This is a genomic window from Flavobacterium sp. HJSW_4 (assembly GCF_042436695.1).
GTDB lineage: Bacteria > Bacteroidota > Bacteroidia > Flavobacteriales > Flavobacteriaceae > Flavobacterium.
Window position 1 is genome coordinate 288,358 of the sequence record NZ_JBHNPP010000001.1, and the last position, 56,858, is coordinate 345,215.

Here is a 56,858-nt window from a genome sequence, read left to right on the forward strand (position 1 = left end):
ATTTAAATTTAATAACGTAAAACATCCTGAAAGTAATGGGCTATTATAGATTACATCTTTCGATATTTTTCGTAATTCATATTTGTTAATGAATTTTTCATACTGTTTATTAGGTCTCTTTATTTTACGCCACAAAATGCTTAGAGGATTAGGTAACAATTTTGGCAAATTTTGAATAGTTCCGTCGTTATTCAAAATCTGTGGCATTAGCATTCCTGTAGTAGGATCATTTCTCATAAAATCCACCATTGGTGTTATTATGTCTCCCTCAAAATATATATCTGGATTTACAATAAAATGATATTCTGAACCAAAAAGCAAAGCTTCACAAATTGCTACATTATGCGAAGATCCAAAACCAGGATTTGCAGGGTTATGAATATATTTAATCCTGATATTCACTACTAAACTTTGTAATTCTGTAGTTGGTGAGTTATCAACTATAAAAATTTTATCAATTTTATTGCTATTCAATAAAGATTGAATAGCATTTTTTAACGTTATGACATCATTTTTGTATAATACGATGGAGCAAGTTGTTTTTATATTCACTCTTTTTTATATATTAAGCACTTAAACACTTTTTTTATTAAATATTTATATAGAAACTAATTACTTTCTAAAATTATTTTTCTGTATAAATTTAAGTAATTATCGCCCATATTTTTCAAACTATATTTTTGAACAACTTTTTCATAGAGATTATTAGAAAACTCTTTTTTACTTTTTTCAAGCATTAGAATTGATTCTTTTAAAGAATTAGTATTGTCTAATTCGAAATATGATACTTCTTTTTCATTAAACAACTCTCTAAAAACAGGTAAATCTGAACAAAAAACAGGTATGTTATTTTGAGCTGCTTCCAACAAACCTAAAGGAAATCCTTCTGAATAAGATGTCATTGCATAAAAATCAAAAAAAGTTAAATATCGATAACCATCAATTCTATATCCTAAAAAAAGACATCGATCTAAAACATTAAGTTTTGTTGCTAATTCTATTAAATTGTCTTTTTCATCACCATCTCCAATTAATACCAATGCATATTCTTCCAAATATGGCAAAACTTCAATTACTTGAGAAAAACCTTTTATTTTTTTTAAACGAGCGGAAGCACCTATGATTTTATATTTTAATTTTATTAAATTGATTTTTTCTAAATCAACCTGATCAATTTCAATTCTGTTTATTTTACAAAGATCTCGGCCATTAGAGATGACTGACATATTAGCTTTTTTGATAGATTTTGAATATTGAAACTTCATATTTTCTGACAAAACAACAACTGAATCAAATGAATTTAAAGACTTAATCCATATTTTTTCAACAATATAGGCTAAAAACCGGTTATGTGAATCTTTTAAAACTTTAAAAATATCATTATGCAATGTAGAAATACATCTTGCAGTTTTGACTTTTCGTCTATTAAACCAAACAAATAAATCTGGTCTGAGCATATGTGAATGTACGATATCATACTTATCAAAGTCAATTTTATCAAAAAAAGAGATTTTATAGCTATTGCATGCAAATTCAACTTCTTTTATATCGTCAAAATAATAAACATCAATTAAAGTAACTTCCTCATTTATCTGATTAATTAAATCTTTTACAACTATAACAGGCGCTTCATTCACTAGTTTGGGTAAGATAAACGCAATTTTCATTTTCTATTTTTTTTAATCCTTTAAAATCAATACATCAAATCTGGCAATAATATTTTGTTTAAAGTTCATTAAACTTTTTTTCTAAAAAAACATAATACATAACCTAAAATCGATTTTATTTTAATTTTTATCGATTGATGATGAAGAGAGATTAAATATTCTTGCCTCGCTTCTTTAAAATTTCCTAATTGATGATATATACGAGCTTTTCTTAAGGATAAAACTTTTAATGCTTGCTTTTGCTCTTCTGAATTTAGCAACTCTTTATGTTCGTTTAAAAGACAAATTTCTCTATCAATTTGTTTTACTGAAATTGACATATTCTCACCTACCCAATAAGATCCAAGACTTAAATCAATGAATTTAAAACGATCAGTAATTTTAGCGATCCTCATCCAATAATCCGAATCTTCAATTGCAACAAATCTTTTATCCTCATTAATTTTCCCAATTGCATCCACAATTTTTTTACTAACAACAACACTCGAATTAGGAATACAAAACCCATTGGTTAACAAATCCTTGCCAATATTCTTTTTTAAATATCTTCCTTTTATTCTACCATTCACGGTATCTACTGAGAATCGCTTATCCAAGTTATGATAAATAAGATCATAATCTTCTAAATATTTAATAGATTCTTCCAATTTATTTGGATACCACCAATCGTCAGAGTCTAAAAAACATATCCATTTACCATTTGCTTCCACAATTCCTTTGTTTCTAGAAACCGCAATAATACCGCCATTTGCATTATTAATTAATCGAATGCGAGGGTCACTATATTCTTCAATAATTTGTATCGTATTGTCTTCTGAAAAATTATTCACAATTATTGCTTCCCAATTCTGATAAGTTTGATTGATCAAACTATCCAAACAACGCTTCATAAAATGGGCATGGTTGTATGTAGGTATGACTACTGAAAAAAAAGGAGTTTTATTATCCATTATTGTTGTTCTAAATAATCAAAAAGATCATTAATTCCATCATTCAAAGACCATTGAGTCTCGAACCCTATGCTACGAATTAAACTATTATCTAGTTGATAGATTATTTGTTTTGAGCTATTTTTTTTCTCTGCCGTTATCAATTCTAAATCCACTCCATATCTCTGTGCAAAAACTTCTTTTATTTTTTTTGCAATTTCTAATATCGAAATTGTAATTCCAGATGACAAATTATAAACAGTATGTTTTTTATCTGTTTCAATAATAGATTTGACACCTGCACATACATCCCAACCATGTATGAAATCTCGTAAAGGAGACCCGTCAGACTGCAAAACAATTTGTTTTTCATAATATGCCATTCGACACAAATCATTAACTACTAACCACCAACAATTATTTTCTTCAAATATTGGTGCTCCATAACTATTGGATAATCTCACAACATGACAGTTAACACTTGAAGTGTTATTATAATATTGACAAATTAATTCCCCTATCTGATGAGTTAATCCGTAAGGATTTTGACTTGAAAGCGATCTACTCTCTGTTATTACTTCTTCTTTTAAGATCCCGTATACTTGTGCAGTTGAAAAATAGATAAACTTTTTCAACCCTTTTTTTGAAAAAATATCCAATAGTGACCATACTGGAGTAATATTAATTGAGCTTACATGTGCTGGATTTCCATTTGATTGATGATGATCTAAAGAAACTAAGTGGATCAAACAATCATACTCATAATTTGCTACCTCTTGTAAAAAATTCTCATCTCTCAGATCACCAATTAAAACCTTATCCATCTTTTCGTTCCAATTTTTATCTGAAGGAATTTTAGAATGGCAAAGAGCAGTTACTGCATAACCCGCTTCAGCTAAATACAAAGAAAGTCGCGCTCCAATATAACCGACACCTCCTGTAACTAGGACTTTTTGTTTTACCATGAATATTTAATTTCAGATAAATCGTCTTTTCTTTCTATTTCATTAGAGTCATGTTCAATATTCGCTAAGTTTAAAAGCAAATTATAATTTTTACCTACACCACAAAATGCAACCCAAACACCTGGTGGTATTGTGATTCGTTGATAATTGCTTTCTCCCAAAGTCACATCAAAAAAAGCACCTTTTGTTTTGCTGTTTTCTCTATCATCATAAATAACGAAACGGATATCACCCAAAGGAATAACAAAATTTAGTGTCATCTCGAAATGTTTCTTCCATGGTTTAATATCTTCAAAGTGAATTGTTGAAAAATAGGCCTCTCCAAAGCCTGCATAACCTAAATCAGATTTTTTCATTCCATGAAAAACATCTCCTTTTGGATTATGTATTCTTTTTAAAGGCGTTAATAAAACATCTTGAACTGTTATCTTGTCCATGCTATATTTCCAAGTTTTGCTAAATCCTCATATCCCTCTATTTGCGATTGAGTATAAATATACATATCCCCTTTATTTTTATAAAACTCATAATACCAATCACTAGTATATTCAATTAAAGTAGTATAATCTAATGTTGGTTTCCACTGAAAGTGAAATAAAGCTTTATCACAATTTAATTTTAATAGACCAGCTTCATAAAATTTAATATCTCCTGTTACCTGATAAGCATCTTTAGAATTCTCAAAATGCCAACGCACACTCATGTCTTCTAAAATTTCTTGAACAGTGTGATTGTATTCTGGTTTTGGTCCAAAATTGAAACTTTCACCATTCAAAGAATGATTATTATATAAGCGTTCACCTAATTGTAAATAACCGCTAAGAGGCTCGAGAACATGCTGCCAAGGACGAGTTGCTTTTGGACTTCTAATCTCTACAACTTTACCTAAACTCCAAGAACGCATACAATCAGGAATTATTCGGTCTAAAGCCCAATCTCCTCCACCTATTACATTTCCGGCACGAGCAGAAGCAATCTTAACAACGCCTTCATCTTTTTTAAAGAAAGAATGATAATAAGATTTGAAAATCAATTCAGCGGCACCTTTACTCCCACTATAAATATCCTTACCTCCAACAGCATCGGTTTCCTTGTAACCATATATCCATTCTACATTATCATAACATTTATCACTAGTAATAATAATAGCTGTACAAGGTTTTTTGTAACTTCTTAATACTTCAAGCACATTTGCTGTACCCATTACATTTGTAGAAATCGTATCAATTGGCTCGCTGTATGACAATGAAACTATTGGCTGTGCTGCTAAATGAAAAACAAACTCCGGTTCAACATCATTAATTATTTTTTCAATAGCGTTTAAATCACGAATATCAGCAAAAAAATGTTTCATTTTATTTTCCAGCCCAAGCTCTACAAACATTGATGGAGAGGTAGGAATTTCATTTGATATTCCATATACATCAGCTCCCAATGAAAGCAACCAAGTACACAACCATGATCCCTTAAATCCTGTATTCCCAGTTACTAAAACTTTCTTTCCACGATATACATTTCCAAATACTACTTTTTCTCCCATTTTACCCAAGGTGCTTGATTATTATTATAAAGTTCATTCAATAAAGAATACTCTCTTGAAGTATCCATTGGCTGCCAAAAACCATCATGTTCGAAAACTTTCAATTCTCCCAATTCAACAAGTTTTTTCATTGGCTCTTGTTCTAAAACCAAATCATCGTCATCGCTTAAGATATCGAAGAATTCTCTATTACACACAAAATATCCGCCATTTATTCTTCCACCACTTGCCTGCGGTTTTTCATTAAAACCAGTAATAGTTGATCCGTCTTCAGCAATTCCTAATTCTCCAAAACGTCCAGGGGGTCTCACTCCTGTTAAAGTAACCATTTTTCCATGAGATTTATGGAAAGCTACTAAAGCATCTATATCAATATCTCCAACTCCATCCCCATATGTAAGCATAAACATAGGATCATCTCCAATATATTTTTTAATCTTTTTAACTCGAGCCCCTGTCATTGATTTAATTCCAGTTTCTGCGAGAGTTATTTCCCAACCATCTTCATCATGGCTAGTTTCTGATATTATTTGCTCAGCTTTTTCGCCTAGTTTTATTTTAATATCAGCACTTCTTAGTTCGTAATTAACGAAAAAGTCTTTAATCACTTCACTTTTATATCCCATACACAATACAAAATCTTGATACCCAAAAGACGCGTAGGTTTTCATAATATGCCATATAATAGGTCTTCCTCCAATCGGAATCATAGGCTTTGGTATGTCATCTGCCACATCACGAATTCTAGTTCCATACCCCCCACATAATATTACTGCTTTCATATTTTATAGATTTATTTTTTTATTTATTTTATAACTTTTCTAAATTTATTATTACTTTTTTATAATTATTATTCTCTTTCGGATAACCATCTACAAACCAAAACATTAAAAATAAGCAAAGGGGTAAACAATACCACTACACTATTGAGCCATAACAAATTAGCTATCATGTAATATTTTGATTTATAAGTGCAATAGATTACAAATATTAAAATAAAAATGGTTACAATTAATCCATTTTCAACTAAAGATTTTACTATTGGGTTTGATTCGCCACGATCACTATTTTTACCAATAAAACCAGGTCCTCTTCCTAACACTAGTTGTGTTGGTGAAGCTGTTAACAAAAAAAGTGATGAAGTATCTAATCTATTTGTCCTATCTTCAGAAGAAGATGGACCTAATGCTTCGAGCAACTTATCCTGATTTACGAATGTGAATGTGATACCTATTACACCCACTAACATTAAACTATAAAGGATATTCGCTGTTTTTTTCCTTAATCCTAAAATTGCCATCAATTTAAATCCGAACATTGAAGCAAATACGATTATAAAAACAACCCAATTCATTGTTGAAAAAGAACTTATTGCTCCCAATAAAACGATTATTTGACTTAATATCAAATATCCCCTGTTCTTAATCCATTTTGGCAACAGAAAAAAGTTTGTTGATAAAAACCATCCTTGATAACTTGGCTCAAACAAAAAACCACATACCCTACCAATAACTCCCGATTCAAATAGCTTTGGATTTATATAGCCTAAGAAATAATTATGAAAATAATTATACACATCATCTCCTTCTCCAACAGGTTTTAAAGTATAAGGGACTAAATCTAAATTGAATGAGACAAATGAGACGAATGATAATATCGAAAGAATTAAAACAAGCCCTAAATAAAAATTAATTAACAAATCTTTAAGGCTTTTGTTTCTTTTGACACTTACCAAAAATACAATCGCTAAAAGAGCATACAAAAAAGTGTAGATAACTTCTGAAATAATTGCCCCTACAGCAATCCAATATAAAGATGAAACAACAAAAAATGCAATTATAGGCAAATAAGTATTGATAAAATATTTTTTCAATGCCACAGTAAAAAGAGAGAAGAAAACGATAGAAATAAACAAAAATCCCCTGATATACATAGGTACATAAATCGAAAGAACGAATGGAGGATGCGTTAATATAAATAAACTTATTAGTAAAATTAATATTAAAGCTATTTTATTATATTTTACTTCTTCCATTAAATTGATTTATTCGGATGAGATTTTTTATTTAAGCCCAACTGTTTTTTTTCGAACAAAATAGTTTGTCGAATCGCTTCTTCAAATTTTGTGAATTTAAAATCTCCTAACGATTGCATTAATGAAATATCCAGACAAAAATCCTTAACATCTGTTTTTATTGCGTCTACATACTTTACCTCTAAGCTAGGCAAATGATTCCTAATTATATCTAAAATTCCGTTTAGTTCATAAATCTCTCCTGAACCTACATTAATCGTTTTGTTGGTAATTCCTTTTTTAATTAGTTGGAAAATAATGTCTACTAGATCATCCGCAAATATATAATCCTTAGACTGCATTCCATCTCCCCAAACTTCAACAGTTTGACCTCTAAGAGCCCTTCTAACTGCTATATTGATTATTCCTTGATTTTCTGATGCATGAAATTTCCCAAATGGGTTCGAAACTCTTAAAATCAAATAATTGATGCCAAATTGTTTCTTATAAAGTCTAATGTAATTTTCAATAGTTAGTTTTACAACTCCATACGAACTTACCGGATAGCAGATTTCATCCTCAGAAATTTTTCCTGTCTTTTTTTCACCATAAACTGCACCTCCTGACGATAAATATATTATTGAATAGCAACCAAAATCTTTCATTACATCTAATAGTCCAATTGTTGCGATTAAATTGCCATTTATGTCACGTATAATATTATTATTCGATGATAATGGTGTTGTTGATGTAGCACAATGAAAAACCTTTGTAAAATTCCATTTAGAGAACAATGATATCAATACATTTTTATCTCCATAATCGCCAATAACATAATCAAATTTTTCATTAGTATTTATAACATTAGAACGTGATAAAACAACAAATTTATAGTTAGAAAACTCATCACTTTTAGCAATAAAATTTATTATATTACTTCCTATGAATCCATTTCCTCCTAGTAATAAAATTGTTTCTTTAAATTGCATAAATCTGTTCATAAATCTGTTTTAATTTTTGACCGTAACTTTCAGGATTGTAATTTATGAAGCTTTTTTTCGCATTCTTACCCAATAACGATCTAAAGTTCACATCATTTGACAAGCGCAAAATCTCAGATGCCAAACTTTCAGTAAATGTGTCTAAATGGTTTTCTATTAAAATACCATTTACATTAGATTCTATCACTTGGGCGATTCCTGCAAAATTGGTTGAAATTATTGGTTTTCCATATCCTAATGCAGATAATATAACTAACGGCATATCCTCATCTCGTATAGAAGGTAATATAAATAAATCGGATGCAGAAATAAAATCTTCACTATTATTACGATACCCCAAAAAGAAAATATTAGAATTTAAATTTAGTTTATTGCAATAATCTTTTAAAAAAACTTCATCTTCACCATTCCCGATAAAAGCACAATACACGTTTTCTTTTAAAAGTGTATTGTTGTCAAAAATTTTTGACAAAGCATCCATCAAATACTTTTGCCCTTTTCTTTCAGAAAGAAAAGCAACTTCAACAATTAGAAAACTTTCTTTTGAAATATTTAATTCTGCAAATATTTGATCTCTATTTAATTTTATTTTTGGCAAAGAGACACAATTATTTACAACAGTTATTTTATTTGAATCAAAATTTCTTTTCTCTATTAATTGTTGTTTTGCTTTATTTGAAGCATTTATAAAAAGATTTACATTTTTGTGAACAAACTTATCATAAATCCTCTCCAAACTGCTTTTACATTCACGTGCTTGGTTATTTACTTGATAGATAACTTTCTTTCTTATTGTTAAAAAATTAGCAATAACTAGTATGTTACAACTTTTTGCGGCTGGATATCCTCCATTGTTAATATGAATTAAATCAGGTCTTGTTTTTAACAGTAAATAAATCAGGACTAGTAAATTCCACAAAAAATAAATTTGACATTTTTGTAAAATAAAAAACGGTAATTTTAGAATATTTTTAAATAATGAATAAAATGATAATAGATTAATTTGATGAAATAATGTTTCATTTGACAATAGTATTAAAGGATGATTTCCTTTTCTATTTAATAAATTTTCATTTTTTAGTCCCTCTTCATATCCTTTGTGTTTTCTATAACTATATAAAAGATCAAAATTTTGATTTAAAATTTCATTTTTTAATAAGAAAGCCATAAGTTTTTCACTCCCTCCATATATATAACAATCACTAAAGATTAATATTTTTAGTTTACTCATTTTAAATTGCTCATGAAATATTCTATTCCTTATTTCTAAGGATTGAAAAAGTTTTTCCTATTTGTGTACGCCAATTTTCTGAAACAAAATATTGTATTACAAAAGAACACAACACTATAATTCCAGTTATAAATGCTATTGTTAAAAACCCAATCTTAGATTTTTCATGGGGTAAAAATTTTAAAATAGAGAATGTAGTTCCAATCAAAAATATTAAAGGAAAAAACATTGGAAAAAAAATTCTTTTTAAAACTTCAAATACCGACAAGCCTAAGTAGTTAATCATTAATTTAGATAGCACAATTCCAGAAATTAGAAAAGCAATAAATTTAAACAAGGCAAAAGATTTTATCCCAAGAAAATTTATAGTAGCTAAAATTCCTACCCAAAAGATAAATGGAAGTAACGTATTTACAAAATATAATGTTTTTTGACGTTCTTGTGCTACTAAAATAGAGTTTGTAGGATAGGTTATGAAAGCTAAAATGTTACAAGAAACCAAAAATTGAATTATAAAGATAGAAGAAGAATATTTCATACCAACCCAAGTCAAAACAATAGGCTGTGCCAACATTGCAATGGCTATAATAGGAAAAACAACAATTGGAGCTAGTATTGTAACAACTTGTAAGTAGAAAGATTTTAAGGTTACTTCGTCACCACTTCCAATAAAATGGTTAAAACGAACATTAAAAGGAGAGAATAGAATTCCTAAAATACTTCTAAAAAAAGCAAGAACTGTCAATCCTAATGCATAGAACGCCACCTGATTAGCTCCTAATAACTTACCAATAGCAACTGAATCTAATTCATAATATAATATCCAAGAAATTGTCATAAATAAACTTGCAAGTGCCAAGCTTTTAGTTTTGTCAAATATATCTTTATTAAAGTAAATTGAACGGAATAACAATTTAAAATTATAATTATATCTACGTCTCGCAATAAATAAGGTTATTAAAGCAATTATAAAATTTACAATTTGTGTAAATAAAAAATAGCCCACAATATCATACTTTCCTGATCTAAAAAACCATAAAACAGATAAAATTTTAATTATACTTCCAACAATATTACTACGTTGAATAATAAAATCCTCCATCCTTAAACTAAATATCATTTGTAATAATCTTTGTAGTAAAGTAGTGGGAGTAAATACAGCTAAAACAAGAAACAAAGAAGAAGCTATTCTTTTGTTTTCTAAAGTATCAACCCCCTTAACTAATAATTGAGGTTCTTGGCTTAATAAAAAAAAGAACACCGAAAATAATATTAAAAAAACAAATAAAATAAAATTAGTAAAACCTATTATTTTAATTTCTTCCGATTTTTCTCCTTTTGCAAAACATTCAGCAGCGTATTTTTGTCCTGCCCCCATAAATCCCAAATCAGCATATGCTAAGAATATAGAAAATGAAATGCAAACAGAATAGATTCCATAAGTAGCTGGTTCAGATGTCAAATAAGGAATTACAACAAACATTGACAAGAAATTCAAAATCATAGAAACTCCTTGCCAGAAATAAATTTTTAAATAATTTTTTGTATAGGATTTTTGCATTTTTTAGACTTAATTTTATTACTAAAAACAATAATATATTATTTGTTCTTATTCATGATGCCCAAAAATTTTTCCTCATCATTAGAATCAATACTTAAAAAATTATTCAGTTCATGATAACTTATGTTATCATTAGGATTATTTATATTGTATTTCATTTCTTCTAAGCTGTTAGACAACTTAATAAACGATTCTCCTGTAAATGGAGAAACTAAAGGCATACCCTCTAATGTTAAACCATTAAAAACAGGGTCAAACAATATATAATTCTTACCCATTTTTATGGCGTCTAAAACCATTGTTGATGTAGGGCCAATAACAAGTGAACATTGATTTAGAGCATCATCTTTTGAAGATCTGTCTATAGTAAAAAAGTCGTCTGGTAAATTTTTCAAATAGAAATCTTCGTTCTCAGACGGATGCAATCTTAAAGTTGCTTTATTTACACCTAATTTTTTTAAATTTTCTTTAACTAGTTCAGTATAATGCAAGGTAGTAGATCTATCTGTCAGAATAAGTTGAGATGATTCACAAGGTATGCCACATGTAGCCCTAGAAAGAACAAGTACATTTGAAAGATTTGATTGTAGCTCCAAAGCCGAAAAAGATGAATATACCGGGTGCTTAAAGGTTAATATCTTATCTTCTTTAACACCTGCATCAATATACAATTCCTTTATTCCTTTACCCCAAACAATTAGATAATCTGCTCTGTTATCATCTATATCATTATATCTCGCAGGTAAACCATGCAAACACACAAAACTTGGTATGTCTTTTTTCTTTGCGACTCTTAAAGCTAGTTTTTCAAAAAAAGCCATATCATTTGGAACCACCACTGCCGACAACTTAAATTTCACAAATAAATTACCTAATTCAAGCTCAAATTTATCTACTAAAAATTTAAAATTTTCTGATAACAGAAGCTTAATACTTCTTTCTTTCAGAATAAATTTAAGCTGATTTATTATAAGGATTATTTTCCAATTAGCAAATGATTTTTTTTTTGGAGAAAAAATCCATGGAGGTAAAAGAGTAACCGAATTAGGAACATTTAGAGGAATGTAAGCATTGCTTAAAATAATCATTTCTCCTGTATATCTCTTTTTAAGCTTATTCAATAAATAAAAACCAACAAATAATCTATTAATCAAAAATTGTTTAAATTTCGATTTTAAAGGTAATTTATTAGACTTATGATGATCACTATAATCGAATAAGGCCGCATTAACATCTGTCAATAATAAATCATAGATTTCTCCATCAAGATCTTCAGAGATAATATTATAATAATTATTACCTAACTGCTTTTTCATTTTATCATATTTAAATCAAATCTCTCACCTTTTTCCAGTTTTCGAGTAACTTTCTTGTTTAAAATTTCGTTGAAATACTTAGGATGCAAGCCAAAACCTGGCCTAATAGAACGCACATTTTTCTCTGTTATGACATCTCCCTCCTGCATATCTTCAACAACATATAGTGATCTTGAAAAATCTTTCCCTTTTGCTTGTTTTTCTGTTAAAGAGTAATCTACCAAACCTATAGCGCTTTCAGCTTCACGAACTGATTTTACCATTGCTGTAAATTCTTCTTCATTCATAGAAAATGATGCATCTGGACCACCAATAGCTCTATCAAGGATAAAATGTTTTTCAATTATTTTTGCCCCAAAACAAGTTGCCACAATCGGAACAGTAGCTCCCATCGTGTGATCAGACAATCCACTGATGACTCCATATCTTTCTGACAAGTCTTTTACCATGCACATATTTGCTTCCTCGATTGGAGCTGGATAGCTTGATGTACATTTCAATAATGCTATATCATTATTTCCCATTCTTCGACATGCATCTAAAGCCAATTCGATATCTTCTTGCTCTGCAATCCCTGTTGAAATAATAATAGGTTTTCCTTTTGAAGCTACATATTCAATAAGTGGTATGTCTGTAATCTCAAATGAAGCAATCTTGTAAGCAGGCACATTCAATTCTTCCAAAAAATCGACTGCACTTTTATCAAAAGGTGAAGAAAAACAAACTAGACCTTCTTCTTCAGCTACTTTAAACAATTCCTTGTGCCATTCCCATGGAGTATATGCTTCTTGATATAAATTATAAAGATTTTTACCTTCCCAAATAGTGCCTTTAATCAAAAAGTCCTCCTTTTTTGAATCAATAGTTATAGTATCTGCCGTATAAGTTTGAAATTTTATACAATCAGCACCTGCTCTTTTAGCTGCTCTAATAGTTTCAATTGCTGTTTCGATGCTACCATTGTGATTAGCAGAGAGCTCAGCAATAATAAAAACTTTACTTTGTTTGTCGATATTAAATTTATCTATTTTCATTTTTTTTTTATATAGTGAAAACTATTAAAATTCTCATATTCTAGCATTTTTTGAAATATGAAACCTGCTTTTTCAAAAGCATATTTTGAATTTAAATTTTTCTCTTTGATAAATGCATTTATAATAAAATCTGGATTAGTATTAAAAAACCAATCCGTGGCAATTTCTAACATTTCTTTTGCATAACCTTTACCTCTATGTTTCGCATCAATAGAAATGCCAATTACAGCTTGTTGATCACTTTCTTTTTGAATCCTAATTTGCCCTACCTTTAAATTATTGTCATTTTCAAAAACAAAAATTAAACACGATTCGTCATTTAATTTTGCTTGAAACCACTTCACATGATCTTTATATTCAATAATCTTTGAACTATAAGAATTATCTCGTACAAATGAATCATTTGCCCACTCAAAAAAAAGTTCAAGATCTTCTAAAATTGCTTGTCTAAAATTTAGCATATACTACTGATTTTAGAATGTATTACGACATCAATAAATTTATTCTCAAAAAAACAATGTTGATTAAGTCGTGCATCTTCAACAAAACCAACTTCATGTAATGCAGTATATAATTTGGGCCTTAGATCAAATGCATATGTATAAATTTTATGCAATTTCAATTCTTCAAAAGCTAATTGTTCAATAAGGCCTAAATATATTTTCCAGTATGACTCAAAATAATTAGTCTCTAAAATGGTATTCATAATGAATGATATTTCAGCATTTTTATCAATCCAGTTGATATGAACTAAACCTCCATATCCGACACAAATTTCATTTTCTAAAAAAGAGAATAATATTTGGCTTGGCTTTTCTTGGCTAAAAAGAACTTTCACTACATTATTAAAATAATAATCTTGATTTGCAACAGTAAGAGGTTTATCTTGTCTCAAATGATAAATTTGTTCATTCCTCCATTTCATTATATCAAGTCTATCTTCATATCGAATGGGAACAATTTTAAAAATACCCATTTCGAAAGATTGCCTTTTTAAACAACTATAAATTGCCATATTAAATTAGTTTAATCTTTTAAACCCTCCATGACATATAGGTCCTTTCAATAAATTTTCTACTTTTAAATCACCGCTTTCACATTTTGCAATCAAAGAATACACTTCTTCCAAAGCGTTAAAATAAGACTCTAAATCGGCATCAGTATGCGTTGTTGCTGCATAAAAATTTGTACTCGCTAAAAAACCTTTATTTAACATTTCCTGAGCAATAAATGTTTTGTAAGAAAGAGCATCAGGACTATTAAAACTGTAAGTACTCAAAGCAGAAATTCCAGAAATCGAAATATTTAACTTGTGTGAATCGGCTAATTTCTGCCAACCATTACGCATTTTATTTCCAGTCGCTGTAATGATTTCCCAAGATTTTACTTCTTCCATCACTTTTAGGGTAGCTAAAGCTGCTGTTGGTCCAATTCTTTCGGTCCAAAATGTACTGCTGATAAAAGTATTTTGTGCCGCTTCCATGACTTCTCTTCTTCCTACAACTGCAGTTAGTGCATAACCGTTTCCAATTGTTTTCCCGTACATTGCGATGTCAGGTTCAACTCCAAATTTTTGATAAATTCCACCAAAAGTTTCTCTAAACCCAGATGTACACTCATCAAAAATTAAAACAATATTTCTTTCTGTAGCGAGATTTCTAACCTTCTGCAAAAAATTATCTTCTGGTCCAAAATTCCTAAGTACTTCCATTTTAATTACACCTATATCATTGTTATTAACTATTGAAAGCAATTCTTCAAAATTGTTATAATTAAATGGGTAAACTGTATCCTTTAAATTTTTTGGAACTCCTTTAGGGCTTAATCCCGCAAGTAAGTGACCGGATAAATCGTCCCCTCCATCATTATGATTCGCTGACAAATACCAATCATGCCAACCATGATATCCGCAAATAGCAACTTTATCCCTACCTGAAGCTGCACGAGCTATACGAATTGCAATCGAATTTGCTTCACCGCCACTTCTTGCAAAACGTACCATATCTGCCCATGGATTTAATTCAACTAATTTTTCAGCTAAATAAACTTCTTCAGGACAATTTAGAGTGGTCATATTTCCTTTCTTTACCGTTTCCAAAACAGCATTATCAACTTCTTCATTACCGTACCCAAGTGTATTAGTTCCAATTCCCATGATAGACATATCTAAGAGCTCTTTTCCATCTAAATCCCATATTTTACAGCCCTTTGATTTTGAAAAATAAGATGGCCATAAATCAGGCAAAAACATTTCTGGTCTTTTAGATAGCAACATAGTACCACCTGGTATTAATATTTTAGCTTTTTTATATAGTTCTTGTCCTGTTCCCATTATATATCTTCTTTTAATGATTTTAATAATCCTTCGTTTCTAATAATTTGATCATTTACTTTGATTAAATCATTTTCAATAATATAATTTACATACTCAATCCAGGATTTATCTGTTCCCAATGAGTTTATAAGCATTTCAATTAAATCAAAATCCCTTTTTTCATCAACAGTCATTCTAATATTAGAAAAAACTGAATCACATGCATAATTAATAGCCGAAAACAAATGCCCTCCATTAAAATCTGAATTATTCCTCATATACAATGTAACATGTTCTCGTTCTGAAAGCAATTTTGATTCTTTCCAAGATTTCTCCAGTGCTGAAAATTTAAATACCTCAATATCTTGTCCATCAGGAAAATTTTCAATTAAGACATTTGAGCCATAATCTTTATCATTTTTTTGTACAAATGATACCACTTCGTCAACTAAACCTGGATCAATAAGAGGGCAGTCAGCAGTTACACGCACAATCCAATCTGGTTTTTCATTTTTAACCGATTGATAAAATCTGTCTAGTACATCCGATTCCGATCCTCTAAACGAATCATAGCCCCATTGCTTAACTTTATTATAAATCAAATCATCAGCTTCAACAGTTGTAGTAGCAACAATTATTTTAGAAATTGCAGAGCATTTTTTTAATCTTTTTAAGTGAATTTCAAGTAAAGATTCCCCCTTTATTTCCTTTAATACTTTTCCAGGCAGTCTAGTACTCCCTAATCTAGCCTGAGAAATTAGAATTGTTTTTATTTCCATAAGGATGGATTTAGCAAATCTAGGTTTGTAACCTTTATAGCATTAATTTTGTCTATAAGTCCTTGATCTAGATTATAATTTAGTGCATTTAAATTATCTATTAGTTGTTCTGGAGAATCAACTCCTATTAAAACTTCATCAATTAATTCATTATTTAAGCAATAACTTAACGCTAAATTAGAAAGATTGGTATTTTCAAACTCTGCATAGTTTTTAATAGCAGTTAACTCTGAAGACAATTTTTGGGAAACTTCATTATCGAAATTTTCTTTAAAAAATAATCCTTGCAAAAAAGCAGATCTAGTATGAATTATTTTTCCTTTTTTCTTAAGAGCTTTCATCACACTACCCCGTAATGAATTGTTATCCAGCAAATTAAAAGGCATCTGAACAACTGTTATATTATCATCTAACAGCAATTTTTCAATTTGCTCATTAGTATATACAGAAACACCAATATGATTAATAATTCCCACTTCTTTTAATTCTTTTAGAACTAAATTACATTCTTCTTTATTGTTCAAATATGATTCAAAAGAATGGAACATTAAAACATCTAAATACTTAACCTGAAGATCCTCTAAATAAATATTTACCTTCGATTGAATATCTTTAATATCCCCATGCGGAATCTTAGTAATAATATTAAATACAATATTAGGATTTAATTTGTGAAAATCTCCTATTACATTATGAGCGTTACCATAAGCCTCCGCAGTATCTAAAGTTCTAATACCCATTTCAAAAGCTTTACTCAAAATTTGACAACTAGTTTCAAAGCTTAATTTTCCGTTGGTATTATTGATACCATAATTTAAACCCATTTGAACCGTTCCCAGTACTAATTTATTATTCAATTTATTAAATTTTAAAATCTGCTTTAAACCTTACTTATAACTGGCGTTTATATCTTTTTTTAGCAAAGAGATACTATATTTATCAAAATAATTATCTGTTGCATCTAGAATTTTATTTGAATGATTCCAAGTAGACTTATCTAAAAGATAATATAATTTAGAAGACGTAAAAATTTCATCATAATTTTGTTTAAATGAAAATGCAGCAAAATCATTAATGTGTTCGTAAACATTTCGTAAAGATCTTTCCGAGAAAAAATCAACAATAATTAGTATGCCTCCGTTTTTTAAAATTCGGTCTATTTCAGAAATAACTTTAAATAAAATATCTCTGTCAATAACATAAAAAACAAAACCAACAATAACTATATCAACAGATTGATTTTGAAAATCATCTAACTTATCTGCAGTACCATGTATAAAATTAACATCAGAAAAATGTTTTTTGCCATATTCTATAGCATCAACTGAAGGATCAATCCCAAACACCTCACAGTCATTATATATATTCTTTAAGGCATTAATTCTATATCCCGCTGAAGACCCTATTTCGAGAATTTTCGTTGGCTTAAGATTGTATTCTTTAATCAAAGTAATAACTCGATCACGATTAGCATCATATTTTTTAATGACACTTAGATTTCTCTCAAACCAAGCATTTGCCTCATAAGCAAGAAACGATTCTTTCTGATTATTGTTTTTCATAATAAGAGTTTATGCTCTCTATTACAAATTCCTGTTCTTCCTTTGTTAGTGTTGGATACATCGGCAAACTGATACAATTTTTATAGTATTGTTCAGCAACTGGCATATCACCTTCTTTCCATCCAAATTGCTTATAATAAGGCATAAGATGACAAGGAATGTAATGAATCTGCGCAAAGATGTTATTTTTTCTAAGATAGTTATAAAGTCCCAATCTGTCTTCAACTTCAATTATATACAAATGATATGCATGACCTTCGACTACACCAGATTGTCCTTTAATAAAATTTTTATTAGTGAAAGCTCTATTATAATTGAAGGCAATTTCTCGCCTCTTAACAATTCCTTCGTCAGCTCTTTGTAATTGACTTAATCCTAAAGCTGCCTGAAAATCAGTTAATCGGTAATTAAATCCTAATGTTTGCATTTCCATATACCAAGATGGGTAAACATTTTCTTCTGTTTCGCATCCATTAGCAAAATCAGCCGAATTGACATATTCTGAATTATTTTTAGTAATTCCATGTGTACGTAAAGCCAAAAGCTTTTTATAAAGCGTCTCATCATTCGTTGTAATCATACCACCTTCCCCACACGCAATATGTTTTACGGGATGAAAAGAGAATATAGCTAAGTCAGCAAAATTGCCATTCCCGCAATTTTCCAGTGTGTTTTTAGGATTTAAAAATCCTCCACCTGGTGCGTGGCAAGCATCTTCAATAATCCACAAACTAAATTCGTTAGCCAGTTTTTTAAAAGCCTCCAGATCTACAGCTCTTCCGGCAAAATCAACAGGAATAATTCCTTTAAATGTTCCTTTTGGAGAAGATTCTAGTAATGACCTAACTTTATTAATATCTAAAAGATACGTTTTTGGGTCAATATCGGAAAATATAACTTCTCCTCCACAATAGCGAACACAATTTGCAGATGCTGCAAAAGTAATTGGTGTAGTAATTACTTTATCACCTTCTTTAACATCTAAGGCCAATGTACATAAATGTAAAGCTGCTGTACCATTCGAAACAGCAACAGCAAATTTACTTCCTGCATAATCTGCAAATGCTTTTTCAAACTCAGCTATTTTTGGTCCTTGTGTTAAATAATCAGATTTTAATGCTTCGATAACAACATCAATATCTTGTTGAGTTATATTTTGACGACCATATGGTATTATATTGTGTCCCATTATATTTCAAAAGTTGGATCTAAATGTTCTTTTATTAAGGCTCTTAAAGTATCTACTGTTTCCCATTCAGTATTTGTCCCTGAATTATAATTAAATCCTGGTTCAACTAATTTAGCATTAAATTTATCTATGAAATCATCGACTTTAAAATTAGGAACTGTTGGTAAGATTGTATAATACTTCCCTAAATCATATGTGTAGAAGGCATCAGATGATGTAATCATTTCTTCATGAATTTTTTCACCTGGTCTAATCCCAACAATATCTAAAGAGCATTCAGGAGCTACAGCCTTAGCCACATCAATAATATTATAAGACGGAATTTTTGGTATAAAAATTTCCCCACCCCATGCATACTCTATAGCGTGCATAACCATATCGACTCCTCCTTGAAGAGAAATATTAAATCTCGTCATTGTAGTCTCAGTAATTGGTAATTTCCCTTCAGACTTCTTTTTCATAAAGAATGGAATAACTGACCCATTAGATCCCATTACATTTCCATAACGCACGACTGAAAATTTAATTGGATTTTCTCCTTTTATATTATTTGCAGCAACAAACAATTTATCAGATGTTAATTTCGTAGCACCATACAAATTAATTGGCGCACATGCTTTATCTGTTGATAAAGCAACTACATTCTTAACATTTGTCTGTAAGGCTGCATAAATTACATTTTGAGCTCCTCCAATATTAGTTTTAATACATTCATCAGGATTATATTCTGCCAAATGCACATGCTTCATTGCTGCAGCATGAATGACAATATCGACACCTTGAAAAGCTCTAACTAATCTCTCCTGATCTCTAACATCTCCAAGAAAAAAACGTATTTGAGGATATTCTTTCTCTGGATATTCTTGAGCCATCTGAAATTGCTTTTGTTCGTCTCTAGAAAGAATTATAAGCTTTTTTATATTAGGATGATTTTTAAAAATATGAGCAGTCAGTGCTTTTCCTAAAGAACCTGTACCTCCTGTTATTAGAATTGTTTTATTTAAAAGATTCATATTGTACTATTTTCTAAATAATTATTATTTGTTAATCTTAAATTTATGAGCTATTTTCTACCTATAAGGCGTTTTATGAACCTTTTAGCAAACGTTTCACAATCAACCAAAAGACAATCAGAAATCCCCCCAAAAATCCACCTAAAATGATTCCTTTGAGTTTTCCAAATTTTTCCTTCTTTAAAGGCAATATTGGCCTGTCTATTACTTGAATTAATGGTGTCTCTTTACGTAAAGTTACTTTAGATAATTCACTCTGTTTTACTAACTCTGTTAATATCGCTGTATTTGCTTGAACATCTACTTGTCTTCTAGCTGAAGGAGCCCGTCGAACATTTAAAGCAGGATTAAGATTGAATGTATTATCATTAGCGACTGCTACTCCCGTAATAGCACCATTTAATTCAGAACGTACCGAATCAACCTGATGTTCTAAAATAGCCATATTAGTTCGGGCTTTTTTACTCTTTGTTTCGATATAAAATTTACCAACTTGTCTTGCTAAAGTCTCACAAAAAGATTTTGAGAATAATTCATTTGTAGATGAAACGTCTATACTTATAATTGCAACTTTTTTATCCTTTTGGCCAACCGTAAATCCTGCTCGAGACAAATTCTCATACATAATTCCTATAATACTATCTTGAGTCCGAGTAAAATTTTTCTTATCAGGATTCGGCGTAAATTGTATATTTTTTATCTTGGGATCATCTTTCCAATTCTCTCTCCAATTATTGTTTTCAATATACATTTCTGCTAATGAAATAACTTTACCATTAACATTAACTGGAGATAATAATGTTTTCTCAACCATATTGCGAGATTTGAACAGCTCAGTTAAATTAGATCCGGTAAATATACCGCCTCCGCCTCCGCCTAAATCTAATCCCAAAGTACCTGCCAGTCCTAGTGCGCTACTAAGCCCTCCTCCTGAACTACCACTATCCTCAAGTGCAAAAGACAAAGTCGCGACATAAATAGGTTTTTTATTTAATGAATAGAATACTCCTAAAATTGCACCTAAAATTGCAATTATTACAATAACTTTCCAATTCTTTAATAAATAAACACACCACTTTCGAGCATCCTGTATTAAATCCTTTAACGATATTTCATCATTAATCTCAATTTTTTTTTCCATTAAAATTTATTTAAACGCAGTAACAATTAACAGTGCCAAACTAGCAAATGCAGTTCCAATTCCAGCCCACTCTCCAGCACTCATCTTTTTCTTTTCAGGCTTTTCAGGCACAACAATTTGTGAATCCGGTTCTACTCTAGGATATGATCTAAAAAACAAAAAAGAACCAGTCACCGCTGCTTTCCCATTTGGATAAATAATATAAGCTTTTTTCTTCCATCCCTTACTATCTACACCTCCTACTGAATTTATATAATATTTAAATCCTTTCCCACTTCTATAAGGAATTTCAGACGTCAATAATACATTCCCAGTTACCTTTACTCCTTCATTATAAATAGCAACTTCTATTTCATCACCTGGAAATAAGGTAACATTCGAATAATGGTTTTTATCTTTAACAATTTTTTCCCAATTAACAGGAATAGTTGTGTATTTCAACTCATCTCTTAATTTTTTTGATAACTTAGATTTGAGTGTATCTTTAGTTTTAATATTTGATTCTTCTTCTATTCCCTCTTTTACTTCTTTTTTCTCCAAATTAAGATTTACAGTTTCTAATTGTTCTAATTGTTCTTCTTTGATCGGTCTTTTTATTTTCATACCATCCAAATTTGCAATAGATGTTAATCCGCCTGCTCTCATAACTACATTATAGACCCTTTCTTTTTTATTGGCTAATACGTATTTTCCTGGATAAGTAACAGCACCACTTACTTTAACCATTTCTGGTTTCTCATAAACTGCCATTCGACGAATATTAATAACATCGAAGGGTTTTAAAACAAAATTCTTAATTTGTTCATTATTATCTGCTGTTATTTCCAACTCAACTAATTCTATACGCTTAGGATCAGCGTCATCAATAGCATCAGATTTAATCATCCTAGCAATTTCAACTCTTTTTGAAGCAGAACCTGTTAATCCTCCTACCTGAACCACTAGGTCATTTAACGTTAGATTCTCAAAATATTCATATTCACCAGGATTTTTTACTTCACCATCTATAGTAACTTTATACTCTTCTCTAAAGTCCAAAACAGAATAGACAGTAACTATATCTTCCCTCTTTAGCTCAATATCTGCACTTAAATCACCTGATAAAGCGGCTCCTAAATCTACATTAACAATTTCTGTTGTTAAATCTGTTTTTAGACGTATAATTCTTGCTCGTTTACTATACGCATCTTCTTTTAATCCTTCTGCTCTCGTAACAAGATCTGAAATTCTCATTCCCTCTGTAAAAGAATAATAATCTGGTCTAAAAACAGCTCCTTCAATTTTAATACGATTTTCAAATCGATTCAAAATTTTTGTAACCTTAAAAACATCTCCAGACTGAGGCTCATAAGAATTGTATTCGCTTTCGTTCACATCATGAACTTTAAATTCTTTCCCTGTTTTTTGTAAAACATTTACAGAAGCAGTATAAGCAAATTCATTAAATCCAGATGCAAAATTCAACAAATCAGAAAATTTTTCTCCTTTTCTCATTTCAAAAATACCTGGACGTTTTACTTCTCCTTCTACTACTACTCTTTGAGTATAAGCAGGAATTCTGATGACATCATTATCTCTTAAGTTTACATTATCGGATTGATCCCCTTTTACTAAAAATTTATAGATATCAATATTTTTATAAATCTTATTATTTCTAATTAATTCTATATTTCTGTAACTACCATTTTTTCCAGGACCACCTGCTAAATGCAATGCATTGTAAACAGATGCTAAAGATGATATTGAATAATTTCCTGGTTGTTTACCTCCAACAATTGTTACTTTAATAGTTCTTATATCACTTAAGCTAACACTGACCTGAGATTGCCCAGATCTAACAGTACTATATACTCTGGCAATTGCTGCCCTGATTTTTTGCGTAGCTGCTTCAATAGACATTCCTGCCACAGAAATTTGTCCAACATTAGTTATCGAAATTTTACCTTCAAAATTTACAGGAGCTGTATCTTCAAATTGCTGAATACCATATATACTAACTTCTAATTTATCTCCTGGCCCTAAAACGTAATTTATTGGAGTAGCCATTTTTAAATCTGGTTCAAAATTTAATGTAGGTTTATCAAATAACTCGGAACCAAAAATCAATGCATTTAAAGAGTCTTTAATTTTCTCATTCTTTATTTTTTCTTGCTTTCTTCCAAACTCTGAGTCCTTATCAGTTTTTTTTAGTTTGTCTTCATCCTTTTTATTTTTGTCTTTATCTTTATCCTTATCAGAAGTATTCTTTTTTTCGTATTCTGTAATACGAGTTTTTAATTTATCAAATTCGCTCTGACTCATTCCTTTTGACAAAGCCATAGATTCAACATCATTAATACTTGCATTATTACTTTTTAATTGAGCAATAATTTTTGCAATTTCATCATCTGACAAATAATCTACTTTTACAGTACTAAGGTCTTTAGATTTTACAATATCTTGGGCACTAGCATTAAAGGACATTAAAAACGTAAAAAATAGGGCAAGAACGTATATTATTTTTTTCATGTTTATGATAAAATTATTTAAAAGAAATTTATTGTTTAAGTATCTCTTTTACGAGTATTGTTTTTGATAATAATCTTTGTAAGCCCCAGAAGTAACATTTTGAAGCCATTCTTGGTTATTTAAGTACCAATTTATAGTCTTTTCTAATCCCTCTTCAAAAGTAACTGAAGGTTTCCAACCTAATTCTTTATTGATTTTTGAAGCATCAATAGCATAACGCAAATCATGACCTGGCCTATCTTTTACGTATGTAATTAATTCTTCAGAAGTACCTTCTACTCGTCCTAATTTCCCATCCATTATTTTACATAGCAACTTAACAAGATCAATATTTTTCCATTCGTTAAACCCACCAATATTATAAGTTTCATGATTTTTACCTTCATGAAAAACTAGATCTATTGCAATTGCATGGTCTTCAACAAAAAGCCAATCACGTGTGTAATTTCCATCGCCATAAACAGGCAATGATTTATTATTTATGATATTATTAATAAAAAGGGGGATAAGTTTTTCCGGAAAGTGATATGATCCGTAATTATTTGAACAATTAGTTAAAACATATGGTAGACCATAAGTTTCTCCATAAGCTCTAACAAAATGATCAGAACTAGCTTTTGAAGCTGAATATGGTGAATTTGGATCATAAGGAGTCTCTTCGGTAAACAATCCTGTTGTGCCTAATGAACCATAGACTTCATCTGTACTTATATGATAAAATCTTTTACCCTCAAAATTGTCTTTCCATTGATTCTTAGCAGCATTTAATAAATTCATTGTTCCAATAACATTGGTTTTTACAAATGCTAATGGTTCTTCAATTGAACGATCTACATGAGATTCTGCAGCTAAATGTAAAACTCCATCAAATTTGTGAAGATCGAAAAGTTCATTTATGAAACTTTCGTCAACAATATCACCTTTTACAAAAGTGTAATTTGGCTTGTTTTCAATATCTTTTATATTCTCTAAATTTCCTGCATATGTTAAAGCGTCTAAATTGAAAATTTGGTATTGCGGATATCTATTTACAAAACGTCTTACTACATGAGAACCAATAAAACCAGCTCCACCAGTTATTAGAATTTTTTTCATTTTTAAATGCTTCTTATTAATTTAATAAATCTGAATTTTGTTTTTCCAATTCGTTATATATATCTTTTACATCTTGCGAATTTTCTTTTTGCAAAATCAAATTAGCAGTATCAGTATGTACAAAAATAGTATTTTTTAAACCTAAAAAAGTTGTATGACTATCACAACCTATCACCATATTACCATTAGAATCTACAGGATGCCCTTTTGAAACTAAGTATTCGTATACTGATTCAAAAGAACCTAAATCAGACCAAGAAAAAGATGCGGGAACAACTTTAATTTTTTTACTCCTTTCCATCACAGCATAATCAATACTTATTGATGGAATTTGCATTGATAATTCTAAATCTAAAAAGCCTTGTTTGGAAGCTTCCCAAACTGCTTTAGATTTTTCATAAATATCTGGTTGAAATTGTTTTAATTCATCCAATAAAACACCCGCTTTAAAACAGAACATACCACTATTCCATAAAAAATTTCCTCTAGAAATAAACTCTTTAGCTGTTGTTTCATTAGGTTTTTCTCGAAATGATAAAACTTTATCTCCTTTAGATTCAATATAGCCGTAACCTGTTTCTGGTTTGGTTGGAATAATTCCAAAAGTAATTATAAAGCCATCTTTAGCTTTAGAAATTGCCTCTTGGATCGCATTATTGTAATCGTTTATTTTATCAATTATATGATCAGAAGGAGTAACAATCAATATATCTTCTGGATTTGAAGCAAAAGCTGCAAAGGCAATGGCCGCTGCTGTATTTCTAGGAGTTGCTTCTACGATATTTACATAGGCAGTATTAGTTTTATCCATAACTACTCCACTCAAATGATGATTATCAACATTTCCTACTACCATCACTCTATCCGCTAAATGACTATTGCGTTCTACCGTCATTTCGAATAATGATTTTCCTTCAAATATCTCTAAATATTGTTTTGGTCTACTTTTACGCGAAAGAGGCCATAATCTACTGCCTACTCCGCCAGTTAAAACTACATGTATTATTGAATTTTTTGTTTCCATTTTCTCTAAAAATAAAAAAAGACTTCTAGTTCTATAACCTATTATCAGCTATAGCACCTAAAACCCCTTTTACATCATATAATAAACTATTTGATTTTTGCAATTTAGCAAAATCCAGCTCTAAAAATTCAGCATGTGAAACTCCTAGAACTATTGCATCAAATTTATTGTTTGGAATAGAGTCTAATGTTACTAAATTATATTCTTTTTTTACATCTTCAGCATTTGCAAGCGGATCAAATATGGTTACTAAAATTCCATATTCTTTTAAAGCCTTAACAACATCTACAATTTTAGTATTTCTTACGTCTGGACAATTCTCTTTGAAAGTAATTCCAAGCATTAGTAACTCAGCACCATTAACTGAAATACCTTTTTTAATCATTAACTTCACTATTTGTGAAGCTACATATTCTCCCATACTATCATTTAAACGTCTTCCAGCCAAAATTATTTCTGGGTGGTAGCCGAACTCTTGCGCTCTTTGTGCCAAATAATAGGGATCTACACCAATACAGTGCCCTCCAACAAGGCCCGGTTTAAAAGGTAAAAAATTCCATTTTGTCGAGGCCGCTGTTAATACTTCTTGGGTATCAATATTCATTAAATTGAAAATCTTAGCTAACTCATTAACAAAAGCAATATTAATATCTCGCTGTGAATTCTCAATAACTTTTGCTGCTTCAGCAACTTTTATTGTTGGTGCTAAATGTGTTCCAGCTGTAATTACAGATTTATATAAAGCATCTACTTTTAAACCTATTTCTGGTGTTGAACCTGATGTTACTTTTAAAATTTTTTCGACTGTATGCTCTTTATCACCTGGATTTATTCTCTCTGGCGAATATCCTGCAAAAAAGTCTTCATTAAATTTTAATTCAGAAACTCGTTCTAAAACAGGCACACATTGCTCTTCCGTTACTCCGGGATAAACAGTTGACTCATAAATAACAATATCTCCTTTTTTTAAAACTTTACCAACGGTTTCGCTAGATTTGTATAGAGGTGTTAAATCTGGTCTATTGTTTTTATCAACTGGAGTAGGAACAGTAACAATGTAGTAATTACATTCAGCTATATCATTTAAAGAAGTAGTACAGTACAATCCTGTTGTTTCACTTGGTTTATCTACTAAAACCTGTTGTAAAACTTCATCTTCTACTTCTAAAGTTGTATCGGTTCCTGATTTTAAAGAACTAACTCTCGATTCATTTATATCAAAACCAATTACTGGATATTTTGTAGCAAATAATCGCGCTAAAGGTAATCCTACATAGCCTAAACCTATAACCGCAATTTTCACATTATTTTCCAATTTCATATTTTTTAATTTAATCTGGTCACTAAAACTCACGGCTTCGCCGTTCTCAGTCACACAACTTTGACTCAGATACCTAAATTAATGATTTTCGCGCAAATATAGTACAATAACTCTAGTTATTCAATACGGTTTGCCGTATTACTCGAAAAACCAGCCATTATATAAAAACTAACATTTACAATGACTTATTAATCAGACTGTAAATAAATACCTTATAAAAAAAACAGAAGAAAAAATTTCTTAAAAAGACTTTTTCTCCTGTTATTACTGCTTAAAATCTATAAACTATTTATATTTTATTTTCAAAACGCACCCCAAAGCTTCCAATACTAACACATAATAATTGTTAGAAACTTCTTGTACGATTGCATTTTGATTGCTAAATACTCCTGATTCTAATTTTATTTTATCTCCAACCTGAATACTCGAAACTGAAACGTCACTTAGATTGGGGGCTTTTAAACTTTTTTTAATAATTTCAATCTCTTCGTCCTTTACAATTGCTGGTTTTCCTAACCAAAACAAATACCTAACGATTCCTTGTGCTTGAAAAACTAAATTACGATCTGAATCGGGCAACTGAACAAAAACATAGGAATTAAAAAGAGGAGTTTCAACTTTTTTTTTGCGATCTGACCATTGCTTTACCTCAGTAATCAGCGGACAATAGCATTCTATTCCCAGTTGATTAAGTTTATCCGCAACTTTCTTTTCCCATTTCGGTTTTGTATAAACTACGTACCAATTCATTTCTTTTTAATTATGAAGAAGCAAATATCATTCCTTCTTCTCTTTATACACACCAAACCTTTTATGATCCAATACCATTATAAACGAATCCTATCGCTTCTAATTGTTTAGCATTCAAAATATTTCTTCCGTCAAAAATAAAAGCTGGCTTATGCATAGAATCGTAAATCTTTTTCCAGTCATAAGTTGTGAATTCATCCCATTCTGTTAAAACTGCAATTGCATGCGCATCTTTGCATGCTTCATATGCATTATTAAATACATTTACTGCTTTTGCATTTTCTTCCGTTGATCTTGTTTCTAGATAATCAAGATCACTCAACATTTTGCCTCTTGAAACTTTCGGATCAAAAATTGATATTTTTGCTTGCTCATTTATTAAATCATCAGCAACATAAATTGCAGCTGATTCTCTCGTATCGTTTGTGTCTTTTTTGAAAGCCCAACCTAAAAAAGTAATTTTCTTATCCGCTACAGTATTATATAATGTCTGAACAATTTTATTAGAAAATCTTCTTTTTTGATGATCGTTCATAATAATAACTTGTTCCCAGTAGTCAGCTACTTCGTTCAATCCGTATGACTTTGCTATATATACTAAATTCAGAATGTCTTTTTGGAAACAAGAACCACCGAATCCTACAGAAGCTTTTAAAAACTTAGGACCAATTCTGCTATCCATACCAATTGCTTTCGCAACTTCATTCACATCTGCACCAGTCTTCTCACACAATTCCGACATTGCGTTAATTGAAGAGATTCGTTGAGCTAAAAATGCATTTGCAGTAAGTTTTGATAATTCTGATGACCAAACATTTGTTGTCAGAATTTGATCTTTATTTACCCAATTTGAATAAACTTCTACAAGTGAATTAATAGCTTCCTGCCCTTCCTGAGTTGTATCGCCACCAATTAAAATTCGGTCAGGATTCAACAAATCCGTAACTGCAGTTCCTTCTGCTAGAAATTCTGGATTAGATAAAATTTGAAATTGAACTCCATTTCCAGTATTATCTAATATACTTTTAATTGCTTCAGCAGTTCTAACCGGCAAAGTCGACTTTTCAACTACAATTTTATTTTGTTTTGCTACTCTTGCAATTTGTCTTGCGCATAACTCAATATATTTTAAATCTGCCGCCATTCCTTTTCCTTTTCCATAAGTTTTGGTTGGCGTATTTACAGAAATAAATATCATTTGGGCTTCGTCTATTGCTTTATCTACATCGGTCGAAAAAAACAAATTTCTTCCTCTTGCTTCTGCTACAATTTCAGAAAGTCCTGGTTCATATATTGGAATATTTTCAGGATTTGGATCATTCCAATCTGCTATTCTTTGTTCATTTAAATCAACAACTGTAACTTGAATGTGCGGGCATTTTTGAGCAATGACTGCCATTGTAGGTCCACCAACATATCCTGCACCAATGCAGCAAATTTTTGTAATTTCCATTTGATCTATATTATCTTGATCTTAAATTTATTTTAAATTATTCCAATACCATTCAACAGCTTCTTTTAATCCGTCTTGCAAAGAATACTTTGGATTGTAACCTAGATTTTTTTTTGCTTTTTCTATACTTGCCAACGAATGCGGAATATCTCCCGCTCTATTCTCTCCATAAATAACTGGCACATCTTTTATTTTTGGATCAAAATCTGCTAAGAATTCTTTTAAATATTTTACTAAGTCATTTAATGTATTCCTGTCTCCAAATGCCGTATTATAAACAGAATTAATAGCTTCTGAATTTTGACAAGTCATTGCTAATTCATTCATTTGAATAACATTGTCGATATATGTAAAATCACGAGAATAATTTCCGTCTCCGTTAATTATTGGACTTTCATGATTCATAAATTGCTTCACAAACTTCGGAATTACCGCTGCATAAGCCCCATTTGGATCTTGTTTTCTTCCAAAAACATTAAAATAACGAAGTCCAATCGTCTCTAATCCGTAGGTCTTGCTGAAGATTTCAGCGTACAATTCATTTACATATTTAGTAATTGCATAAGGCGACAAAGGTTTTCCAATAACATCTTCAACTTTTGGCAATCCTTGCGAGTCTCCATAAGTTGAAGAACTTGCTGCATATATAAATCGTTTTACTTTAGCGTCTCGAGCTGCTGTCAACATATTTAAAAAACCAGAGACATTTACTTCATTTGTTGTAATCGGATCTTTAATCGACCGAGGAACAGAACCTAAAGCTGCTTGATGCAAAACATAATCTACTCCTTCAGTTGCCAAATTACAGTCAGCAAAATTTCGAATATCTCCTTCAATTAATTTAAAATCTGGATTATCTAAAAAGTCTTTTAAATTATGGCGATGACCCGTCGAAAAATTATCAAGACAAATTACCTTATAATTTAAGCCTAAAAAATACTCAGTCAAATTAGAGCCTATAAATCCAGCTCCTCCTGTAATTAAAATTGTATTTTTTGTTTTACCTTCCATCTGTAAAAGTTTAGCTTTTTCTTATTCGATTCAAAAATGTCTTCCAGTATCCATCTTTAACTTCCTCTTCATGATAACCATTTGAATAAGCTCCGTAACCGTAGCCATATCCATAACCGCTGCCATACTTAGCTTTGTTTTCATAGCCATTCAATACAATACTTACGTTTGTTAACTCTCCACGTTTAAGTCTAGTATTTAACAACGTTATCATATCTTTCTTAGTATAATTCTGTCTCACAATGTACAATATTACATCTGCAAACTGAACCAATTCTATCGAATCTGCTACTAATCCAACTGGAGGAGTATCTAAGACTATATAATCATATTTTTGCTTGAGCTCATCAATCAATTCTTTCATTCCATCGCTTAAAATTAGCTCTGAAGGATTTGGTGGAATTGGTCCAGAAAGTATTACATCTAAATTTGGAATTGGCGTCGGATTAATAATTTCTTCTAAATTATTTTGTTTTATTAAATAATTAACGACTCCTAAAGATGATTTTAATTTAAATTCATCTGCCAATCTTGGCTTTCTTAAATCCAGACCAACAATTACTGTTTTCTTTTCGCTTAAGGCAAAGACAGTTGCAATATTTATAGAGCAAAATGTTTTTCCTTCACCACTAATTGAGGAAGTTATCATTAATGTTTTAGATCCACTAACCTGTTGTTTTTTATATAAAAACTGAAGCGAAGAACGTATCCCTCTAAATGATTCTGAAAGAGCTGATTTTGGTTTTTCAAAAACGGCCATACTCCCTGAATCCTTGTTTAAACCAACTACACCAATCAATGGAATTTGAGTCAGTTTATTAATATCTTCACTATTCTGAATTGAATTATTAATAAAGAAAATTACTAAAACAAACAATAGTGGAATCAAAATCCCTAAAAACAAAGCCGTTACATAATTCACAGAGGTTTTGGGACCAATTAAACCTCCACCTATATCTTTTGCAGGATCAATAAAGTGAATATCTGACAGATTAGAAGCTCTTACGATTTCTGCTTCATTTCTCTTTTGAAGAAATGCTGTATAAATATTATCATTTAAATCATATTTTCGCTTGATTTTTAATAGCTCTTGCTGTTCAGCAGGGAGTTTTTTAACAGTACTTTCGGCCTGTCCGATTTTAGCATTTATCAAAGACAAATCATATCCTAAAGAAGCTTTTGCTGTAATAATATTCTCTTGAAGAACATTTTTCACTGCAACCATTTGATTGTCAAAATCTTTAAATATTTTTTCACTTTTTACCGCATACGCCATTTCTGATCTTTGAGTAGAAAGAGCTATAAGTTTCGAAACATTGGCCATAATATTTGGATCCTCAATTCCAGCAACAGAAGGGGCAGGCAATCTAGAATAATCGACACTATTATTTAAATAGGTTTTCAACGAATTATAATAGGCTATTTTTCTTGTAATCTGATCTTTTTCGACATCAAAATTCATTATTTTATCCGAAACCTTAGCACCGCCATCTTCGATTTCGTAAATATTTTTATCCTTTTGAAAAGACTTTAGTTCATTACCAGTTTCTTTAAGCTGAGATTCCATTGCTATAAGCGTACTATCTATAAACCTAATTGTATTTGTTGCAAATTGATTCTTCCCATCCAATTGCATTTTCATAAGCATTTTTACAGTAGAATTCAAATAATCAACCATTCTAGCTTTATTGGTGCCTTGCATTGACAAAGTTAATAATGAACCGCCAGTTTTACCAGCATCAACATTTATCCCTTTATATCGAGATACAGTTCCATCAAAATCATTGAATCGAACAAAATATTCTTTTCCCTTATAAAAACCTGGATTATCTACTATTTGAAGTTTCCAATTCAAAAATGGAAGATTCACACTTTCTCCTGTCTTATACTTTTTATTAAAAGTTACAGGTTCAACTGATGTATTACTATAAGAGTTGTCATTATAGGTAATCAGGGAAACTGAATTATTTTCAAATGGAATTTGAATTTGATATTCGTTTTCACTTAGAAACTTTACACTAATTAATGAGCCTACAAGCTGTCCCTTTGTTTTGTCAATATCGATATAAAATGGTACTGCTCCGTAAGAATCTACCAAATTATACTTTCCTTGTTCTAAATAATCAATATAAAATTTGAGCTTATCTACTACCTTTTCATTATGGGATCTTGATTGCAAAATTGTAGAAATTCCATTTACCTGATCTGAAGTTCCTCCCCAATTAAAAACCAAACTTGTATTTGATGTAAAAAATGGATTACTTTCTTCTTTTATAGAAACCATAGTCTGCATTCCGTAAATTTTTTCTTTACGAATATTCACCTGATAAGCAATTGTAAACGTAATGATCAAACTTACAAGAAACCATTTCCAGTAACTCGCTATTTTCAACAGAAACCCTTTAAAATCAAAATGAGAATGATTTTCGAAAATGGCAAAATCTTTAATGTCTAACATTCTAAAAAATCTATTTTTATTTTATAATTAGATAAACCGTTGTAGCCAAAGACAATAATGTAATTATTGTTCCTATAGACTGTATCCCTGTTTGGCCTGTTCCCCAAGTTTTTTGCCTCAGGGGTTTCACATAGATATAGTCGTTTGGCTGTAAATAATAATATGGTGATTTCATTACATTTACATCTGTAAGATCAATATTATGCATTTGAACCCCAGTAGGAGATTGACGAATAACCATCACTTCTTTTCTATTACCAACAGTGGTTATATCTCCCGCATTTGCAACAGCTTCCAAAATAGTTAAATTATCTTTAAACAATGTCTTTGTTCCTGTACTACCAACTTCTCCATTAATAGTATATCTAAAACCGGCCAACTTAACCGTTACAAATATATTGGCTTCACTTTTAAAATATTCTTCCAATAATTTCTTCTCAATTTTTAAACGAACTTCTTCAAGAGTATAACCAATCACATTAATTTCCCCTAGAATTGGCATTCTAATATTTCCATGATCATCAACTGTAAATCCATCAAAATAAAGCCCCGTCTCTGACTTTCCTATTTGTCCCTCTGTTGTATTAAAAATAGAAACCAATTTGGGATCGATTGCTTTTAGATTAACACTTATAACATCATTGACTTGTAATCGATATGGTTTTGATTCTATTGCTGCAATTGTTGCTTGTCCATCGGAACCATTTTTATCCTGAAGGTAAACCAAATCTTTAATAGGAATACATGAGGTAAATAACGTTGAAATTAATAAGAATAGAAAAAAGCTATTTTTTGTCATTCGTTCAATTTTATCGCAAATATATTTTTCCGTCCAAAATCAAGAAAAACTAACTGCTATTTGGGGTTTAGTTAATTATTTTTAAATGTTTTTTCAAAAGGCACTCTATGTAGGATGCTTCGTCCTAATGTTATTTCGTCTGCATATTCTAATTCATCTCCAACTGATATTCCTCTCGCAATTGTTGAAATGACAATGTCAGAATCTGCTATTTGTTTATAGATATAAAAATTTGTTGTATCACCTTCCATAGTTGAGCTTAATGCAAAAATAATCTCAGACACATTTCCAGATTTTACTTTTGTTACCAAACTAGAAATATTCAATTGATTGGGGCCAACTCCTTCAATAGGCGAAATTTTTCCTCCAAGCACATGATATATTCCTTTAAACTGTCCCGTATTTTCAATCGCCATAACATCTCGAATATCTTCTACAATACATATTGTTTCATGGTTTCTGACTGGATTAGCACAGATTTCACAAATTTTAGTATCCGAAATATTATGGCAACTTTCGCAAAACTTAATATCCTCACGCATATTTAATAATGCTTGAGATAAAAAGGCAGTCTGTTCTTTCGGCTGTTTTAACAAATGAAGAACCAATCGAAGCGCTGTACGTTTACCTATACCAGGCAATTGCGACATTTCGTTTACTGCTTTTTCAATTAATTTTGATGAAAATTCCATGACGACAAAAGTAATACTTTTAATGGTTTAGCCTACATTACAGCCATTAAATTCAAGACTTAACAATATTCAAAAATTATTACGAAAGCCCTTTCTTTTCTGTATTCAAATGAAAGTAATTAATGATATTATCAAAATCTATTCAATAAAAATTTCGAGAACTTTAATATTGATTAGTAGCTAATAAAACCAATGTACAAGCCACTTCTACCTGAATATCATTTAATTCTAATAATTGATACAATTCTGGGTTTTCAGTTCCAGGATTGAAAATTACTCGTTTAGGATGCGCTTCAATAATATAATTATAATAATCTCTTTGACGTACAGGATTTAAATACAAAGTAATGGTATCAATATTTTTTACTGGTATTGCTTTAGTTTGAATCTTCACTCCAGCAACTTCGCCAGCTTTCTGGCCAATTGCTAAAACAGAATGTCCTTTTCCTGTCAACATATTAACAGCTCTAAACGAGTAACGTTCTGGATTTGTTGATGCTCCTATAACTAATGTTTTTTTGCTTTTCATAATTTTTATTTAAGACTGCAAAAGTAATCAAAAAGAACGATTTAACTTTATGTCTTTGATTCAGAATTGGTAACAATAAAAAATATTATCATAACATAATTTCATACAAAAGCATCAAAAAATAACTACATTTACTCCACTAACCAATATTTTATGGAATTATTTATCTACCTATTTGCTGCCTTATTCTCAGTACTAAATCCAATTGGAACTGTCCCAATTTTTGTCGGACTAACTCAACACGACTCTCAAAAAGAACGATCTCGAATCTCACTTTGGACTGCAATTAATGTTTTTATCATATTATTGGTTTCTTATTTTATTGGCCAATATGTTCTAACTTTTTTCGGAATTAGCATCGATGCCTTAAGAATTGCAGGTGGAATCGTAATTGTAAACTCTGGTTTTTCTTTGCTTTCTGGCAAATTCAACAAAAAACGAGGAATCAATAAAAAAATTGAGAATGAAGCGCAACACAGAAATGATATTGCATTAACACCTTTAGCAATACCTATGCTTGCTGGCCCTGGATCTATGTCGCTTTTAATTGCTTTCTATCAGGAACACCACGAAATAAACGAAATTATAATTTCTTCGTTAGCGATCCTTGCAATTGCAGTAGCCATTTTTGCCATTTTAAAAAGCGCTCATTATCTGGCTAGAATTCTGGGAGCTTCAGGAATTGTTGCTATTTCTAGAATTGTTGGATTTATCGTTATTTCAATTGGCATTCAGTACATTGTAAGTGCAATTGTAAATATTATTAAAGGAAATTTCTAATTCAAATATTATTTTCTAAAAAAAGAAAGGGATAAAATCATATTGATTTTATCCCTTTCTTTTTATTATTCTTTCTATTCTAGCTTCTTGGCAAGAAAATTTCCGCCATCATACATCTTGCACTTCCACCGCCACAAGCTTCAATTGTATCAAGACTTGAACTTAAAATTTCTGCATGATTTTCTAATTGGGCAATTTGTTTCGGAGTTAAGCTTTGATGTGCCGATGCACTCATAACAATATATCTCTTATCATCTTTTCCACGAACCTCTAACATATTTCCAGCAAAATTGTTTACTTGATCTTCTGTAATCAAAATGATTTCTTTTTTATCATCTTTTAGATTATCCAAAACCATTTTGCGCTCTTTTTTATCATCAATAGAATCTGCACAAATAACAGCAAAGGTTTCTCCTAGACACATCATCACATTCGTATGATAAATCAGTTTACGTTCGCCATCAACAGTTTGAAAAGCTTCAAAAATAACCGGGGCATAATCAAAATCTTCACAGAATTCTATAAAAAGCTCTTCATCTGCTCTTGGTGACAATGCGCAGTATGCTTTTCCGTTTGCTCTATCTAATAACAAACTTCCTGTTCCTTCTAAGAAAATCCCATCTTCTTCTGCAGAAGTATAATCCATGATATTAGCAATTTCGAATCCTTTTTCTTCCAAAGTATCCAAAATATCTTCACGACGCTCTTGACGACGATTTTCAGCAAACATCGGATAAAGTGCTACATCTCCATTTTCATGAAATGAAACCCAATTGTTTGGAAAAATACTATCAGGAGTATCAGTCTCTAAATTATCATCTACAACAGTTACGTCTACTCCAACAGCTCTCAGTTTTTCGACAAAAGTGTCAAATTCCTGTTGCGCTTTAGCATTAACGGTACTCGGCAAAAGTCCGTCTAATACTTTTTGATAATAATTATTTACAGCCGTCTGCTCATTCATTCTGAATGCAACTGGACGAATCATCACGATAGCATTAGTAGTTTGTCTCATGATTTTATATTTTTTGGTTTCAAGTTTCAGGCTTCAAGTTTTTGGCAACTTGATACTTGAAACTAATTTTTAGTCTCTAATTAATGGTAAAGTTGAACATCTTAACAAACCTTCTTGTTTTGCAATTTCAGCATATGGAATTTCTTCAACAGTAAAACCATTTTCGCGAAGCCAGTTATTCAAACGAGTAAAATTCTTTTCAGAAACCACTACATTTTCATCAATTGAAAATACATTCGAAAACATATTGTACATTTCGTTTCTTTCGATATGAAATAGATTTTCTTTACCAAAAAGATTTACTAAGTACAAATAATCTGCTTCTTCACGGAAACCTCTTTTATAGATAATACCCTTATCTTTTCCAACAGGCTGAAAACAACAATCCAAATGCAATGCATTATCTCTCGCTTCTAATTTAGATTTCACTAAATCAAATTCTTTAACAATCTTATTTGGAAACAGCGATTTAATATAGTTTACACCATGCATATTTGTTCTCGCAGTGATATAATCTTTATAATCGCTTCCTTTGTACGTTCCAATGAAAATATGGTCATTCCAAAGCATAACATCTCCTCCTTCAATATGAACTTCTTCTGGCGGACGAACTACTTTTAACGGATCAATTTGATCAATTACGTACTGAATTGCATCTAACTCTCTTTCTCTATCAGGCAGAATATTCGATTTTACAAAAACATCATCAATTACAAACCCAATATCACGAGCAAAAATCTGATTGTAATTCTCAATCATCTCCGGACGATAAACAGTTACATCATACTTTTTGAAAACAGCATTAAAAGCATCCATTTCAGCAACCATATCTTTTTCTACAGGATAAGTCCCTGCCTTAATATGTTCCAATGATTTAGGGTCATAGGCCTCTTCTATAGTTGGAGTTGGCCCATTATGAACAGCAGAACCCAGAACTACAGCACGAAGTCGAGACGTTTCGTTCTTTACATTTAATTGCAACATAACTTTATTGTATTTTGAGCAAATATAAAAAAAGCTTCACAGTTAAGTGAAGCTTTCGTTTTTTATTTATTAGACTTAAACTCTCGTAAAGGATGTCCTGTATAAATTTGTCTTGGTCTTCCAATTGGTTCTTTGTTTTCACGCATTTCTTTCCATTGCGCAATCCAACCTGGTAGTCTTCCAATTGCAAACATAACAGTAAACATATCTGTTGGAATTCCTAAAGCTCTGTAGATAATTCCAGAGTAGAAATCAACGTTTGGATATAAGTTTCTTGCTTTGAAGTATTCATCTTCAAGAGCTGCTTTTTCTAATTTTCTTGCGATCTCTAAAATCGGATCTTCAACACCTAAAGTTTCTAATACTTCTGTTGCTGCTTTTTTGATGATTTTAGCTCTTGGATCAAAGTTTTTGTAAACTCTGTGTCCGAATCCCATTAAACGGAATGGATCATTTTTATCTTTTGCTTTCGCTAAGAATTTATCTGTATCTCCACCGTCTTTATTGATTTCTTCAAGCATTTCAAGTACCGCTTGGTTAGCTCCTCCGTGAAGTGGTCCCCATAAAGCAGAAACCCCTGCAGAAACTGAAGCAAATAAACCAGCATGAGAAGAACCTACCATTCTAACTGTAGAAGTAGAACAGTTTTGCTCGTGATCTGCGTGAAGAATAAATAATTTATCTAAAGCATTAACAATTACTGGATTTGCAGCATAAGGTCCTGTAGGCAATTTAAACATTAATTGCATGAAGCTTTCTACATAACCTTTTGTATTATCATAGTAGTTTAAAGGATACCCCATAGATTTTCTGTAAGTCCATGTAGCAATCACTAAAAATTTCGCCATTGTTTTACAAATAGCTTCGTACATTTCTTTTTCGTTATCAACATTAACCGCTTTAGGATTAAAAGCTGTTAAAGCACTTGTTAAAGCAGATAACACTCCCATTGGGTGAGCTGTTTTAGGGAAACCGTCAATGATATTTTTCATTTCTTCGTTTACCAAAGAATGTTTTTTAATACCATTTTCAAATTCTTCTAATTGTGCCGCTGTAGGTAATTCACCGAAAATCAAAAGATATGATACTTCTAAGAAACTAGCTTTTTCAGCAAGATCTTCGATAGAATATCCTCTGTAACGTAAAATTCCTTCTTCTCCATCTAGGAAAGTGATTTCACTTGTACAAGATCCTGAATTTTTATAACCTGGATCAATTGTAATATAACCTGTTAAATCACGTAATTTGTTAATATCGATAGCTGATTCGTTTTCACTCCCTGTGATTACCGGAAGCTCAATCTTTTTACCATCTATTTCTAATGTAGCTATTTTTGACATAATATACTGGAAATAATTCTTTAAATAATAATTTATCAAATCTAATGAATTTAAGACTAATTAAAAAAAGAATACTGCTATGAATTTGTTAAAACTCCAAAAAAAAACCATTCATTAAAAAATGAATGGTTTATCTTAATATAACTCTTATGATTATTTAATCTTGAAAGCATTTAAACCAGGGAAATAAGCAGTACTTCCAAGTTCTTCTTCAATTCTTAATAATTGGTTGTATTTAGCCATACGATCTGAACGAGAAGCAGAACCAGTTTTAATTTGACCACAGTTTAAAGCTACAGCTAAATCTGCAATTGTATTATCTTCAGTTTCTCCAGAACGGTGAGACATTACAGATGTGTAACCAGCGTTTTTCGCCATGTTTACAGCTGCAATAGTTTCAGTCAAAGTACCAATTTGATTTACTTTTACTAAGATTGAGTTAGCAATTCCTTTTTCAATACCAGTTGACAAACGAGCAACGTTAGTAACAAATAAATCATCTCCTACTAATTGTACTTTATCACCGATTTTTTCAGTTAAAGCTTTCCATCCATCCCAGTCATCTTCGTACATACCGTCTTCGATAGAGATAATTGGATATTTTGCAGCAAGTTCAGCTAAGTACTGAGCTTGTTCTTCAGAAGTTCTGATTTTTCCTGTTTCACCTTCAAATTTAGTGTAATCGTATTTTCCGTTTACATAAAACTCAGAAGCAGCACAGTCAAGAGCGATCATAATTTCGTCACCGAAAGTATATCCTGCTTTTTCAACAGCTAATTTGATAGTATCTAAAGCATCTTCAGTTCCACCAGCTAAGTTTGGAGCAAAACCTCCTTCGTCACCAACAGCAGTACTTAAACCTCTATCATGTAATACTTTTTTCAAACTGTGGAAAATTTCAGTTCCCATTTGCATTGCATGTGTAAAAGAAGTTGCTTTTACTGGGAAAATCATAAACTCTTGGAATGCGATAGGCGCATCAGAGTGAGAACCACCATTGATGATGTTCATCATCGGAACTGGCAACGTATTAGCAGAAACACCACCTACGTATCTGTATAATGGCAAACCAAGTTCGTTAGCAGCAGCTTTTGCAGCAGCTAAAGAAACACCTAAAATAGCATTAGCTCCTAATTTAGATTTGTTTGGAGTACCATCTAAATCAATCATTAATTGGTCAATTGTGTTTTGTTCGAAAACAGAAGTTCCAACTAACTCTTCAGCAATAATAGTATTTACATTATTCACTGCATTCAAAACACCTTTACCTAGATAAGCTTTACCACCATCACGTAATTCAACAGCTTCGTGTTCTCCAGTTGATGCTCCAGATGGAACCGCAGCTCTACCTAAAACTCCATTTTCAGTTACTACATCTACTTCAATAGTAGGATTACCTCTAGAATCAAGAATTTGTCTTGCGTGAACTTTAATTATAATACTCATTATTTTTGTTTTTTATTAATAAATTATATTTTTTTTTCGAAATTATAAAAATATTTAATACTATAAACGCATTCTAGTCATTAAACACCTTTATTTATTAACTACATCGTTTTAGACTTTGCTAGTTTTAATATTCTCCACAAATTGATCAAATAAATATGACGAATCGTGTGGTCCTGGACTAGCCTCTGGGTGATATTGAACTGAAAAACAATTTTTATTTTTCATTCTCATTCCTGCAACAGTATCATCATTTAAATGTATATGAGTAAGTTCCAATTCTGGATGACCTTCTAATGCCTCTCTTTTTACAGCAAATCCATGATTTTGAGATGTAATTTCACCTTTCCCAGTAAGAAGATTTTTTACAGGATGATTAATTCCTCGGTGACCTCCAAACATCTTGTAAGTCTGAACTCCATTTGCCAATGCAATAATTTGATGACCTAAGCAAATTCCAAACAAAGGTTTGTCATCAGCAATAATTTTTTTCGCAACATCAATTACTCCATACAATGGATCTGGATCACCAGGACCATTAGATAAGAAATAACCATCTGGATTGAATGCACTTAATTCTTCGTAAGTTGTATCGTAAGGGAAAACCTTAATGTAACAATCTCTTTTCGCGAAGTTTCTTAAGATGTTCTTTTTAATTCCAAGATCAAGTGCCGAAATTTTATAAGTAGCATTTTCATCTCCAACAAAATAAGGTTCTGTTGTAGATACTTTTGATGCTAACTCAAGACCTTCCATGTTTGGCACATTTGCCAATTCTTTTTTAAGATCTTCAATTGAGGTTCCATCTGTACAAATAACAGCATTCATTGCACCATTATCACGAATATAACTAACTAGAGCTCTTGTATCAACATCAGAGATACAGATTAGATTTTGCTTAGCGAAATAATCTTCTAAACTTCCAGAAGCTCCTTCTCTTGAATAGTTAAAACTAAAATTTTTACAAACTAATCCAGCAATTTTCACGCTCTCAGATTCAACCTCTAAATCATTTATACCATAATTACCGATATGCGGATTAGTAGTAACCATAATTTGACCAAAATAAGAAGGATCTGTAAAAATCTCTTGGTATCCAGTCATTCCAGTATTAAAACAAACTTCACCGAAAGTTTTACCGCTAATTCCGATAGATTTTCCGTGAAAGATTGTTCCATCACTAAGTAATAAAATGGCGCTTTGTCGTGTTGTGTATTTCATTATTTAATTTGTATTGTTTTTTTAATCAAGTTATAAAACCAGTATAAAGGTTTTAAGTATAATTAGATATTTTGCAAATTTACTTCTTTAAAATAGCCCTTCCAAGATTTTTTAAAACTTTCACTCGTAAAAATAAAACCTATCATTTTAAATAAGTTACATTTTTATGGTTTCAAAAAAATCAAAAAAAAAGGATAAACTAAAAATTAGTTTATCCTTGATTTTTATAGAATGATTACTTTCATAATTATTCAGAAGCTTCAGTAGTCGTTTCTGTTTCAGCAGCAGGAGCTTCTGGAGCAGCAGTTTCAGCTTTTTTAGCTTTACCACCACGACGGCTTTTAGCTTTTTTAACTTCTTTTTTACCTCCGTTGTAAAGTTCATTGAAGTCAACAAGTTCGATCATCGCCATATCAGCGTTATCTCCCAAACGATTTCCAACTTTAATGATACGAGTGTATCCTCCTGGACGGTCACCTACTTTAGCAGCAACATCTCTAAACAAATCAGTTACAGCGTATTTGTTACGTAAGTAAGCAAAAACAATACGACGGTTGTGAGTCGTATCCTCTTTTGATTTTGTGATTAAAGGCTCAACGAATTGTTTAAGCGCTTTAGCTTTAGCAACAGTAGTGTTAATACGTTTGTGCTCGATAAGAGAACAAGCCATATTAGCCAACATAGCTTTTCTATGTCCAGTCTGTCTGCTTAAGTGGTTGAATTTTTTTCCGTGTCTCATGACGTGTTTTTTTTATCTTCATCTTGCTACAATCCACTATGGAGAGCAAAATATGAAGTAAATTATTCTTTATCTAATTTGTATTTAGCTAAATCCATTCCGAAAGTCAAATTCTTCACTGCAACAAGTTCATCAAGTTCAGTTAAAGATTTTTTACCGAAATTACGGAATTTCATTAGGTCATTTTTATTGAACGATACTAAATCACCAAGTGTATCAACTTCAGCCGCTTTCAAGCAATTTAATGCTCTCACAGATAAATCCATATCAACAAGCTTAGTTTTAAGCAATTGTCTCATATGCAATGACTCTTCATCATATGATTCTGTTTGTGCAATTTCGTCAGCCTCAAGTGTAATTCTTTCATCAGAAAACAACATGAAATGGTGAATTAAAACTTTAGCAGCTTCAGTAAGAGCATCTTTAGGATTGATAGATCCATCAGTTTTGATTTCAAAAACTAATTTTTCGTAATCTGTTTTTTGCTCTACACGGAAATTTTCGATTGCATATTTTACATTTTTTACCGGAGTAAAAATAGAATCTGTAAAAATTGTTCCAATTGCAGCATTCTGTTTTTTGTTCTCTTCAGCAGGAACGTATCCTCTACCTTTTTCGATTGTTAAATCGAAGTTCAATTTGATTTTAGAATCTAAATTACAGATAACAAGGTCTGGATTCAAAACTTGAAAACCTGAGATAAATTTTTGAAAATCACCTGCTGTTAATTGGTCTTTACCAGAAACAGAAATAGTAACTGATTCATTATCGATATCTTCAATCTGACGTTTAAAACGTACTTGTTTTAGATTAAGGATAATTTCGGTAACGTCCTCAACAACACCTGAAATAGTAGAAAACTCATGATCTACACCTTCGATACGAACAGATGTAATTGCATAACCTTCTAACGCTGAAAGCAAAACTCTTCTAAGTGCATTACCAACTGTCAATCCGTAACCAGGTTCTAAAGGTCTAAACTCAAATTTACCTTCAAAATCGGTTGAATCGATCATGATAACTTTATCGGGCTTTTGAAAATTAAATATTGCCATAAATTTCGACTAAGTCAATTATTATTTGTTGTACAACTCTACGATTAATTGTTCTTTAATGTTTTCTGGAATTTGAAGTCTCGCAGGTACAGAAACAAAAGTTCCTTCTTTAAGATCATTGTTCCAAGTAATCCATTCATAAACATGACTTGAATTTGATAAAGAACGTTCGATAGCTTCTAAAGATTTAGATTTTTCACGAACTGCAACTTTATCACCAGGCTTAAGGTGGTAAGAAGGAATATTAACAACCTCTCCATTTACAGTAATGTGTCTGTGAGAAACGATTTGACGCGCACCTCTTCTAGATGGAGCAATTCCCATTCTAAAAACAACATTATCTAATCTTGCTTCGCATAATTGTAATAAAACTTCACCAGTTACTCCTTTAGTCGCTGATGCTTTTTCGAATAAATTTCTGAATTGTTTTTCTAAAATTCCGTAAGAATATTTAGCTTTTTGCTTTTCCATTAACTGAACAGCGTACTCAGATTTTTTTCCTCTTTTTTTAGCCATCCCGTGTTGTCCAGGTGGGTAATTTCTTTTTTCGAAAGATTTATCATCTCCGAAGATTGCCTCGCCAAATTTACGAGCGATTTTGGTTTTAGGACCAGTATATCTTGCCATTTTAAAAAAAATTTAAGGTAGAAATTATGAATTCAGGTCTAATCCTTCGATAATCTATGTTCTACCTTGTTTATACTATAAAAATAAAAAATTAAACTCTACGTCTTTTTGGAGGACGACATCCGTTGTGTGGCATTGGAGTAACATCAATAATTTCAGTAACTTCAATTCCACCGTTATGAATAGAACGGATAGCAGACTCACGTCCGTTACCTGGTCCTTTTACATAAACTTTCACTTTTTTAAGTCCTGCCTCAAGTGCTACTTTAGCGCAATCTTCTGCTGCCATTTGAGCTGCATAAGGAGTGTTCTTTTTAGAACCTCTGAAACCCATTTTACCAGCTGAAGACCAAGAGATAACTTCACCTTTCTTATTAGTCAAAGAAATAATAATGTTATTAAAAGTGGCAGAAATATGAGCCTCACCCGTTGATTCAACGATAACTTTACGTTTTTTTGCAGTTGCTTTAGCCATATTACTTATTATTTAGTTGCTTTTTTCTTGTTAGCAACAGTTTTTCTTTTACCTTTTCTTGTTCTTGAGTTGTTTTTAGTTCTTTGCCCTCTTAATGGAAGACCAGATCTATGACGAATACCTCTGTAACATCCAATATCCATTAAACGTTTAATGTTTAAAGAAATTTCAGAACGTAATTCTCCTTCAATTTTGTAAAATGAAACAGCTTCACGAATTGCTCCGATTTCATCATCATTCCAATCTTGAACTTTTTTATCTTGGCTAACTTGAGCTTTTTCTAAAATCTCAATAGCTCTACTTTTTCCTAATCCGAAAATATAGGTAAGTGCGACAACACCTCTTTTGTTTTTTGGGATATCTACCCCTGCTATTCTTGCCATAATTATCCTTGTCTTTGTTTAAATCTAGGATTCTTTTTGTTTATTACGTACAGTCTCCCTTTTCTACGCACGATAATGCACTCGGCACTTCTCTTTTTTACTGATGCTCTAACTTTCATAGTGAATATCCTTTAATATCGATAAGTAATTCTTGCTTTTGACAAATCGTAAGGACTCATTTCTAGTTTCACTTTATCACCAGGTAATAATTTGATGTAATGCATTCGCATTTTACCAGAAATATGAGCAATTACAATATGTCCATTTTCTAACTCTACACGGAACATTGCATTAGATAATGCTTCTATAATTGATCCGTCTTGTTCTATTGCTGATTGTTTTGCCATAAATATATTAAGCTACCGCTTTTCTATTTTTACCAGTCTTCATTAAACCATCATAATGTTTATTTAACAAGTATGAATTGATCTGTTGAATAGTATCTATTGCAACACCAACCATAATTATTAATGAGGTACCTCCAAAAAACATTGCCCAAGATTGTTGTACATCCATAATACTTACAACAATAGCTGGGAACACAGCAATCAAAGCAAGGAATAAAGATCCTGGGAAAGTTATTAAAGACATCACTTTATCAAGGAAATCAGAAGTTTCTGCTCCTGGACGAACGCCTGGAATAAAACCACCGCTTCTTTTTAAATCATCAGCCATTTTGTTAGTAGGAACGGTGATTGCAGTATAAAAGAATGTAAATACAATAATTAAAGTTGCAAAAACAAAATTATACCAGAAACCAAACATATTACTAAATGCACCAACAATAGATTGTGATGTATCTGATTTAGACAATCCAGCCACTGCTGCAGGGATAAACATAATTGCTTGAGCAAAAATGATTGGCATTACTCCAGAAGCATTAAGCTTTAGAGGAATCCATTGTCTATTACCTCCTGCCAAATCTTGCTCATAATCTCCAGTTGTTGTACGACGAGCATACTGTACTGGAATTTTACGCACTGCCATTGTAAGCAATACACAAGAAATGATAACTAACAGCCACACAATAATTTCAATAACTAATAACATTGGACCTCCATTGTTATTGGTAACACGTGTTGTAAACTCTTGAATAAAAGCTTGTGGTAAACGTGCTAAAATACCAACCATAATTAACAATGAAATACCATTTCCAATACCTTTATCTGTAATTTTCTCACCAAGCCACATAGCAAAAATTGTACCTGTAACTAAAATGATAACTGACGAGAACAAAAATTCAGGTGAATTAAAGCCTAGCAAAAATGCATTACTAGGCAATGTTCTGTATAAATTATAGATATAAGTCGGACCTTGAACCAATGTGATAGCGATTGTCAACCAACGAGTGATTTGATTAATCTTTTTTCTACCACTTTCCCCATCATTTTGAAGTTTTTGTAAATATGGAATCGCAATTCCCATCAACTGAACAACAATAGACGCAGAAATATAAGGCATGATACCTAAAGCAAATACTGAAGCCTTAGAGAAAGCACCCCCGGTGAACATGTCTAGAATAGATCCTAGACCATTTTTAGTTTGTCCCGCTAAACCAGTCAATTGCGTTGCGTCAATTCCAGGAAGCGTAACGTGTGCTCCAAAACGATATACTAAAAGTAATCCTAAAGTAATTAAGATTCTATTCTTTAGTTCTTCGATTTTCCAAACATTACTTATTGATTCAATAAATTTCTTCATCTTAATAGATAAGTTATATAGTTACAGCTTCTCCACCAGCAGCTTCAATAGCAGCTTTTGCAGTAGCAGTAAATTTGTGGGCAGTTACTTTTAATTTTGCTTTCAATTCTCCTCTACCTAAAATCTTAACGATTTCATTTTTAGTAGCCAAACGATTTGCTACAAATTCTGCCATAGAAACAGAATCAGTAATAGAACCATTATCTACTAATAATTGAAGAGTATCTAAATTAACACCTTCGTATTCTTTACGATTGATGTTTTTGAAACCAAACTTAGGTACACGTCTTTGAAGTGGCATTTGCCCTCCTTCGAAACCAATCTTTTTAGAATAACCAGAACGAGATTTAGCTCCTTTGTGTCCTCTTGCAGCGGTACCACCTTTTCCAGAGCCTTCTCCTCTACCTAATCTTTTATTTTGATTGTGCGTAGATCCTTCAGCAGGTTGTAAGTTACTTAAATTCATAACAGTATTTGTTATTTAGCTTCTTCAACAGAAACTAAGTGTTTAACTTTGTTTATCATCCCAAGGATAGCAGGATTTGACTCATGCTCCACAACTTGTCCAATTTTACGTAGACCTAAAGCTTCCAAACCTCTCTTTTGAGAAAGAGGACAGTTGATTTTGCTTCTTACTTGTTTTACTAATAATTTAGCCATAATTTCCTAATTAACCTTTAAAAACTTTCTCTAAAGAAACACCTCTTTGTTTTGCAACAGTGTGAGCGCTTCTCATTTGCAATAAAGCATCAAAAGTTGCTTTTACTACGTTATGTGGATTTGATGATCCTTGAGATTTAGACAATACATCGTGAATACCTACTGACTCAAGAACTGAACGAACAGCTCCACCAGCAATAACTCCAGTACCATGAGACGCTGGAATCAAGAATACACGTGCACCACCAAATTTTCCTTTTTGTTCGTGAGGAACAGATTGACCATTTAAAGGAATTCTAACTAAGTTTTTCTTAGCATCTTCTACTGCTTTCGCAATTGCTTCAGAAACGTCTTTAGATTTTCCTAATCCGTGACCAACTACTCCATTTTCATCACCTACAACTACAATAGCAGAAAAACCGAAAGCTCTACCTCCTTTTGTAACTTTAGTAACACGATTAACACTAACTAGACGATCTTTTAATTCAAGACCACTAGGTTTTACCAATTCTACATTTTTGTATTTAGACATAATATATTAGAATTTAAGTCCAGCGGCTCTTGCGCCTTCTGCTAATGATTTAATACGACCGTGATATAAATACCCACCTCTATCAAAAGTGATAGTATCGATCCCAGCTTTTAACGCTTTCTCTGCAACTAATTTTCCAACAGCAGCAGCTACTTCAACGTTAGTACCTTTTCCTATTTCTTTTTCTCTAGAAGATGCAGCTAAGATAGTAACTCCATTTACATCATCAATAATTTGAGCGTAAATTTCTTTATTACTTCTAAATACAGAAAGTCTTGGTCTTGCAGCAGAACCACTAACCGATTTTCTAATTCTGAATTTAATTCTCTGTCTTCTTTCAGATTTTGTTAATGACATAATCTTATATTTTAAGCTGATTTACCTGCTTTTCTTCTTAATACTTCACCCACAAATTTAACACCTTTTCCTTTGTATGGCTCTGGCTTACGGAAACCTCTGATTTTCGCAGCAACTTGTCCTAAAAGTTGTTTGTCAAATGATGTTAATTTTACGATAGGGTTCTTACCTTTTTCAGATATTGTTTCTAAACTTACTTCAGGAGCAATTTCTAAAACAATATTGTGAGAATATCCAAGAGCTAAATCTAATTTTTGACCTTGGTTTGAAGCTCTATAACCAACTCCAACTAATTCTAGTTCTTTTGTGAAACCTTCAGAAACACCAACAATCATATTATTGATCAAAGATCTAAATAATCCGTGTTTTGCTCTATGGTCTTTATGATCAGACGATCTTTCTACTAAAACTTGATCGCCTTCAACAGTTACATTTACGTCCGAAAACTCCTGAACTAGTTGACCTTTTTTTCCTTTTACTGTAATAATACCGTCTTTAACTTCAACAGTTACACCAGCAGGGATTACAATTGGGCTTTTACCTATTCTTGACATCTTATCTAGTGTTTAAAATTAGTATACGTAACAAATTACTTCACCACCTACATTTAATTGCTTCGCTTGTTTTCCAGTCATCAAACCTTTTGATGTAGAAACAATAGCAATTCCTAATCCGTTAAGGATTCTTGGTAATTTGGCAGCACCTGCGTACTTACGTAAACCAGGTTTACTAATTCTTTGGATATCTTTGATTACAGGCTCTTTAGTATCTTTATCGTACTTCAAAGCAATTTTGATAGAACCTTGTACAGTATTCTGCTCAAATTTGTAACTCAAGATGTAACCTTGATCAAATAAGATCTTAGTTATCTCTTTTTTTAGATTAGATGCTGGAATTTCAACAACTTTGTGGTTTGCAGCCACAGCGTTACGAACTCTAGTCAAATAATCTGCAATAGGATCTGTATACATATGTATTTGATTGCGATTATGGTTTTCGGGAGATACTCATCTCCCGAACCTTTAATCAATTAAAAATTATTTTTTGGTTTGCAAAAGTAATAACTTATTGCGAGATTACCAAGAAGCCTTTTTAACTCCTGGAATTAATCCATTGTTAGCCATTTCACGGAAAGTTACACGTGAAATACCGAATTGACGGATATAACCTCTAGGTCTACCTGTTAATTTACAACGATTGTGTAAACGAACTGGTGAAGCATTTTTAGGTAATCTTTGTAATCCTTCGTAGTCTCCAGCTTCTAATAAAGCTTTTCTCTTCTCAGCATACTTAGCTACCGTTTTCTCTCTTTTCACCTCGCGGGCTTTCATTGATTCTTTAGCCATGTCTTAATTCTTTTTAAAAGGTAATCCTAATTCAGCCAATAATGACTTTGCTTCCTTATCAGTTTTTGCAGTAGTAACAAAAGTAATATCCATTCCTGAAATTTTATTTACTTTATCAATATCAATTTCTGGGAAAATGATTTGCTCTAAAACTCCAAGATTATAGTTACCTCTTCCGTCGAAACCTGTAGCTTTAATACCACCGAAATCTCTAACACGTGGTAAAGCAGAAGTAATAAGTCTATCTAAAAACTCATACATTCTTTCTCCACGTAAAGTTACTTTTGCTCCAATAGGCATTCCTTTTCTCAATTTGAAAGACGCAACGTCTTTCTTAGAGATTGTAGAAACTGCTTTTTGTCCAGTGATCTTTGTTAACTCATCAACTGCATAGTCGATAAGTTTTTTATCAGATACAGCTGCACCAACTCCACGGCTCAAAACGATTTTTTCAAGTTTAGGAACTTGCATTACGTTTGTATATCCGAACTCTTCTTTAAGAGCAGAGATTACTCTACTCTTATATTCTTCTTTTAGTCTAGGTGTATATGCCATTACTATAGTACTTGATTAGATTTTTTTGAAAATCTTACTTTCTTATCTCCTTCTACTCTAATACCTACTCTAGTTGTTTCCTTAGTTTTAGGATCAATTAAAGCAATGTTAGAAATTTGAATAGAAGCTTCTTTCTTAACGATACCACCTTGAGGGTTTTTAGCACTTGGTTTAGTATGTTTAGAAACCATGTTTACACCTTCAACGATCGCTTTGTTTTTTTCACGGTAAACACGTAAAACTTTACCTTCAGCACCTTTATGGTCTCCAGCAATAACTCTTACGACATCTCCTGATTTTATTTTTAGCTTTATCATCTTAAAACGAATTAAAGCACTTCTGGTGCTAATGATACAATTTTCATGAATTGTTTTTCACGAAGTTCTCTTGCTACCGGACCAAAAACACGAGTTCCTCTCATTTCCCCTGCAGCATTCAAAAGAACACATGCATTGTCATCGAAACGGATATAAGAACCATCAGCTCTTCTCACTTCTTTTTTAGTACGTACAACAACTGCAGTTGAAACAGCTCCTTTTTTTACGTTTCCGTTTGGAGTTGCATCTTTGATAGAAACTACAATTTTGTCACCAACAGAGGCATATCTTCTTTTAGTACCTCCTAAAACACGAATAGTTAAAACTTCTTTAGCTCCCGTGTTATCTGCTACTTTTAGTCTTGATTCTTGTTGTACCATAATTATTTAGCTCTTTCTAAGATTTCAACTAATCTCCAACATTTTGTTTTACTTAAAGGACGCGTTTCGCTAATTCTTACAGTATCTCCAATGTTACAGTCGTTTGTTTCGTCGTGTGCAACATATTTCTTTGTTTTCAACACGAACTTACCGTATAATGGGTGTTTTACTTTTCTTACTTCAGAAATAACGATAGATTTATCCATCTTATTTGAAGTAACAACACCTATTCTTTCTTTTCTTAAATTTCTTTTTTCTTCCATCTTTCAGCAGAATACAATTATTGTAACTCTCTTTTAGTTAACTCTGTAGCTAATCTTGCAACTGTTCTTCTAACGCTTCTAATTTGAAGCGGGTTAGCAATTGGAGAAATAGCGTGAGCCATTTTTAGGTCAGCATATACTTTCTTAGTTTGACTAAGCTTTTCTTGCAACTCCGCTGCAGAAAGATCTTTTATTTCTGATTGTTTCATAATAAATATAAATTATGCTTCGAAATCTCTAGCAACAACGAATTTAGTTTTTACTGGAAGTTTTTGAGCTGCAAGACGTAAAGCCTCTTTTGCAACTGACAATGGAACCCCTCCAACTTCAAACATAATTCTTCCTGGTTTAACAACAGCAGCCCAATACTCAACTGCTCCTTTACCTTTACCCATACGTACTTCAAGAGGCTTCTTAGTGATAGGCTTGTCTGGGAAAATTTTAATCCATAATTGTCCCTCTCTCTTCATGTAACGAGTTGCAGCAATACGCGCAGCTTCGATTTGACGAGAAGTTAAGAACATTCCATCTTCATGTACAGATTTAATTCCAAACATTCCATTTGAAAGTTCATGCCCTCTTTGAGAGTTACCTTTCATTCTACCTTTTTGTACCTTACGGTATTTTGTTCTTTTAGGCTGTAACATTTTTCTTTAGTTTAAAAATTTACTTTCTTTTACGAGCATCTGGTTTACCGCCTTTGTTAAAGTTAGATTTGCCTCTAGGAGCATCTCCACCTTTACCACCACCTGTACCAGATTGTTTTTTGTCCATTCCAGCAAGTGGAGAAAGCTCTCTCTTACCGTAAACTTCACCTTTCATGATCCATACTTTGATACCCATTCTACCATAAGTAGTGTGAGCTTCAGCCAAAGCATAATCAATATCAGCTCTGAAAGTTGATAGAGGAATTCTACCTTCTTTGAAACCTTCCGAACGCGCCATCTCAGCTCCATTCAAACGACCAGAAATCAAAACTTTGATACCTTCAGCGTTCATACGCATAGAAGCAGCAATAGCCATTTTGATTGCACGTCTGTAAGAAATACGGCTTTCGATTTGACGAGCGATGCTTGTCGCCACAAGATAAGCATCTAACTCAGGTCTTTTAATTTCAAAGATGTTGATTTGAACCTCTTTGTCAGTAACTTTCTTAAGTTCTTCTTTTAACTTGTCTACCTCTTGCCCACCTTTTCCGATAATAATACCAGGTCTAGCAGTAGTGATAGTAACGGTTACAAGTTTCAAAGTTCTCTCGATGATTACTTTTGATACACTAGCTTTTGATAAACGAGCGTGGATATACTTTCTGATTTTGTGATCTTCAGCTAATTTATCGCCGTAATCATTTCCACCATACCAGTTTGAGTCCCATCCTCTGATGATACCAAGTCTATTTCCAATTGGATTTGTCTTTTGTCCCATGCTGCTTAAGAATTGCTTTGTGTGTTATTGATAGCTCCAAGCACGATTGTAACGTGATTAGAACGTTTTCTTATTCTGTGTGCACGACCTTGTGGAGCTGGACGAAGTCTTTTTAACATCATTCCACCATCTACTCTGATCTCTTTAACAAATAATCCAGCTTCTTCTAAATTACCTTCACTATTTTTTTGCTCCCAGTTGTTGATTGCAGATAATAATAGTTTTTCTAATTTTCTTGAAGCTTCTTTAGAACTGAATCTTAAAATGTTAAGTGCTCTTTCTACCTTCTGACCTCTTACCAAGTCCGCTACTAAGCGCATTTTTCTAGGTGAAGTAGGGCAGTTATTCAATTTTGCGAAAGCGATAGACTTATTAGCCTCTTTTCTCGCATCTGCTGTTTCTCTTTTACGAACTCCCATTGCTTCTTTTATTTTTTACCTTTATTTTTTGCTCCAGCATGACCTCTAAAAGATCTAGTTGGTGAAAACTCTCCTAATTTGTGACCTACCATGTTTTCTGTTACGTAAACTGGTACAAATTGACGACCGTTATGAACTGCGATAGTTTGTCCAACGAAATCTGGAGTAATCATTGAAGCTCTAGACCAAGTCTTAACAACTGCATTTTTACCACTTTCTACGTTTTCTTGAACTTTCTTGTCTAATTTATAATGAACGAAAGGTCCTTTTTTTAATGAACGTGCCATATCTTATTATTTCTTTCTACGTTCTACGATATACTTGTTACTCGGGTTTTTCTTAGAACGAGTTCTGTAACCTTTAGCTGGCAATCCGTTTCTTGAACGTGGGTGCCCTCCAGATGAACGTCCTTCACCACCTCCCATAGGGTGATCAACTGGGTTCATCGCTACTGGTCTAGTTCTAGGTCTTCTTCCTAACCATCTTGTTCTACCTGCTTTACCAGATACAACTAATTGATGATCAGAGTTAGAAACAGCTCCAATTGTAGCCGAACAAGTTAACAAGATTAATCTTGTCTCACCAGATGGCATTTTAATTGTTGCATATTTCCCGTCTCTTGCCATTAACTGAGCAAAAGTTCCAGCTGAACGAGCAATAACCGCTCCTTGTCCTGGACGTAACTCAATACAAGATATAACAGTTCCAAGAGGAATTCTGCTTAAAGGTAAAGTATTACCGATTTCTGGTTGAGACTCTGGTCCAGAAACTAATTTCTGTCCAACTTTCAATCCGTTTTGAGCGATAATATAAGTTTTCTCTCCATCAGCATAAGCTAATAAAGCGATAAACGCAGTACGATTTGGATCGTATTCAATTGATTTCACTGTAGCCGGAATTCCGTCTTTAGTTCTTTTGAAATCAATAATACGATATCTCTGCTTGTGACCACCACCCGTATAACGCATGGTCATCTTTCCTTGACTATTTCTACCTCCAGAGTTTTTTATCGGCGCTATCAAAGAGCGTTCCGGCTTATCAGTTGTAATGGCGTCATAACCATTCACAACTCTAAATCGCTGACCTGGGGTAATAGGTTTTAATTTTCTTACTGACATTTTTCTATCTTAGATATTGTTGTAAAAATCAATTGTTTCTCCTTCTTGTACTTGAACAATTGCTTTTTTGTATGCATTTGTCTTTCCACTGATTAAACCACTTTTAGTGTATTTAGTAGATCTATCTGGTCTCACATTCATTGTGTTAACAGAAACGATAGTTACTCCATAAGCAGCTTCTACAGCTTTCTTAATTTCAACTTTGTTTGCTTTTTTGTTAACAACGAATCCGAAGCGGTTTAGAACTTCACTTTCTTTGGTTACTTTTTCCGTTACTATAGGTCTGATAATGATGCTCATATTCCTATTATTTACTTAAATTTTCTTCAATTAACTCTAAAGAACCTTCCAAAAGCACTAAATTACTAGCGTTTAATATTGCGTAAGTGCTTAATTCTGAGCTAGTTACAACATTAGAGGCCTTTAAATTACGTGACGACAAATATACGTTTTTATTTGACTCACCCAATACAAATAGAGATTTTTTATTTTCTAACCCTAAAGCTTTCAAAACGTTAATGAAATTTTTAGTGTTTGGCACTTCAAAATTAAAGTCTTCAAGAACTACAATGTTAGCTTCTTTTGCTTTAATAGAGAAAGCTGATTTTCTAGCCAATCTTTTCAAGTTTTTATTCAATTTGAATGAATAACTTCTTGGTCTTGGTCCGAAAACTGTTCCTCCACCTTTAAACAAAGGATTCTTAACACTTCCTGCACGAGCAGTACCAGTTCCTTTTTGTTTTTTAATCTTACGCGTACTTCCAGTTACTTCAGCTCTTTCTTTAGCTTTATGAGTACCTTGTCTTTGATTAGCAAGATATTGCTTAACATCAAGATATACAGCGTGATTATTTGGTTCAATTGCGAATACTGAATCAGAAAGTTGAACTTTTCTACCAGTATCTTTTCCGTTGAAATCTAATACTTTTACTTCCATTACTTCTGAATGATTACGTAAGAGTTTTTGTGTCCAGGAATACACCCTTTAACAACAAGTAGATTCTTTTCAGCAACTACTTTTAAAACTCTAAGGTTTTGAACTTTTACATTTTCTCCTCCCATTCTTCCAGCCATACGCATTCCTTTGAATACTCTAGATGGATAAGAAGAAGCTCCTACAGAACCTGGCGCTCTTAAACGGTTGTGCTGACCATGAGTAGCCTGTCCAACACCACCAAAACCGTGACGCTTAACAACACCTTGGAAACCTTTACCTTTAGATACACCTTGTACATCTACAAATTCTCCTTCTGCAAAAATAGAAACATCAATAAGATCTCCTAATTTTTGTTCAGTTGCGAAATCTTGAAATTCAACGACTTTTTTCTTAGCAACAGTTCCAGCTTTTTTAAAGTGACCTAAAGCCGCTTTAGTAGAATGTTTCTCGTTTTTGTCATCGAAACCAAGTTGCAACGCTTCATACCCGTCAACCTCGTTGGTTCTGACTTGGGTAACAACGCATGGACCAGCTTCGATTACTGTACAAGGAATGTTTTTCCCGTTTTCGTCGAAAATACTAGTCATGCCGATTTTCTTACCAATTAACCCAGACATAAATATTAATTATTAATTACTAAAATTCCCTTCAATTTGAAAATAACAGAAATTTCCAAACAGGGAGTGCAAAAGTAGACATTAAAATCGAATATACCAAACAGTTACAAAAATTAAATCGCTCATAATCAAAATCCAAGCCTCAAATAAGCACCAAAAACAATCTTTCTAATATAAATTTCGAAAGTCTTTTTTTCAATTCGCACACAATTTTGACATAACTATTTATTAACAAAATAACAATAAAAAAACCTCGCACTCCCCTATAACAAAGGATTTTATGAAAAATTAAAAAATATTTTACCGCACGAATATTCTAAAATCACATCCCAAAAACCAATCTTGAAAAAACAAAAAAAGCGAGTCATTTCTGACTCGCTTTTTATATAAAAAAATATAAAAAAATTATACTTTTATCTCTACTTCAACACCACTTGGCAATTCAAGTTTCATTAAAGCATCAATAGTTTTAGATGAAGATGAATAAATATCAATCAATCTCTTGTATGACATTACTTCAAATTGCTCTCTCGCTTTTTTGTTAACGTGCGGAGAACGTAATACAGTGAAAAGTTTTTTGTGAGTTGGCAACGGAATAGGACCTGTTACAACCGCTCCAGTAGTTTTTACTGTTTTTACGATCTTTTCAGCAGATTTATCTACCAACATGTGATCGTAAGATTTTAGTTTTATTCTGATTTTTTGACTCATTTTCTTAAGAATTAAGCGTTACCTTTTGCTTTTTTAATTACCGCTTCTGAAATATTAGAAGGCGTTTCTGCATAGTGAGAAAACTCCATTGTTGAAGTAGCTCTACCTGAAGACAATGTTCTTAATGTTGTAACATAACCAAACATTTCAGATAAAGGCACATCAGCCTTGATAGTTTTAGCTCCATTTCTGTCACCCATATCATTAACCTGACCTCTACGACGGTTCAAGTCACCAACGATATCACCCATGTTTTCTTCTGGAGTAATAACTTCGATTTTCATGATTGGCTCAAGAATAACAGCTCCAGCAGCACGTCCTGATTCTTTATAACCCATTCTTGCAGCTAACTCAAAAGATAATGCATCAGAATCCACAGGGTGGAAAGATCCATCAGTTAAAGTAACTTTCAAACTATCCACAGCATATCCAGCTAATGGACCAGTTTTCATAGCTTCTCTAAATCCTTTTTCAACAGCAGGGATATATTCTTTAGGAACATTACCACCTTTTACAGCATTGATAAACTGCAATCCAACCGGAACTTTACCATCAACTT

General features: G+C 31.8%; 69 protein-coding genes (2 of these 69 only partly in view). 1 reads left to right on the forward strand and 68 read right to left on the reverse strand.

Annotation, left to right across the window (positions count from 1 at the left end; translation table 11 throughout):
• From ACE01P_RS01390 to ACE01P_RS01550, 33 genes are all read right to left on the reverse strand, one after another.
• A protein-coding gene (locus ACE01P_RS01390; RefSeq protein WP_379693255.1) for a glycosyltransferase crosses the window boundary here: on the reverse strand, nt 1-552 show its 5' portion. It extends 267 nt beyond the left edge of the window; the window shows 552 of its 819 coding nt (coding positions 1-552); the start codon lies at nt 550-552; the stop codon falls past the left edge of the window.
• Between the two features lie 56 nt (nt 553-608).
• A complete protein-coding gene (locus tag ACE01P_RS01395; protein ID WP_379693257.1) occupies nt 609-1,667 on the reverse strand; it encodes a glycosyltransferase family 4 protein in 1,059 nt (352 codons plus the stop codon).
• Nucleotides 1,668-1,735: 68 nt separating this feature from the next.
• Complete coding sequence (locus tag ACE01P_RS01400; RefSeq protein ID WP_379693260.1) at nt 1,736-2,617, reverse strand: glycosyltransferase family 2 protein; 882 nt, start codon at nt 2,615-2,617, stop codon at nt 1,736-1,738.
• A complete protein-coding gene (locus ACE01P_RS01405; protein WP_379693263.1) occupies nt 2,617-3,561 on the reverse strand; it encodes an NAD-dependent epimerase/dehydratase family protein in 945 nt (314 codons plus the stop codon). Before ACE01P_RS01405 ends, ACE01P_RS01400 begins: the two co-directional genes overlap by 1 nt.
• A complete protein-coding gene (locus ACE01P_RS01410; RefSeq protein ID WP_379693266.1) occupies nt 3,555-3,998 on the reverse strand; it encodes a dTDP-4-dehydrorhamnose 3,5-epimerase in 444 nt (147 codons plus the stop codon). The genes ACE01P_RS01405 and ACE01P_RS01410 overlap by 7 nt, the downstream gene beginning before the upstream one ends.
• Nucleotides 3,986-5,101: a CDP-glucose 4,6-dehydratase gene (gene rfbG, locus ACE01P_RS01415; RefSeq protein WP_379693269.1), complete on the reverse strand. Its 1,116-nt coding sequence runs from the start codon at nt 5,099-5,101 to the stop codon at nt 3,986-3,988. Before rfbG ends, ACE01P_RS01410 begins: the two co-directional genes overlap by 13 nt.
• Nucleotides 5,086-5,883, reverse strand: coding sequence for a glucose-1-phosphate cytidylyltransferase (rfbF, locus tag ACE01P_RS01420; RefSeq protein WP_379693272.1), 798 nt, complete (start codon nt 5,881-5,883; stop codon nt 5,086-5,088). The genes rfbG and rfbF overlap by 16 nt, the downstream gene beginning before the upstream one ends.
• 68 nt (nt 5,884-5,951) lie before the next feature.
• Nucleotides 5,952-7,136, reverse strand: coding sequence for a hypothetical protein (locus ACE01P_RS01425; protein ID WP_379693275.1), 1,185 nt, complete (start codon nt 7,134-7,136; stop codon nt 5,952-5,954).
• Complete coding sequence (locus ACE01P_RS01430) at nt 7,136-8,116, reverse strand: NAD-dependent epimerase/dehydratase family protein (RefSeq protein ID WP_379693278.1); 981 nt, start codon at nt 8,114-8,116, stop codon at nt 7,136-7,138. Before ACE01P_RS01430 ends, ACE01P_RS01425 begins: the two co-directional genes overlap by 1 nt.
• The gene (locus tag ACE01P_RS01435; protein WP_379693280.1) at nt 8,094-9,347 is read right to left on the reverse strand and encodes a glycosyltransferase; all 1,254 of its coding nucleotides are present in this window, start codon (nt 9,345-9,347) and stop codon (nt 8,094-8,096) included. Before ACE01P_RS01435 ends, ACE01P_RS01430 begins: the two co-directional genes overlap by 23 nt.
• 22 nt (nt 9,348-9,369) lie before the next feature.
• On the reverse strand, nt 9,370-10,908 hold the full coding sequence (locus ACE01P_RS01440; RefSeq protein ID WP_379693283.1) for a lipopolysaccharide biosynthesis protein: 1,539 nt from the start codon (nt 10,906-10,908) through the stop codon (nt 9,370-9,372).
• 38 nt (nt 10,909-10,946) lie between these two features.
• Nucleotides 10,947-12,224, reverse strand: coding sequence for a hypothetical protein (locus ACE01P_RS01445; protein WP_379693286.1), 1,278 nt, complete (start codon nt 12,222-12,224; stop codon nt 10,947-10,949).
• Nucleotides 12,221-13,258, reverse strand: coding sequence for a pseudaminic acid synthase (gene pseI / locus ACE01P_RS01450; protein ID WP_379693289.1), 1,038 nt, complete (start codon nt 13,256-13,258; stop codon nt 12,221-12,223). Before pseI ends, ACE01P_RS01445 begins: the two co-directional genes overlap by 4 nt.
• Nucleotides 13,255-13,719, reverse strand: coding sequence for a GNAT family N-acetyltransferase (locus tag ACE01P_RS01455; RefSeq protein WP_379693292.1), 465 nt, complete (start codon nt 13,717-13,719; stop codon nt 13,255-13,257). The genes pseI and ACE01P_RS01455 overlap by 4 nt, the downstream gene beginning before the upstream one ends.
• Nucleotides 13,713-14,273 carry a GNAT family N-acetyltransferase gene (locus tag ACE01P_RS01460; protein WP_379693295.1) on the reverse strand — a complete coding sequence of 187 codons (561 nt, stop codon included), beginning with the start codon at nt 14,271-14,273 and terminating at the stop codon, nt 13,713-13,715. Before ACE01P_RS01460 ends, ACE01P_RS01455 begins: the two co-directional genes overlap by 7 nt.
• A gap of 6 nt (nt 14,274-14,279) precedes the next feature.
• Complete coding sequence (locus ACE01P_RS01465; RefSeq protein ID WP_379693298.1) at nt 14,280-15,590, reverse strand: aminotransferase class III-fold pyridoxal phosphate-dependent enzyme; 1,311 nt, start codon at nt 15,588-15,590, stop codon at nt 14,280-14,282.
• On the reverse strand, nt 15,590-16,351 hold the full coding sequence (locus ACE01P_RS01470; RefSeq protein ID WP_379693302.1) for a cytidylyltransferase domain-containing protein: 762 nt from the start codon (nt 16,349-16,351) through the stop codon (nt 15,590-15,592). The genes ACE01P_RS01465 and ACE01P_RS01470 overlap by 1 nt, the downstream gene beginning before the upstream one ends.
• The gene (locus ACE01P_RS01475; RefSeq protein WP_379693305.1) at nt 16,342-17,208 is read right to left on the reverse strand and encodes an aldo/keto reductase; all 867 of its coding nucleotides are present in this window, start codon (nt 17,206-17,208) and stop codon (nt 16,342-16,344) included. The genes ACE01P_RS01470 and ACE01P_RS01475 overlap by 10 nt, the downstream gene beginning before the upstream one ends.
• 30 nt (nt 17,209-17,238) lie before the next feature.
• A complete protein-coding gene (locus tag ACE01P_RS01480) occupies nt 17,239-17,913 on the reverse strand; it encodes a class I SAM-dependent methyltransferase (RefSeq protein WP_379693308.1) in 675 nt (224 codons plus the stop codon).
• Nucleotides 17,900-19,102, reverse strand: a complete 1,203-nt coding sequence (gene pseC / locus ACE01P_RS01485; RefSeq protein ID WP_379693311.1) for a UDP-4-amino-4,6-dideoxy-N-acetyl-beta-L-altrosamine transaminase — start codon at nt 19,100-19,102, stop codon at nt 17,900-17,902. Before pseC ends, ACE01P_RS01480 begins: the two co-directional genes overlap by 14 nt.
• A complete protein-coding gene (pseB, locus tag ACE01P_RS01490; protein WP_379693314.1) occupies nt 19,102-20,115 on the reverse strand; it encodes a UDP-N-acetylglucosamine 4,6-dehydratase (inverting) in 1,014 nt (337 codons plus the stop codon). The genes pseC and pseB overlap by 1 nt, the downstream gene beginning before the upstream one ends.
• A gap of 73 nt (nt 20,116-20,188) precedes the next feature.
• Nucleotides 20,189-21,256: a Wzz/FepE/Etk N-terminal domain-containing protein gene (locus ACE01P_RS01495; RefSeq protein WP_379693317.1), complete on the reverse strand. Its 1,068-nt coding sequence runs from the start codon at nt 21,254-21,256 to the stop codon at nt 20,189-20,191.
• Between the two features lie 6 nt (nt 21,257-21,262).
• On the reverse strand, nt 21,263-23,764 hold the full coding sequence (locus tag ACE01P_RS01500) for an SLBB domain-containing protein (RefSeq protein ID WP_379693320.1): 2,502 nt from the start codon (nt 23,762-23,764) through the stop codon (nt 21,263-21,265).
• A gap of 48 nt (nt 23,765-23,812) precedes the next feature.
• Entirely contained in the window at nt 23,813-24,859 is a 1,047-nt protein-coding gene (rfbB, locus tag ACE01P_RS01505) for a dTDP-glucose 4,6-dehydratase (RefSeq protein WP_379693323.1), read from the reverse strand.
• A gap of 16 nt (nt 24,860-24,875) precedes the next feature.
• On the reverse strand, nt 24,876-25,883 hold the full coding sequence (locus ACE01P_RS01510; RefSeq protein ID WP_379693326.1) for a mannose-1-phosphate guanylyltransferase: 1,008 nt from the start codon (nt 25,881-25,883) through the stop codon (nt 24,876-24,878).
• A gap of 31 nt (nt 25,884-25,914) precedes the next feature.
• Nucleotides 25,915-27,204: a nucleotide sugar dehydrogenase gene (locus ACE01P_RS01515; protein ID WP_379693328.1), complete on the reverse strand. Its 1,290-nt coding sequence runs from the start codon at nt 27,202-27,204 to the stop codon at nt 25,915-25,917.
• A gap of 285 nt (nt 27,205-27,489) precedes the next feature.
• The gene (locus ACE01P_RS01520) at nt 27,490-27,954 is read right to left on the reverse strand and encodes a UpxY family transcription antiterminator (RefSeq protein ID WP_379693331.1); all 465 of its coding nucleotides are present in this window, start codon (nt 27,952-27,954) and stop codon (nt 27,490-27,492) included.
• Between the two features lie 61 nt (nt 27,955-28,015).
• Nucleotides 28,016-29,407 (reverse strand): UDP-glucose 6-dehydrogenase, encoded by a 1,392-nt coding sequence (locus ACE01P_RS01525; RefSeq protein ID WP_379693334.1) that lies wholly within the window; start codon nt 29,405-29,407, stop codon nt 28,016-28,018.
• Nucleotides 29,408-29,434: 27 nt separating this feature from the next.
• Nucleotides 29,435-30,418 (reverse strand): SDR family oxidoreductase, encoded by a 984-nt coding sequence (locus ACE01P_RS01530; RefSeq protein WP_379693337.1) that lies wholly within the window; start codon nt 30,416-30,418, stop codon nt 29,435-29,437.
• 10 nt (nt 30,419-30,428) lie between these two features.
• Nucleotides 30,429-32,876 (reverse strand): polysaccharide biosynthesis tyrosine autokinase, encoded by a 2,448-nt coding sequence (locus ACE01P_RS01535; protein ID WP_379693340.1) that lies wholly within the window; start codon nt 32,874-32,876, stop codon nt 30,429-30,431.
• A gap of 16 nt (nt 32,877-32,892) precedes the next feature.
• Entirely contained in the window at nt 32,893-33,675 is a 783-nt protein-coding gene (locus tag ACE01P_RS01540) for a polysaccharide biosynthesis/export family protein (protein WP_379693343.1), read from the reverse strand.
• 71 nt (nt 33,676-33,746) lie between these two features.
• A complete protein-coding gene (gene recR / locus ACE01P_RS01545; protein ID WP_379693346.1) occupies nt 33,747-34,367 on the reverse strand; it encodes a recombination mediator RecR in 621 nt (206 codons plus the stop codon).
• 163 nt (nt 34,368-34,530) lie between these two features.
• A complete protein-coding gene (locus ACE01P_RS01550; RefSeq protein WP_379693348.1) occupies nt 34,531-34,896 on the reverse strand; it encodes a CoA-binding protein in 366 nt (121 codons plus the stop codon).
• Between the two features lie 153 nt (nt 34,897-35,049).
• Between ACE01P_RS01550 and ACE01P_RS01555 the strand changes: the two genes are divergently transcribed.
• Nucleotides 35,050-35,676: a MarC family NAAT transporter gene (locus ACE01P_RS01555; RefSeq protein ID WP_095931487.1), complete on the forward strand. Its 627-nt coding sequence runs from the start codon at nt 35,050-35,052 to the stop codon at nt 35,674-35,676.
• Nucleotides 35,677-35,755: 79 nt separating this feature from the next.
• Here the strand turns inward: ACE01P_RS01555 and ctlX are convergent, their stop codons facing one another.
• From ctlX to fusA, 35 genes are all read right to left on the reverse strand, one after another.
• Entirely contained in the window at nt 35,756-36,691 is a 936-nt protein-coding gene (ctlX, locus tag ACE01P_RS01560) for a citrulline utilization hydrolase CtlX (protein WP_379693351.1), read from the reverse strand.
• 69 nt (nt 36,692-36,760) lie between these two features.
• Entirely contained in the window at nt 36,761-37,675 is a 915-nt protein-coding gene (locus tag ACE01P_RS01565; RefSeq protein ID WP_379693354.1) for a dimethylarginine dimethylaminohydrolase family protein, read from the reverse strand.
• Between the two features lie 62 nt (nt 37,676-37,737).
• Complete coding sequence (locus ACE01P_RS01570) at nt 37,738-39,015, reverse strand: citrate synthase (RefSeq protein WP_379693357.1); 1,278 nt, start codon at nt 39,013-39,015, stop codon at nt 37,738-37,740.
• Between the two features lie 153 nt (nt 39,016-39,168).
• Nucleotides 39,169-40,461: a phosphopyruvate hydratase gene (gene eno, locus ACE01P_RS01575; RefSeq protein ID WP_379693360.1), complete on the reverse strand. Its 1,293-nt coding sequence runs from the start codon at nt 40,459-40,461 to the stop codon at nt 39,169-39,171.
• 111 nt (nt 40,462-40,572) lie between these two features.
• Entirely contained in the window at nt 40,573-41,682 is a 1,110-nt protein-coding gene (gene carA / locus ACE01P_RS01580; RefSeq protein WP_379693363.1) for a glutamine-hydrolyzing carbamoyl-phosphate synthase small subunit, read from the reverse strand.
• Nucleotides 41,683-41,929: 247 nt separating this feature from the next.
• Nucleotides 41,930-42,421, reverse strand: coding sequence for a 50S ribosomal protein L17 (gene rplQ, locus ACE01P_RS01585; protein WP_198857779.1), 492 nt, complete (start codon nt 42,419-42,421; stop codon nt 41,930-41,932).
• A gap of 62 nt (nt 42,422-42,483) precedes the next feature.
• The gene (locus ACE01P_RS01590; protein WP_008464329.1) at nt 42,484-43,476 is read right to left on the reverse strand and encodes a DNA-directed RNA polymerase subunit alpha; all 993 of its coding nucleotides are present in this window, start codon (nt 43,474-43,476) and stop codon (nt 42,484-42,486) included.
• A 21-nt stretch (nt 43,477-43,497) separates the two neighbouring features.
• Nucleotides 43,498-44,103, reverse strand: a complete 606-nt coding sequence (rpsD, locus tag ACE01P_RS01595; protein ID WP_008464326.1) for a 30S ribosomal protein S4 — start codon at nt 44,101-44,103, stop codon at nt 43,498-43,500.
• 91 nt (nt 44,104-44,194) lie between these two features.
• Nucleotides 44,195-44,578 (reverse strand): 30S ribosomal protein S11, encoded by a 384-nt coding sequence (rpsK, locus tag ACE01P_RS01600; RefSeq protein WP_026727866.1) that lies wholly within the window; start codon nt 44,576-44,578, stop codon nt 44,195-44,197.
• 8 nt (nt 44,579-44,586) lie between these two features.
• On the reverse strand, nt 44,587-44,961 hold the full coding sequence (gene rpsM, locus ACE01P_RS01605) for a 30S ribosomal protein S13 (protein WP_379693367.1): 375 nt from the start codon (nt 44,959-44,961) through the stop codon (nt 44,587-44,589).
• 2 nt (nt 44,962-44,963) lie between these two features.
• Nucleotides 44,964-45,080, reverse strand: a complete 117-nt coding sequence (gene ykgO / locus ACE01P_RS01610) for a type B 50S ribosomal protein L36 (RefSeq protein ID WP_002987490.1) — start codon at nt 45,078-45,080, stop codon at nt 44,964-44,966.
• Nucleotides 45,081-45,092: 12 nt separating this feature from the next.
• A complete protein-coding gene (infA, locus tag ACE01P_RS01615; RefSeq protein ID WP_007136545.1) occupies nt 45,093-45,308 on the reverse strand; it encodes a translation initiation factor IF-1 in 216 nt (71 codons plus the stop codon).
• Between the two features lie 7 nt (nt 45,309-45,315).
• Nucleotides 45,316-46,662 carry a preprotein translocase subunit SecY gene (secY, locus tag ACE01P_RS01620; protein WP_008464318.1) on the reverse strand — a complete coding sequence of 449 codons (1,347 nt, stop codon included), beginning with the start codon at nt 46,660-46,662 and terminating at the stop codon, nt 45,316-45,318.
• A gap of 13 nt (nt 46,663-46,675) precedes the next feature.
• Nucleotides 46,676-47,128, reverse strand: coding sequence for a 50S ribosomal protein L15 (gene rplO / locus ACE01P_RS01625; RefSeq protein ID WP_379693370.1), 453 nt, complete (start codon nt 47,126-47,128; stop codon nt 46,676-46,678).
• Between the two features lie 11 nt (nt 47,129-47,139).
• On the reverse strand, nt 47,140-47,322 hold the full coding sequence (rpmD, locus tag ACE01P_RS01630; protein ID WP_008464315.1) for a 50S ribosomal protein L30: 183 nt from the start codon (nt 47,320-47,322) through the stop codon (nt 47,140-47,142).
• 10 nt (nt 47,323-47,332) lie between these two features.
• A complete protein-coding gene (rpsE, locus tag ACE01P_RS01635; protein ID WP_085949269.1) occupies nt 47,333-47,857 on the reverse strand; it encodes a 30S ribosomal protein S5 in 525 nt (174 codons plus the stop codon).
• Nucleotides 47,858-47,860: 3 nt separating this feature from the next.
• Entirely contained in the window at nt 47,861-48,211 is a 351-nt protein-coding gene (gene rplR, locus ACE01P_RS01640) for a 50S ribosomal protein L18 (protein WP_035650451.1), read from the reverse strand.
• An 11-nt stretch (nt 48,212-48,222) separates the two neighbouring features.
• Nucleotides 48,223-48,765, reverse strand: a complete 543-nt coding sequence (gene rplF / locus ACE01P_RS01645; RefSeq protein ID WP_053470829.1) for a 50S ribosomal protein L6 — start codon at nt 48,763-48,765, stop codon at nt 48,223-48,225.
• Between the two features lie 18 nt (nt 48,766-48,783).
• Entirely contained in the window at nt 48,784-49,182 is a 399-nt protein-coding gene (gene rpsH, locus ACE01P_RS01650) for a 30S ribosomal protein S8 (protein ID WP_008464306.1), read from the reverse strand.
• 105 nt (nt 49,183-49,287) lie between these two features.
• Complete coding sequence (gene rpsN / locus ACE01P_RS01655; RefSeq protein WP_008464305.1) at nt 49,288-49,557, reverse strand: 30S ribosomal protein S14; 270 nt, start codon at nt 49,555-49,557, stop codon at nt 49,288-49,290.
• A gap of 3 nt (nt 49,558-49,560) precedes the next feature.
• Complete coding sequence (gene rplE / locus ACE01P_RS01660; protein WP_012022484.1) at nt 49,561-50,112, reverse strand: 50S ribosomal protein L5; 552 nt, start codon at nt 50,110-50,112, stop codon at nt 49,561-49,563.
• Nucleotides 50,113-50,114: 2 nt separating this feature from the next.
• A complete protein-coding gene (gene rplX, locus ACE01P_RS01665) occupies nt 50,115-50,429 on the reverse strand; it encodes a 50S ribosomal protein L24 (protein ID WP_379693375.1) in 315 nt (104 codons plus the stop codon).
• Nucleotides 50,430-50,440: 11 nt separating this feature from the next.
• Nucleotides 50,441-50,809, reverse strand: a complete 369-nt coding sequence (gene rplN, locus ACE01P_RS01670; RefSeq protein ID WP_007803649.1) for a 50S ribosomal protein L14 — start codon at nt 50,807-50,809, stop codon at nt 50,441-50,443.
• Between the two features lie 2 nt (nt 50,810-50,811).
• Complete coding sequence (gene rpsQ, locus ACE01P_RS01675; RefSeq protein WP_012022485.1) at nt 50,812-51,072, reverse strand: 30S ribosomal protein S17; 261 nt, start codon at nt 51,070-51,072, stop codon at nt 50,812-50,814.
• A 17-nt stretch (nt 51,073-51,089) separates the two neighbouring features.
• Nucleotides 51,090-51,281 (reverse strand): 50S ribosomal protein L29, encoded by a 192-nt coding sequence (rpmC, locus tag ACE01P_RS01680; RefSeq protein WP_008464297.1) that lies wholly within the window; start codon nt 51,279-51,281, stop codon nt 51,090-51,092.
• A gap of 12 nt (nt 51,282-51,293) precedes the next feature.
• A complete protein-coding gene (gene rplP / locus ACE01P_RS01685; RefSeq protein ID WP_008464295.1) occupies nt 51,294-51,719 on the reverse strand; it encodes a 50S ribosomal protein L16 in 426 nt (141 codons plus the stop codon).
• 19 nt (nt 51,720-51,738) lie between these two features.
• On the reverse strand, nt 51,739-52,497 hold the full coding sequence (rpsC, locus tag ACE01P_RS01690) for a 30S ribosomal protein S3 (protein ID WP_008464292.1): 759 nt from the start codon (nt 52,495-52,497) through the stop codon (nt 51,739-51,741).
• A gap of 5 nt (nt 52,498-52,502) precedes the next feature.
• The gene (gene rplV, locus ACE01P_RS01695; RefSeq protein ID WP_007803631.1) at nt 52,503-52,916 is read right to left on the reverse strand and encodes a 50S ribosomal protein L22; all 414 of its coding nucleotides are present in this window, start codon (nt 52,914-52,916) and stop codon (nt 52,503-52,505) included.
• 8 nt (nt 52,917-52,924) lie between these two features.
• Nucleotides 52,925-53,203 (reverse strand): 30S ribosomal protein S19, encoded by a 279-nt coding sequence (gene rpsS / locus ACE01P_RS01700; RefSeq protein ID WP_008464288.1) that lies wholly within the window; start codon nt 53,201-53,203, stop codon nt 52,925-52,927.
• A gap of 6 nt (nt 53,204-53,209) precedes the next feature.
• On the reverse strand, nt 53,210-54,034 hold the full coding sequence (gene rplB, locus ACE01P_RS01705; protein ID WP_008464287.1) for a 50S ribosomal protein L2: 825 nt from the start codon (nt 54,032-54,034) through the stop codon (nt 53,210-53,212).
• A 9-nt stretch (nt 54,035-54,043) separates the two neighbouring features.
• Nucleotides 54,044-54,334, reverse strand: a complete 291-nt coding sequence (rplW, locus tag ACE01P_RS01710; RefSeq protein WP_008464286.1) for a 50S ribosomal protein L23 — start codon at nt 54,332-54,334, stop codon at nt 54,044-54,046.
• Nucleotides 54,335-54,341: 7 nt separating this feature from the next.
• The gene (gene rplD, locus ACE01P_RS01715) at nt 54,342-54,971 is read right to left on the reverse strand and encodes a 50S ribosomal protein L4 (protein WP_379693380.1); all 630 of its coding nucleotides are present in this window, start codon (nt 54,969-54,971) and stop codon (nt 54,342-54,344) included.
• Nucleotides 54,971-55,588: a 50S ribosomal protein L3 gene (rplC, locus tag ACE01P_RS01720; protein ID WP_379693383.1), complete on the reverse strand. Its 618-nt coding sequence runs from the start codon at nt 55,586-55,588 to the stop codon at nt 54,971-54,973. Before rplC ends, rplD begins: the two co-directional genes overlap by 1 nt.
• Before the next feature lie 405 nt (nt 55,589-55,993).
• Nucleotides 55,994-56,299 carry a 30S ribosomal protein S10 gene (rpsJ, locus tag ACE01P_RS01725; protein WP_007803605.1) on the reverse strand — a complete coding sequence of 102 codons (306 nt, stop codon included), beginning with the start codon at nt 56,297-56,299 and terminating at the stop codon, nt 55,994-55,996.
• 11 nt (nt 56,300-56,310) lie between these two features.
• Nucleotides 56,311-56,858, reverse strand: the 3' portion of a protein-coding gene (fusA, locus tag ACE01P_RS01730) for an elongation factor G (RefSeq protein ID WP_379693385.1). The gene runs 1,609 nt beyond the window's last position; only the last 548 of its 2,157 coding nucleotides appear in the window; its start codon lies beyond the right edge, outside the window — the gene reads right to left on this strand; the stop codon is at nt 56,311-56,313.

What these genes read in the sequence shown, in the direction of transcription:
- ACE01P_RS01395 (WP_379693257.1), bottom strand. Translation starts at nt 1,667, where the DNA reads ATGAAAATTGCGTTTATCTTACCCAAACTAGTGAATGAAGCGCCTGTT.
- ACE01P_RS01400 (WP_379693260.1), bottom strand. Translation starts at nt 2,617, where the DNA reads ATGGATAATAAAACTCCTTTTTTTTCAGTAGTCATACCTACATACAAC.
- ACE01P_RS01405 (WP_379693263.1), bottom strand. Translation starts at nt 3,561, where the DNA reads ATGGTAAAACAAAAAGTCCTAGTTACAGGAGGTGTCGGTTATATTGGA.
- ACE01P_RS01410 (WP_379693266.1), bottom strand. Translation starts at nt 3,998, where the DNA reads ATGGACAAGATAACAGTTCAAGATGTTTTATTAACGCCTTTAAAAAGA.
- rfbG (WP_379693269.1), bottom strand. Translation starts at nt 5,101, where the DNA reads ATGGGAGAAAAAGTAGTATTTGGAAATGTATATCGTGGAAAGAAAGTT.
- rfbF (WP_379693272.1), bottom strand. Translation starts at nt 5,883, where the DNA reads ATGAAAGCAGTAATATTATGTGGGGGGTATGGAACTAGAATTCGTGAT.
- ACE01P_RS01425 (WP_379693275.1), bottom strand. Translation starts at nt 7,136, where the DNA reads ATGGAAGAAGTAAAATATAATAAAATAGCTTTAATATTAATTTTACTA.
- ACE01P_RS01430 (WP_379693278.1), bottom strand. Translation starts at nt 8,116, where the DNA reads ATGAACAGATTTATGCAATTTAAAGAAACAATTTTATTACTAGGAGGA.
- ACE01P_RS01435 (WP_379693280.1), bottom strand. Translation starts at nt 9,347, where the DNA reads ATGAGTAAACTAAAAATATTAATCTTTAGTGATTGTTATATATATGGA.
- ACE01P_RS01440 (WP_379693283.1), bottom strand. Translation starts at nt 10,908, where the DNA reads ATGCAAAAATCCTATACAAAAAATTATTTAAAAATTTATTTCTGGCAA.
- ACE01P_RS01445 (WP_379693286.1), bottom strand. Translation starts at nt 12,224, where the DNA reads ATGAAAAAGCAGTTAGGTAATAATTATTATAATATTATCTCTGAAGAT.
- pseI (WP_379693289.1), bottom strand. Translation starts at nt 13,258, where the DNA reads ATGAAAATAGATAAATTTAATATCGACAAACAAAGTAAAGTTTTTATT.
- ACE01P_RS01455 (WP_379693292.1), bottom strand. Translation starts at nt 13,719, where the DNA reads ATGCTAAATTTTAGACAAGCAATTTTAGAAGATCTTGAACTTTTTTTT.
- ACE01P_RS01460 (WP_379693295.1), bottom strand. Translation starts at nt 14,273, where the DNA reads ATGGCAATTTATAGTTGTTTAAAAAGGCAATCTTTCGAAATGGGTATT.
- ACE01P_RS01465 (WP_379693298.1), bottom strand. Translation starts at nt 15,590, where the DNA reads ATGGGAACAGGACAAGAACTATATAAAAAAGCTAAAATATTAATACCA.
- ACE01P_RS01470 (WP_379693302.1), bottom strand. Translation starts at nt 16,351, where the DNA reads ATGGAAATAAAAACAATTCTAATTTCTCAGGCTAGATTAGGGAGTACT.
- ACE01P_RS01480 (WP_379693308.1), bottom strand. Translation starts at nt 17,913, where the DNA reads ATGAAAAACAATAATCAGAAAGAATCGTTTCTTGCTTATGAGGCAAAT.
- pseC (WP_379693311.1), bottom strand. Translation starts at nt 19,102, where the DNA reads ATGGGACACAATATAATACCATATGGTCGTCAAAATATAACTCAACAA.
- pseB (WP_379693314.1), bottom strand. Translation starts at nt 20,115, where the DNA reads ATGAATCTTTTAAATAAAACAATTCTAATAACAGGAGGTACAGGTTCT.
- ACE01P_RS01495 (WP_379693317.1), bottom strand. Translation starts at nt 21,256, where the DNA reads ATGGAAAAAAAAATTGAGATTAATGATGAAATATCGTTAAAGGATTTA.
- ACE01P_RS01500 (WP_379693320.1), bottom strand. Translation starts at nt 23,764, where the DNA reads ATGAAAAAAATAATATACGTTCTTGCCCTATTTTTTACGTTTTTAATG.
- rfbB (WP_379693323.1), bottom strand. Translation starts at nt 24,859, where the DNA reads ATGAAAAAAATTCTAATAACTGGTGGAGCTGGTTTTATTGGTTCTCAT.
- ACE01P_RS01510 (WP_379693326.1), bottom strand. Translation starts at nt 25,883, where the DNA reads ATGGAAACAAAAAATTCAATAATACATGTAGTTTTAACTGGCGGAGTA.
- ACE01P_RS01515 (WP_379693328.1), bottom strand. Translation starts at nt 27,204, where the DNA reads ATGAAATTGGAAAATAATGTGAAAATTGCGGTTATAGGTTTAGGCTAT.
- ACE01P_RS01520 (WP_379693331.1), bottom strand. Translation starts at nt 27,954, where the DNA reads ATGAATTGGTACGTAGTTTATACAAAACCGAAATGGGAAAAGAAAGTT.
- ACE01P_RS01525 (WP_379693334.1), bottom strand. Translation starts at nt 29,407, where the DNA reads ATGGAAATTACAAAAATTTGCTGCATTGGTGCAGGATATGTTGGTGGA.
- ACE01P_RS01530 (WP_379693337.1), bottom strand. Translation starts at nt 30,418, where the DNA reads ATGGAAGGTAAAACAAAAAATACAATTTTAATTACAGGAGGAGCTGGA.
- ACE01P_RS01535 (WP_379693340.1), bottom strand. Translation starts at nt 32,876, where the DNA reads ATGTTAGACATTAAAGATTTTGCCATTTTCGAAAATCATTCTCATTTT.
- ACE01P_RS01540 (WP_379693343.1), bottom strand. Translation starts at nt 33,675, where the DNA reads ATGACAAAAAATAGCTTTTTTCTATTCTTATTAATTTCAACGTTATTT.
- recR (WP_379693346.1), bottom strand. Translation starts at nt 34,367, where the DNA reads ATGGAATTTTCATCAAAATTAATTGAAAAAGCAGTAAACGAAATGTCG.
- ACE01P_RS01550 (WP_379693348.1), bottom strand. Translation starts at nt 34,896, where the DNA reads ATGAAAAGCAAAAAAACATTAGTTATAGGAGCATCAACAAATCCAGAA.
- ACE01P_RS01555 (WP_095931487.1), top strand. Translation starts at nt 35,050, where the DNA reads ATGGAATTATTTATCTACCTATTTGCTGCCTTATTCTCAGTACTAAAT.
- ctlX (WP_379693351.1), bottom strand. Translation starts at nt 36,691, where the DNA reads ATGAGACAAACTACTAATGCTATCGTGATGATTCGTCCAGTTGCATTC.
- ACE01P_RS01565 (WP_379693354.1), bottom strand. Translation starts at nt 37,675, where the DNA reads ATGTTGCAATTAAATGTAAAGAACGAAACGTCTCGACTTCGTGCTGTA.
- ACE01P_RS01570 (WP_379693357.1), bottom strand. Translation starts at nt 39,015, where the DNA reads ATGTCAAAAATAGCTACATTAGAAATAGATGGTAAAAAGATTGAGCTT.
- eno (WP_379693360.1), bottom strand. Translation starts at nt 40,461, where the DNA reads ATGAGTATTATAATTAAAGTTCACGCAAGACAAATTCTTGATTCTAGA.
- carA (WP_379693363.1), bottom strand. Translation starts at nt 41,682, where the DNA reads ATGAAATACACAACACGACAAAGCGCCATTTTATTACTTAGTGATGGA.
- rplQ (WP_198857779.1), bottom strand. Translation starts at nt 42,421, where the DNA reads ATGAGACACGGAAAAAAATTCAACCACTTAAGCAGACAGACTGGACAT.
- ACE01P_RS01590 (WP_008464329.1), bottom strand. Translation starts at nt 43,476, where the DNA reads ATGGCAATATTTAATTTTCAAAAGCCCGATAAAGTTATCATGATCGAT.
- rpsD (WP_008464326.1), bottom strand. Translation starts at nt 44,103, where the DNA reads ATGGCAAGATATACTGGTCCTAAAACCAAAATCGCTCGTAAATTTGGC.
- rpsK (WP_026727866.1), bottom strand. Translation starts at nt 44,578, where the DNA reads ATGGCTAAAGCAACTGCAAAAAAACGTAAAGTTATCGTTGAATCAACG.
- rpsM (WP_379693367.1), bottom strand. Translation starts at nt 44,961, where the DNA reads ATGGCAAGAATAGCAGGGGTAGATATCCCAAAAAACAAAAGAGGTGTT.
- ykgO (WP_002987490.1), bottom strand. Translation starts at nt 45,080, where the DNA reads ATGAAAGTTAGAGCATCAGTAAAAAAGAGAAGTGCCGAGTGCATTATC.
- infA (WP_007136545.1), bottom strand. Translation starts at nt 45,308, where the DNA reads ATGGCAAAACAATCAGCAATAGAACAAGACGGATCAATTATAGAAGCA.
- secY (WP_008464318.1), bottom strand. Translation starts at nt 46,662, where the DNA reads ATGAAGAAATTTATTGAATCAATAAGTAATGTTTGGAAAATCGAAGAA.
- rplO (WP_379693370.1), bottom strand. Translation starts at nt 47,128, where the DNA reads ATGAATTTAAGTAACTTACAACCTGCTGAAGGATCTACGCACAATCAA.
- rpmD (WP_008464315.1), bottom strand. Translation starts at nt 47,322, where the DNA reads ATGGCTAAATTATTAGTAAAACAAGTAAGAAGCAAAATCAACTGTCCT.
- rplR (WP_035650451.1), bottom strand. Translation starts at nt 48,211, where the DNA reads ATGTCATTAACAAAATCTGAAAGAAGACAGAGAATTAAATTCAGAATT.
- rplF (WP_053470829.1), bottom strand. Translation starts at nt 48,765, where the DNA reads ATGTCAAGAATAGGTAAAAGCCCAATTGTAATCCCTGCTGGTGTAACT.
- rpsH (WP_008464306.1), bottom strand. Translation starts at nt 49,182, where the DNA reads ATGTATACAGATCCTATTGCAGATTATTTGACTAGAGTTCGTAACGCT.
- rpsN (WP_008464305.1), bottom strand. Translation starts at nt 49,557, where the DNA reads ATGGCTAAAGAATCAATGAAAGCCCGCGAGGTGAAAAGAGAGAAAACG.
- rplE (WP_012022484.1), bottom strand. Translation starts at nt 50,112, where the DNA reads ATGGCATATACACCTAGACTAAAAGAAGAATATAAGAGTAGAGTAATC.
- rplX (WP_379693375.1), bottom strand. Translation starts at nt 50,429, where the DNA reads ATGATAAAGCTAAAAATAAAATCAGGAGATGTCGTAAGAGTTATTGCT.
- rplN (WP_007803649.1), bottom strand. Translation starts at nt 50,809, where the DNA reads ATGGTACAACAAGAATCAAGACTAAAAGTAGCAGATAACACGGGAGCT.
- rpsQ (WP_012022485.1), bottom strand. Translation starts at nt 51,072, where the DNA reads ATGGAAGAAAAAAGAAATTTAAGAAAAGAAAGAATAGGTGTTGTTACT.
- rpmC (WP_008464297.1), bottom strand. Translation starts at nt 51,281, where the DNA reads ATGAAACAATCAGAAATAAAAGATCTTTCTGCAGCGGAGTTGCAAGAA.
- rplP (WP_008464295.1), bottom strand. Translation starts at nt 51,719, where the DNA reads ATGTTACAGCCTAAAAGAACAAAATACCGTAAGGTACAAAAAGGTAGA.
- rpsC (WP_008464292.1), bottom strand. Translation starts at nt 52,497, where the DNA reads ATGGGACAAAAGACAAATCCAATTGGAAATAGACTTGGTATCATCAGA.
- rplV (WP_007803631.1), bottom strand. Translation starts at nt 52,916, where the DNA reads ATGGGAGTTCGTAAAAGAGAAACAGCAGATGCGAGAAAAGAGGCTAAT.
- rpsS (WP_008464288.1), bottom strand. Translation starts at nt 53,203, where the DNA reads ATGGCACGTTCATTAAAAAAAGGACCTTTCGTTCATTATAAATTAGAC.
- rplB (WP_008464287.1), bottom strand. Translation starts at nt 54,034, where the DNA reads ATGTCAGTAAGAAAATTAAAACCTATTACCCCAGGTCAGCGATTTAGA.
- rplW (WP_008464286.1), bottom strand. Translation starts at nt 54,334, where the DNA reads ATGAGCATCATTATCAGACCTATAGTAACGGAAAAAGTAACCAAAGAA.
- rplD (WP_379693380.1), bottom strand. Translation starts at nt 54,971, where the DNA reads ATGGAAGTAAAAGTATTAGATTTCAACGGAAAAGATACTGGTAGAAAA.
- rplC (WP_379693383.1), bottom strand. Translation starts at nt 55,588, where the DNA reads ATGTCTGGGTTAATTGGTAAGAAAATCGGCATGACTAGTATTTTCGAC.
- rpsJ (WP_007803605.1), bottom strand. Translation starts at nt 56,299, where the DNA reads ATGAGTCAAAAAATCAGAATAAAACTAAAATCTTACGATCACATGTTG.